The organism is Flavobacterium zhoui, from assembly GCF_042787235.1.
Classification (GTDB): Bacteria; Bacteroidota; Bacteroidia; order Flavobacteriales; family Flavobacteriaceae; genus Flavobacterium; species Flavobacterium zhoui.
In genome coordinates this window covers 57,672-115,342 of sequence record NZ_JBHZPY010000004.1, presented here as the reverse complement: position 1 = coordinate 115,342, position 57,671 = coordinate 57,672, and the positions used below count along the sequence as shown (strand labels likewise).

The window sequence follows — 57,671 nt, the reverse complement described above, 5'->3', positions numbered from 1 at the left end:
TTTGAATTGTATTGATAATGATTTTCTTCGCTTCTTGTTGTGCTGTCAATTTCGCTTCTTCAATAGTATCTTGAATATGCGACATTGCTTTGCTTTTAGCTTCGGCTTTTAAACCTTCAACCAATTGATTTTTAGCATCTTCGGCAGATAATCCGGAGATAGCTTCCAGTTGTTGTAATTGACTTTTATGTAATTTGTCAACTTCAGTTTGTCTTTTGTCTAAAACTTCAATTTTAGTATTGTATTCTAACGTTTTTGATTCAAAATCATCATTAACCTTTTTAGCTTTTGATAATTCATTAGAAATTTGAGATTCTTTATCTCTGATTCTTTTTTCTATTTCTGCTACTTTTTTATCACGAGAAAGGATTACTTGCTCATGCTCTGATTTCAATTCGATAAATTTTTCTTTTGCTTGAAGTATTTTATCTTTTTTTATGTTTTCAGCTTCAAGATTAGCGTCTTTTAAAATTGATGCAGCTTCTTTTTTAGCATTTTTAATCAAATTAGAAATATTGCTTTTTTCAATTACTTTGGCTATACCAAAACCCCCTACAATACCTATAATTCCTGAAATGATGATCGTTACTATGTCCATGTTTGTTAAAATTTATATATAAAAAAGCCTACATTAGTGAGATTGAATAAACTCGGAATGACAAGTTTTGAGCTAACTCGTTGTTCAAACTTCCAAACTGAATTGGCTTGTTATAGTAACGATGATTTGCTCATTCTAAATTGTTAGTGTTGAGTTTACCAAATGTGAACTAATGTAGGCAGTATCTTAGTCTTTTGTAAAGAACGTTTAATTGTCGAGATATTGATCTAAAAGCGCGTTGATTTTTTTTATTCTTTCAATGGTTGCTTCACCATCAATAGCATTATCAATTTGTTTTTGTTCTGATTGTGATGCAAATTGTAAAGCACACATGGCTAATACGTCTTGTTTATCACGAACTGCATAATTTTCTTCAAACTGCTTAATCATCACATCAATTTTCTTTGAAGCGCTTCTAAGGCCTTCTTCCTGAGACAATTCAACCGTTAGCGGATAGACTCTGTCTGCAATTGATATTTTAATTTTAAGCTTTTCGTCCATATCTATTATTAATCTGATAGTTGTGCTATACAGTAATCAATTTCGCGAATTAATGAATTTATTTTAAGCTTCGTATCTCTTTTATTTTCGTCACTGCCTAGTAATGCGTTTGCCATTTTTAGTGTTTCACACTGCGTTTTTAGCGCTTCAATCTCTTGAGATTGAGTTTGTATGACTTGTGCAGCTTTTGTTAATTCAATTTTTAAATCTTGACTGTTTTTCTCTAAACTTTTCATTTTCAGGAAAAGTTTTTCAACCTTATTTTCAAGAGTATCAATTATTTCTGCAATTACACTCATTATATTGCTGTTTCATTACTTAATCTTACAAAGTTAGTATTCCTTTTTATTATTGCAATATTTTATTGATTTTTTTACGTTAAAAAAATCAATTATATGTAATTCAGTAAGTTGTGAATTGATTTCGTTTCTAATTTGTATTAAGCGGTTTTTTTTTATCTTAGCAAAAATCTATTCGAATGAAACTTTTTATTTTTTTATTTTTATTTAGCAGTTCTCTTTTTGCTCAGACAGAATATCCAAAAGACTATTTTAGTCCGCCACTTGATATTCCGATGCAGCTTTCAGGAAACTTTGGAGAATTAAGACCTAATCATTTTCATGCAGGTTTTGATTTAAAAACAATGCAAAAGGAAGGATTGAAGGTGCACGCTGTTGCTGATGGATATGTGTCCAGAATAAAAATTTCAACTTTTGGTAATGGAAAAGCAATCTACATTACCCATCCCAACGGATTTACTTCGGTATATGGGCATCTGCTAAGCGCTAATGATGCCATTGAAAAATACATTAGAAAGTCCCAATATAAAGAGAAGTCATTTGAGATTGAACTGTTTCTAAAGCCAGATGAATTGGTTGTCAAAAAAGGACAAATAATTGGGTTTTCTGGAAACACAGGTGCTTCTGAGGGACCGCATTTGCATTTTGAGATTCGGGATACTAAAACGGAGAAGGTGATAAACCCACTGTTTTTTGGTTTTGATAAAAATATACGAGATACAAAAAAGCCTGTTATTTCTGCTGTTTATGTATATCCGTCAGATTCTAAAACAACTATCAATCATTCGAAGCGACCTTTATTATTAAATTTGTCTTTGCAAAAAGACGGAAGTTATTTGGCAGAAAAAGTAGTTTCCAACGGGAAGATAGGTTTTGGTATTACTGCTTTCGATTATGATGATGTCTCTTTCAATAGAAATGGAGTCTTTAAAGTACAGTCCTTTTTTAACGGAAAACCAAACTTCGGTTATCAATTTGACACCTATTCTTTTGATGAAATGAGATACGTGAACGCACTGATCGACTATTCAAGATACAAAACTATGGATCAAAGGGTTCAAAAATTATTTATGAAAAATAAATATGGGTTAAGTATCATCAAAACTGATGAGACCAATGGGATATTTTCGGTACTGCCAAATTTAGCATCGGTTTGTCGTATTGAAGTTTCTGATTTTTATGGAAATAAAATGACTGTTTCAATTCCTATTCAATATGATTTATTGTCGACCATTATTGATGAAGAGCCAATTATATCAAAGTATTTTGTGAAAGCAAATAAAGACAGCAATTTTGCCAAAGACAACATGTCTGTTTTCTTTCCTGCGGGGACTTTTTATGATGATTTTAATTTAAATTTTGATGTAAAAAACGAGACCTTATTTCTTCACGATGACACTGTTGCGGCTCATAGTAATTTCACCATTTCCATTGAAGACATTAAATATAGTGAGGCTCAAAGAAGCAAACTATTTATTGGTATGATTGATGGAAAAAAAATAAGCTACCTTCCTACTTTTCGTAAGGATAGTTTGTTTACAGCAAAATCAAAGACATTAGGTCAGTTTGCTTTAGTTTTGGATACAGTTGCTCCTAAAATTAATATTGCAAAGCCTATTGAAGGGAAGTGGTTAAGTGAGCAAAAGACAATTCAACTTACAATAAGTGATAGTTTATCAGGTATAAAATCATATAACGGCTATTTGAACGGCAACTGGATATTATTCGAATATGATAATAAAACTAAAAAAATAACACATAATTTTAGCGATGGAATTGTGGTCGAAGGTGCCAATGATTTAAAAGTTGTTGTAATTGATAATGTAGGAAATTCGTCTACCTTTGCGACTCGTTTTTTTAGAAGCCAAAAAAAATAAAAGCCAAATCATTTGAGTACGAATAGATTAATACTTGTTTTCTTTTTTTTCTGTATTGGGTTTACTGCAACGGGCCAGAATGCTCGAATTAAAGGAATTGTTCTGAACTCCAGCAATCAACCAATTGCGAATGTAAATGTTGTCTGTCTAGGTAATTCTTCACAATCCAATGCGAATGGTTTTTTTGATTTAATTGTTCCTGCAAATCAAAAAGTGACAGTTGTTTTTACGCATGTTTCTTTGAAAAAAACTACCGTTTCTATTTTATTAAAACCTAATGAAGACTATGAAATGAACTTGGTAATGAATGAGTATCAGGAACAAATGGGAGAAGTTATCATAATATCCAAAAACAAAAAAAGAATTCAAGGAATTATTACAATTGAACCTGAAGTTATTCGGAAAATGCCTGGCGCTAATGCCGGTATTGAGAATATTTTAAAAACCTTGCCTGGAGTGAATTCTAATAATGAACTGAGTACGCAGTATGCGGTTCGTGGTGGGAACTATGATGAGAACTTGGTTTATGTAAATGAAATTGAAGTCTATCGTCCCTTTCTTATTCGTTCCGGACAACAAGAAGGATTAAGTTTCACAAATACAGACTTGGTACAAAATCTGGACTTTTCCGCTGGCGGTTTTCAAGCTAAATTTGGAGACAAACTATCCTCAGTCTTGGATATCACTTATAGAAAACCTACAAAATTTCGAGCAACACTTGAAGCGAGTCTTCTTGGCGGAAGCCTGTCTGTAGATGCTGTTTCTAAAAATAAAAAATGGTCAGCGATTACTGGAGTAAGATATCGAAATAATAGTCTTTTGGTAAAAAGTCAGGATACTCAAACTAATTTCACGCCTTCATTTGTAGATATTCAAACAAACATAAATTATCAGGCTTCTGTTAAATGGCAGTGGAGTTTTCTTGGAAATATTTCTCAGAACAAATACCAATATCAGCCATTAAGTCGGCAAACGAATTTTGGAACGCTTGATAAACCGATGGCGCTTTTGATTTATTATGAAGGGCAGGAGAAAGATAAATATGATACTTATTTTGGAGCAGTAAAGTCGACATTTAAAGTAAATAACAATTTTACTTTAAAATTTATCGGATCCGTTTTTCATACTTTAGAACAAGAATATTTTGACATTTTTGCACAATACCGTTTGGGAGAGGTAGATGCTAATATTGGTTCTGAAACTTATGGTAATGTTGATTTTACAAGAGGAATAGGGACGCAATTGAATCATGCTCGAAACGATTTAGATGCCTTAATTGTAAACACGGAGGTAAAAGGAATTTATGATTGGAAGGAAAACCAATTGGAATGGGGCGTAAAATACACACGAGAATCTATACGCGATCGAGTGGTAGAGTGGGAAGTAATCGATTCAGCGGGGTTTTCTATAAACCCTCCTATTGTAATTTTGCCTAAAAATGACCAGCCCTACTCTTCCTATACAGGACCTTTAGTTCCATACCAAAATGTGAGAGCCACTAATTTTAATACCATCAATAGATTTTCAGGTTATGCGCAATGGAGCCGTAAAGAGCATATAGGTTCTAGTGAAGTTTGGTATAATGCAGGAATGCGAATTCATAATTGGGAAGTTTTAGGAGATAATATAGCTGGCAAGTCACAGATGACAATCAGTCCAAGAGCACAATTTGCCATAAAACCGGATTGGGAAAAGGATATGGTTTTTCGACTTTCTGGAGGATTATATCATCAACCACCATTTTATCGGGAGTTGCGAGATGCCAATGGAGTAGTGCAGCCTGATGTGAAGGCTCAACAATCCGTTCATATTGTTTTGAGTAATGATTACAGTTTCAAAATGTGGAATCGTCCTTTCAAACTGGTTTCGGAGTTGTATTATAAATCGCTGACGGATGTAAATACGTATACCATTGATAATGTTCGCATACGTTATGCAGCTGCTAATAATGCTAAAGCATATGCGCAGGGATTAGATGTAAGGTTGAATGGTGAGTTTGTTCCCGGAACAGAATCTTGGTTGAGTTTTGGCTACTTAAAAACAGAAGAAAACAGCGCCGATAGAGGATTTATTGGCAGACCTACAGATCAAAGATTGAAATTTGGACTTTTATTCCAAGATTTCATGCCTAATATTCCGAGTGTTAAATTGTATTTGAATTTGGTTTATAATACTGGTTTACCTGGTGGATCACCTTCTTACGCAGATCCATATTTGTACCAAAATAGATTAAAAGATTACCGAAGAGCTGATGTCGGGTTCTCTAAAGTATTTATTAATGATAGTACCAATGGTACTAGAAGTTGGTTGAAAAGTTTCAAAGAGTTAGAAATAGGTTTAGAGATTTTTAATCTTTTTAATAACCAAAATGCAATTACGAATACTTGGGTTCGCGATGTTTATTCTAAAAATCAATACGCAATTCCAAATTATATGACAACCAGGGTTTTTAATGTAAAATTAAATGCAAAGTTGTAATTGAGATAAAACAAGGAATTTTAATAATGGTTGAAACGATTTTTCTGATACAAATCAATAAAAGAATACCGATACCGTTTTTAAAAATGATTACATTTGAATTTATTATAAAAAGTATACCATCATGAAAAAGTTACATATCACTTTATTAGGAATATTTGTTTTGCTTTTAGCCAGCTGCAAAGAAGATCAAGAAAAACCAAAAGTTACTTATGATGCTTCTAATAAAGGAAAAAGTATGGCGAAAACGGATTCTACTTTAATCGCAATTGCTGATTTACCTATTCAGATGGAAGGAACCGATTATTTGATTCACCCAGTTGGCGATTTAAGTATTCGTGAAAAAGGGATTAAAACGAGATATGGATCTTCCAGTGTGAATGATTTGAGTTTTACAATATCTAACTACGGAGAAAATGAAATCACTGGTTTTTTGCAGAATTTAAAGTTTCAGCGTGTAGACTCTGATTCTATAAAAGCATTGACGGATAAACCAGTTTTAATTCAAACGGCTACCTATTTAAAATCTGTTTCTGATAAAACCAAGAACCAAATTATGGTTTATACGATGGTTGATGTAGACACCAATAAGGATGGTAAATTAGACACAAGTGATATTAAAGCATTGTATCTTAGTAAGATAAGTGGTGAAAAATTCACTAAAGTTTCTGAAGATTTTCAGGAATTGATAGATTGGAAATTGATGGAATCAAAAAACTACTTGTATTTTAGAACAGTTGAGGATACTAATAAAAATGGACAATTTGATAATAAAGATGTGGTTCATTACAACTATATCGATTTGTCAAAGAAAGACTGGAAAGTTGTCAGTTATAAGCCAGTTTAATATTTGAAAGCAGGGTTTTAGTACAAATATGTATTTCTGAATCACAGATTTGTCTTCCAAACTACAGCAGAAAGAGTTAAATCAAAATATCACTTTCTAAATCGGATTTTTCAATCTCAAAATTAAATCCTAATTCAGAAACCAGTTGGATCACTAAATTTTTGTACCAATTTTCCGATTTTGGATGAATGTAAATTTTTTCGATTAATTGGCTGATGTCGACATTGATTTTTAAACCTTCATTAAGAGTGATTTTATTCTCACCAATATCAGTGATGATTCGGACTTCACGTTCATACTGAAAACTTTTTCGTTTAAACAGAAAAGGGAAGAACATATCGTCAAACGGAATGTACTCTTTTTTGTAATCGATATAATTGACTTCTCCAATATGCTGATCAAAATTTGTTTCAGGTTGCAGCGCGTTTTGTAGTCTCCCAATCGTAGATTGAATTGCTAATCCTTCACTGTTCTGCGTGAAAATCTGCCACATCGCAAACGATTCATATTCATTGATGTGCCAACTGCTGATGGCCACCTTTTCCCGATGACTTTTATAATAGTTCAAAAAGTCAGGGTTGTCAATGGATAATTTCCTGATTTCTTCGAATGTAGGTTCGCTAAAAGTGCCTTCGTACTGATCTTCAAATTTATCAGAACGAGACATGAATAACTTTTGAGACATCAATAAATCCAAAAATTTTGACAAATCCAGGTATTTCCAAACGATTGTGTTTGGATCTTCGGGCAGTTTTATATTTGGATTATTGAGGTACATCTGTTTAGATATTAAAAATTAGGATTCGAAAGACTGCAGGTTTACTAATTTGCTGTAAGTACCATTCATTGCCATAAGTTCATCATGTTTACCTTGTTCCACAATCTTCCCTTTTTTCATGACCACAATTAAATCTGCTTTTTGAATAGTAGAAAGTCGGTGCGCAATAACAATGGAAGTTCTGTTTTGCATCATGTTTTCTAATGCGACTTGTACAAATTTTTCACTTTCGGTATCCAATGCTGATGTCGCTTCATCCAAAATCATAATTGGGGGGTTTTTCAAAACAGCACGGGCAATAGACAGTCTTTGTTTTTGACCGCCTGAAAGTTTATTTCCGCTGTCGCCAATGTTGGTATGAATTCCAAGCGGTAAATCTTTTACAAATTCATAAGCGTTGGCAATTTTTAAAGCTTCAACAATTTCTTCATCCGTTGCGTCATCTTTACCAAGCGAAATATTGGCTTTTATGGTATCATTAAATAAGATACTGTCTTGAGTTACCAGTCCCATCAAATCACGAAGCGAGTGCAGGTTCATGTCTTTGATGTCAATTCCATCAATAGCGATTGTTCCTTCATTTACATCATAAAAACGAGTCAGTAAATTAGCAATGGTGCTTTTTCCGCTTCCAGATTGTCCTACAAGAGCTACTGTTTGTCCTTTTTTTACTTCAAGTGAAAAGTCTTTTAAAACCGCTTCGTCTTCGTATTTAAAATTGATATTTTGGATGGTGATATTCGAGTCAAACGTTTTTTTGTCAACAGCATTTTCTTTAGAAGTAATCTCGTTTTCAACTTCCAAAACTTCAAAAACACGTTCAGCTGCAGCCAAACCATTTTTTACTGCATAGGAAGCCTTCGAGATAGCTTTTGCAGGAGTTAGAATATTAAATGCTAAAGTTAGATATGCAATAAAAACAGCACCTTCAAGTGATTTATCTATTAAAACTAAACTTCCTCCATAAAAAAGTAAACAGGCAATTGTTGTTACTCCTAAAAATTCGCTAAGGGGTGTTGCCAAATTATTTTTAGTCCCGATACTGTTTGTTAAGTTCAATAATCTCGTCACTGAATCGTAAAATCTCCTTTTGAAATTACGTTCAGCATTGTAGCTTTTAATTACTTTAAGGCCACCTAAAGTCTCGTCAACAATGGAAATCAAGAAGCCACTTTCTCTTTGAGCTTCCAGGGATTGTGCTCTCAAATTTTTAGCAAGTTTTGAAATTATCCATCCCGAAATTGGCATAAAAATTAAAACAAATAAAGTCAGTTTTAAACTTATAATAAACATAGCTCCTAATGCAAAAATAATTGTCAGTGGTTCTTTTACCACTAATTCTAATATAGAAAAAAAGGAGTTTTGCACTTCATTTACATCACCAAGCATACGCGCCATAATATCGCCTTTTCTTTTTTCAGAATAATAGGATATAGGCAATTCTATGATTTTATCGTACATTGATTTTCTCAAATCTCTTAAAACTCCATTCTTCAAATGCATGATATGGTATGATGCGAGATAGTTAAATAAGTTTTTGAAGAAAAACGTTATGATTACCATTAAAACAACAAACATAAGAACTACTTGAATGTTGTTTTCCCTTGTTAACGCTGAAATTTTGTAATAAAAAAAATCAGAACTATAGTCTTTTATATGTCCTATTCCCTTGTATACCGGTTCTTTTAGTATTTGTTTGGTTTTGCCAAAAAGGACTTCAAGTACAGGAAAAATGGTAAGCATGGAAATAGTGCTAAACAAGGCATACAAAATGTTGTATATCACATTCCAGATAATATGAGACTTATATGGTTTTGTATAAGGAAGTAATTTTAATAAGCTTTTGTCCATTAGTTCAATTGCATTGCAGTAATTATATTTTTAATTTTTTGATCCAAAATAGCTTCCACTTCGTTGAAATCCTCAACAGATTCCAATTCCGTATTCACGCTAATATAGAATTTTATTTTTGGCTCCGTTCCGCTTGGTCTGGCACAAATTTTTGAACCGTCTTCCGTGTAATAAATAAGTACATTCGATTTTGGAATATCCATATTTGTGACTTCACCAGTAAGTAGATTTTTTGCTGTTGAAGATTGGTAATCTTCCAACATAATTACTCTTTGTCCGTTGATTTCTTTCAATGGATTTTCTCTCATGTCAATCATCATCTGATTGATTTCCTGTAAACCGTCCATTCCTTTTTTAGTCAAGGAAACTAAATATTCTTTATAGAAACCATTGTCAACATACAATTGAAGCAATTCTTTGTAAACGGTACTGCCTTTTGCTTTGGCCTGAGCGGCTAATTCACAAATTAACAAAGTAGCGGCAACAGCATCTTTATCACGGACCGCATCGCCTACCATGTAACCAAAACTTTCTTCACCGCCACCAATGAATTCTAACTCCGGGAAATCCTTTATCATTTTGGCAATCCATTTAAAGCCAGTTAATCCCACTTTGCATTCTACGCCATAATTCGTGGCTAATTCCATCATCATAGGAGTAGAAACAATTGTCGAACCCACAAATTGTTTACCATTTATTTTCCCTGCTTTTTTCCATTGTTCCAGCAAGAAAGCAGTCATTAAAATCATCGATTGATTTCCGTTCAGCAAGGTCATTTGTCCTTCATTATTTCTAACGGCAACGCCCAATCTATCGCAATCAGGATCTGTCCCAATAACAATATCCGAATTGGTTTTGTCTGCCAATTCTAATGCCATAGTCAGTGCTTCCGGTTCTTCAGGATTTGGAGATTTTACCGTTGGGAAATCACCATTTGGAACTCTTTGTTCTTCAACAATATGCACATTAGTGTACCCGGCTTGCGCCAAAGTATCAGGAACTAATGTAATCGAAGTTCCATGCAATGAAGTGAAAACGATATTCAGATTTTCTTTGGTTGCAGCCGAAGTGTCAAAACTTGCATTTGCAATAGAGGATTTTATGAACGCTTTGTCAACATCTGTATCAATATAATGAATCAAATCTTCATTTGCAGAAAATTTGATTTCATTGTAGTTTAAATTTTCAATAGTAGTAATAATCGCTTCATCTTCTGGAGGAACAATTTGCCCACCATCTTCCCAATACACTTTGTAACCATTGTATTCTGGCGGATTGTGAGAAGCAGTAAGAACAATTCCGGCTTGACAACCTAAATGTTTAACCGCAAATGATAATTCAGGAGTTGGTCTCAACTCCGAAAACAGATAAACCGTAATTCCATTTGCCGTAAAAACGTCAGCAACTACTTTTGCCAGAGTATCGCTGTTATGACGACAGTCGTACGCAATAGCAACTTTCAAATCTTTGTTTGGAAACACTTTATGCATGTAATTGGCCAGACCTTGCGTGCTTTTTCCAAGGGTGTATTTATTAATTCGATTGTTCCCAACGCCCATAATACCGCGCATTCCGCCTGTTCCAAATTCTAGATTTTTATAAAAGCTTTCTTCCAGTTCTTTAGGGGAAGTAGTCATCAATTCCTTGATGGCTGCATGTGTTTCATTATCAAATGTTGGCGTAAGCCATTCATTTACTGCATCCAAAATGTTTTGTTTGATATCCATTTTATAGATTTTTTTAGTGTCTAAATTTTTAGTTTAAAACATCAAAATAGTCATTTCATTTAACAATTTTGATGTTTTTTAGGAGCTGTTTCCTGCTTTCCGTTTCAATCTTTTTATCGGTAAAAACCTCAAAAAAGGATTTCCACTTTAATCAGGGCTAGAGATTTGTTGTAGCGAAAAATATGTTCTTTCAATATTCACTTCCTGCAATCAGAATGACAAAAATCGTATAAGTCAATCTTCAAGTTCTACTATAAATGTATGTTTAATTTTGTGAGAATTATAAAAAATTTACCTCACTTGAAACTTTATAACGTTCTTCATTGTTTTTGGTTCGCAAAATTATTTCGCCAAGAAATCCAGCCAAAAATAATTGGGTTCCCAATACCATCGTTGTTAGCGCGATGTAAAACCAAGGATTGCTGGTGACTAAATTATAATGCATGTCATTATACATGTGATAGAGTTTTGAAACTCCGATGTAACCGGCTAATAAAAAACCAATAATAAACATCAAAGAACCCATAGCACCAAATAAGTGCATCGGTCTTTTTCCAAAACGGGAAAGAAACCAAATGGTAATCAAATCCAGGAAACCATTGATAAAACGTTCCATTCCAAATTTAGTTTCACCATATTTTCTGGCTTGATGCTGTACCACTTTCTCGCCAATTTTTCCAAAACCGGCATTTTTGGCCAAAACCGGAATGTATCGGTGCATTTCTCCCGATACTTCAATGTTTTTAACCACCACATTTTTATAGGCTTTCAGTCCGCAATTGAAATCATTCAATTCCACACCAGATGTTTTTCTAGCCGCCCAATTAAATAATTTAGAAGGCAGGTTTTTAGCAACCACAGAATCGTAACGTTTCTTTTTCCAACCGGAAACCAAATCGAATTTGCCGTTGACAATCATTTCATATAATCCGGGAATTTCTTCCGGACTGTCTTGTAAATCAGCATCCATGGTAATGATCACATCCCCTTTGGCTTTTGCAAAACCAGCATGTAAGGCTTGTGATTTTCCGAAATTTTTCATGAAACGAACCCCTTTTACGTGGGGATTTTCTTGAGCAAATCCTTCGATAATATTCCAGGAATCATCAGTGCTGCCATCGTCCAGAAAAATGATTTCGTAAGTATAATTATGCTCTTGCATCACTTTAATGATCCAAGTGTACAATTCTTTAAGAGATTCCTCTTCGTTGAGAAGCGGTATGAGTATTGATAAATTCATTACTGTTTATTCTTGTGATGAAGATTTACTTTTGAAAAATGCAGCCATAATCAATCCTAATATGCCGCAAAAAAAGATTGTGAAAATAGATCCTTTCAACTGTTCAACGATCGAATATGGATCAGTTTCTCTTAGTTTTGAAATGGTTTCATTCAATGATGAAGCTGGTACTCCAAATTTTTCTGAGGTATTAATTAAATATTTAATTGTTAAGTCAAGAAGGGTAGCTTTTACGGAAGGGTCAATAAAATTAAATAAAACAATTTTAAAGGTAACTGAAATCAACACGCCTATTACTGCAGCAATAAAATAAGTAGTAAAAGCCTCTTTAAATGAAAACACACCATTTAATTCTTTTTTTGTTTGAGATAGTAATGTTATAGGAACAATTATAAAAACAGAAAAACTTAAAAGAGTTGTCCACCAAGCGATGAATAAATTGATGTCTAGTGCATACATTGCAGCAGTAATTAAAGATAAAATTACACCCGTTATGATACCATAGGTTAAGCCATTTCTTTTTATGATTTCATTTATCATTGTTCTTGTTTTAAGATTAATCCACAAATATAACAATTCCCAATATATTCGAGTATAAAAATCGCTTTTTACGATTATATAAAAAAAGTCATGCAAAGATTTGATTATTGGAAAAAAATTGTAAATTTGCAAACTCAAAATAATATTGTAAAACAAAAAGTTACGATGAGTTTATACCTTTTCTGTTAGAGGAAAAGCTTCAAGACAAGTTGTGATTAACAAATAAAAAAGATTAACAAGATGAAAAAAGGAATTCACCCAGAAAATTACAGATTAGTTGCATTTAAAGACATGTCAAATGACGAAGTTTTTATCACTAAATCTACTGCAGATACAAGAGAAACATTAACAGTTGACGGTGTTGAATACCCAGTTGTGAAAATGGAGATCTCTAGAACTTCTCATCCTTTTTACACAGGTAAATCTAAACTTATTGATACTGCAGGACGTATTGATAAATTCAAAACTAAATACGCTAAACACGCTAAATAATAAAAGCTTGTTTTTAAAATATTGCCTTCCTCCCGATACTTCGGGACGGGAGGCTTTTTTTATTTTAATCTATTTGAAAACTTTGTAACTTTGAAGTCGATATTATAAAAAGGGAAGTTGTTTAAATTAAATTTTTAATCAACAAATAACCGAATCAACAAATAAACAATTTTATGAACTACATACTTTTTGACGGACCTTCCAGAAATGCCTTATTGCCCTTTACTTTCACCCGTCCCGTTGCGGATATTCTCATAGGAATTATGACCATTCGTCAAAAATGGGAAATGCGTTTAGGTTCTACTACAACTACATTGACAGAGGAATATTTGTCCGAAAAATTTCCAATGGTAGAGTTAGAAGAGAATGTAATGATAAACGCTTCCTTTCTTCCTAATGATATTTTGGTAGAGATGGTTAGTAATCTGGAATCCAATCAAGCTATTTTCAAAGGAGATGAAGTAATTGCTTTTTATACCAATGATGAGCAGGAAGAAGTAGATTTTGATACCTATGAAATTTTAGAATACAATGAAGATTGCTTAACGGTAGAGCATACATGGGATATTTTTTCCAAAAACGATGCAGCAATTCGAGAGGATTTTGAATTCTTAACCGAAGACAGAAAATCACAGCCTATTCCAAAAAGTGTCAATGTCATCGCACCGGAAAATATATTTATTGAAGAAGGGGCAAAGTTAGAATTTGTGACTTTAAATGCTTCAATGGGACCGATATATATAGGTAAAGATGCTGAGATTATGGAAGGTTCTGTAATCAGAGGCCCTTTTGCCTTGTGCGAGAATGCGGTTGTAAAAATGGCTGCCAAGGTCTATGGAGCAACAACTGTAGGTCCGCATTCCAGAATTGGAGGAGAAGTTAATAATTCGGTATTGTTTGGTTATTCTAATAAAGGACATGATGGGTTTTTAGGAAATTCCGTTCTTGGAGAATGGTGTAACATAGGTGCCGACAGTAATAATTCGAACCTAAAAAATAATTACGAAGAAGTGAAATTGTGGAGTTATGAAACCGAAGGGTTTGCCAAAACAGGACTTCAGTTTTGTGGATTGATGATGGGAGATCACAGTAAATGCGGAATTAACACGATGTTCAATACAGGAACAGTAGTAGGAGTAAGCGCTAATATTTTTGGCAGTGGATTTCCGCGCAATTTTGTACCGAGTTTTTCTTGGGGTGGTGCTTCGGGTTTTACCACTTACATCACTAAAAAGGCTTTTGAAACCGCTCGATTGGTAATGTCTCGCAGAAATGTTGACTTTGATGACAGAGAAGCTGCAATTTTAGAACATGTTTTTGAGGAATCTAAAAAATGGAGAAAAGAATAGTCCAATATTAGATTAATTTCTTAATAGGTTTGTCATTTCGACAAAGGAGAAATCTCGCTTGGGATTTCTCATTTGTTGAAATGGCAATTTTAGTTTTATAGATTCCTAAAAACTTTCTAATCTGCAAATTGTCTAATTATGTATTTAAACTATCTTTGCACTTTTAAAATCTGACAATCTAATTATCTAAAAATCTTATAATCTACATGATTACAGTTAACGATATATCCGTGCAATTTGGTGGGACAACGCTTTTTAGTGACGTTTCTTTTGCCATAAATGAGAATGATAAAATTGCCCTTATGGGTAAAAATGGAGCAGGAAAATCGACGCTTCTTAAAATAATTGCAGGTCAAAGCAAACCTTCGACAGGGAATATTTCGGCACCAAAAGATGCTGTTGTAGCATATTTGCCTCAGCATTTATTGGCTACGGATGGCGCAACGGTTATGGAAGAAACCTCAAAAGCCTTTGGTGAAATCTTTGGAATGAAAGCAGAAATTGATGAAATTAATGAGCAATTGACGATTCGCACGGATTATGAAAGTGATGCTTATATGAAATTGATCGAAAGAGTTTCTGACTTAAGCGAGAAATTTTATGCTATTGAAGAAGTAAATTATGAAGCCGAAGTGGAGAAAATTCTACTTGGTCTAGGATTTGTTCGCGAAGACTTTAACCGTCAAACTACGGAATTTTCCGGGGGTTGGAGAATGCGAATTGAATTAGCCAAAATCCTTTTGCAAAAACCAGATTTAATTTTACTGGATGAGCCTACCAATCACATGGATATTGAAAGTATTCAATGGCTAGAGGATTTCTTGATTAATTCAGCTAAAGCGGTTGTGGTGATTTCTCACGATAGAGCGTTTGTAGATAATATTACCAATCGTACCATCGAGGTTACCATGGGGCGTATTTATGATTACAAAGCGAAATATTCTCATTATTTAGAGCTAAGAAAAGACAGACGCGTGCATCAGCAAAAAGCATACGACGAACAGCAACGTATGATTGCTGATAATAGGACTTTTATTGACCGTTTCAAAGGGACATTTTCTAAAACAGATGCGGTTCAGTCTCGAGTTAAAATGTTAGAGAAACTGGTTATAGTGCAGGTTGATGAAGTAGATACTTCAGCATTAAAATTGAAATTTCCTCCTGCAATACGCTCGGGTCAATATCCCGTGATAGTAAAAGATTTGTCAAAATCATACGGAGATCATGTTGTTTTTAAAGATGCTAATGTTGTGATTGAGAGAGGCGAGAAAGTGGCTTTCGTTGGGAAAAATGGTGAAGGAAAATCGACGATGATTAAAGCAATCATGAAGCAAATTGAGATCGATGGTGGAAGTTTAGAGATCGGTCACAATGCACAAATTGGTTATTTTGCCCAAAACCAAGCTTCTTTATTAAATGAAAACGCCACTATTTTTGAAACTATAGATGATATTGCCGTGGGTGATGTTCGAACTAAAATTAAAGATATTTTGGGAGCTTTCATGTTTCACGGTGATGATGTAACCAAGAAAGTAAAAGTGCTTTCCGGTGGAGAGAAAACCCGTTTGGCAATGATCAAATTATTGTTGGAACCGGTTAATTTATTGATTTTGGATGAGCCTTCAAATCACTTGGATATGAAAACTAAAGATATCATCAAAGATGCATTACGTGATTTTGATGGAACATTAATTTTGGTTTCTCACGATAGAGATTTTTTGGATGGATTAGCGACTAAGGTTTTTGAATTTGGAAACAAAAGAGTAGTGGAACATTTTGAAGATATTACGGGTTTCTTAGCACACAAAAAAATGGATAGCATGAAGGAGATAGAGAAGAAGTAGTATTCAGTTTTAAGACGAAACACTTCGGAAATAAAAAAGAGGCGTCCGAAAATTACTTTTTGGACGCCTCTTTTCTTATAATCGTATTCCGGGAGGAAGTAACTCTTTGTAAATTGAATTTTTTTTGAAAAAAACCACTATTTTTGGGAGAATAGGAACGACTTTGAATTTTCGTTCAATTGCGATTCCCATAATATTTTTGAGAAAAGTCGAAATAAATTCCTCATCATCAAAGGATTCCGGAGTGTTTATTTTTGTTAAAAATATTTTTTTTTCCTGAAAAGAGTATTCTACTGAAACTAATCCTTCGTCTGCTAAAGTTTCAAATTGTCGTGCAAAAGTATTGTCTTTAATTTCCATCGTCATATCCGCTTCCATGTTATTAATTAGATTTAATGGTATTTTTACCAAAGGTGTTTTTGATTTGGAGCTTGATTCTGATTTGAAATGTGTCAAAGTCAATAGTTTCCATGGCATCTCTTGCCTTCATTCAAGAAAAGATAAGCTTTGTTTTGGATAATGCATATCTTGAAGTACTAATAGGTTTTGCTACCGTAATTTTCTATTAAAAAAATGTTTCTAATAAATCCAAAATGTATTTTTGGTATCATTATTTATTATCGAAATAGTTACTACAAAGGTATTGATTTGATTTTCAATATCAAATAATTTCAGGGTCTATCTTGGTATAACTCATTCTTTGTCAGTAAATATCGATATTTATAACATTTGGACAAACTAAATTACTTTTCAACTTTTTATTTCGTTCAATTAATTTTGTAGTCATAAATTATTGATAATATAAGGGAGTAAATCAGCTTGATTTCAATTAAAAATTTAATTTTATAAAAAATTAGAGATCGTAAACCAGAGCTTTGTATAAAAACGTTGATAGGAATTATGAGTAAAATACCCGTTTATTTAATGCCTGGATTAGCGGCAAGTACTGCGATTTTTGAGCGAATTGTTCTTCCTTCAGATGTTTTTGAAATTCATCTCTTAGAATGGGAGATTCCTCTTAACAAAGAAACTTTGGCGGCTTACGCGGAGAGAATTGCAGACAAAATTAAAAAACCGAATCCAGTTTTGATTGGAGTTTCGTTTGGGGGTATTTTAGTTCAGGAAATAACAAAATACATTAAAGCAAGAAAAGTAATTATCATCTCTAGTGTGAAAAGTAATTTAGAATTTCCCCGAAGAATGAAAATTGCCAAAACGACCAAAGCCTATAAACTGATTCCGATGAGTTTGATTTTAAATATTGAAAGTCTGGCTAAATTCTCTTTTGGAGAAAAAGTAAATCAAAGATTAAAATTGTACGAAAGATTTCTGTCGGTTCGAGATATTGGCTATTTAAATTGGGCCGTAGAACACGTGATTTTGTGGGACAGGACGGTAGTTGATGAAAATGTGATTCATATTCATGGAGATATGGATGATGTTTTTCCAATAAAATATATTAAGAATTGCACCGTTGTAAAAGGGGGAACTCATGTCATGATTTTGAATAAATACAAGTGGTTGAATGAAAATTTACCAGCTATCATTTTAGATTCAAAGTAGAATTCGGACTGATTATTGTGACTATGCATAAAATAAAAAAGGAAAATATGGAATTGATAAAAAAAGTTGGAATAATTAGCACCGTAATTTTTGTTAGCGGACTGTTTGTTTTCGCAACCACGGGTGAGGCAAGAAATGAAATTACCAAAGAATCAGTTTCTGATTATTTTCCTGTAAAAATTGATTTTGCTGGAGAAGAAACACCTTTGCAAATAGCTGATGTTAAAGAGCGTTTAGATAGAGAACTGCTGGTAAATACCTATGCGCACGCATCGACTATTTTGGTTATAAAAAGAGCCGATCGTGCTTTTCCTGTAATTGAACCCATTCTTAAAAGAAACGGAATTCCAGATGATTTTAAATATCTGGCTGTTATAGAAAGTGGTCTGGTTAATGCGGTTTCTCCTGCAGGAGCAAGGGGAGTTTGGCAATTTATGCCGGATACAGCAAAGGAACGCGGAATGGAAGTCAATGATAATATAGATCAGCGTTATGATTTAGTAAAATCTACAGAAGCGGCTTGTCGTTACTTTTTGAGTGCCAAAGCAAAATTTGGAAGCTGGACATTGGCTGCGGCTTCTTATAACGGCGGGATGACGGGCGTCAATAAGCAAATCGATATTCAAAAAGTGTCTAACTATTATGATTTGCTGCTTACGGAAGAAACGTATCGCTATGTTTTTAGAATTTTAGCGTTGAAAGAGATCATGAAAAATCCGGTAAAATATGAATTTAATATACTTCCGAGAGATAGGTATGAAATTTTGCCGACCAGAAAAATCGACATTGACAGTTCAATTACTGATTTGGCTGAATTTGCAAAAAGACAAGGAATTAATTATAAGATTTTGAAAATACACAATCCTTGGCTCAGGGAGAATAAATTAATTAACGATACCGGTAAAAAATACCAAATCGAAATTCCTTTGAAAGGGTATTAACTTTTTAAACCCTTTAAGATTTTTAAGAAAATATAAGTTGAGTTATAAGCAAAAAAAAAGGACCAAATGTGTATCATTTGACCCTTTTTCGCTAATTGTAATAAATTATATCTTTTTCATTTGTTCTTTCATCATGACAATCTGATCTTTCAACATATTTTGTTTGTCTAATTTTTTAGCTTCATTCAATAGGGAAGTAGCTTCAAGTTTACGGCGACGTGTCATGGCAACGCCAGCTAAGTTTAATTTGGCTACAGCCAAATCCATATCCATCGACAGTCCTAACTCAATTGCTTTCTTGAAATATTTCTCTGCTTGATTGATATTCGTTTGCGAAAGCATGATCCCGTGTAAGTAATTAAAGTATCCTTGTTGTTTTTGTACCAAAGCCGTTTCTGGGCTTTTGATGTATGCTAACCATTTTTTGGCGCCCTCAAAATCTTGTTTTCTTAATTTTAAGAAGGCCAATAAGATGAATTCGTTTTTGAAGTAAAGAAAAATAGGAATTGCACTCAATAAAATAAGGAATATTCCGTTGCCGATATTCCCTTCGGTCATTTGCCAAATGCCAGTAACTATAATAAGTCCGGCGATAATAAGTTTAATATTTCTGTGAAACATAGTGTGATTATTTTAAGATCACAAATATAGTAAAATGAATTGAAAATATTTTTACAAAACTACTTGCGAGAAAAAAAAGTCTTTGTATATTTGCACTCGGTTTTAGAATAACAGTTATTCGAAATAGGAAGACATATAAATAAGATTTTAAAGATACAAAGCAATGAGCAAAAGAACGTTTCAACCATCGAAAAGAAAAAGAAGAAATAAGCACGGATTTATGGACAGAATGGCTTCTGCTAATGGAAGAAAAGTTCTTGCGCGTAGAAGAGCTAAAGGAAGACATAAATTGACTGTTTCTTGTGAACCAAGACACAAAAAATAATGTTTGTATAAACATAAATAAGGCGTTACTTTTTTTAGTATCGCCTTTTTTTATACCTAATCGTTAAAAAAAGAATAAGATTAAAGGCTAAGGGTTTAAAGTAGAGTAACTTTGATCTGGAAAAAAAATAACTACACAACACAATAATTACAACACAATGCCAAAAGATACATCCATAAAATCAGTTTTAATAATAGGTTCAGGTCCTATTGTTATTGGTCAAGCATGCGAATTTGATTATGCGGGATCACAATCTGCACGTTCTATTCGTGAAGAAGGAATTGAAGTTATTTTGATCAATTCGAATCCGGCAACAATTATGACAGATCCTTCAATGGCGGATCATATTTATTTATTGCCCTTAACGACAAAATCAATTATTCAAATTTTAAAAGAACATCCTCAGATTGATGCAGTCCTACCTACAATGGGAGGACAAACGGCATTAAATCTCTGTTTAGAAGCCGATGAAAAAGGGATTTGGCAGGATTTCGGAGTGAAATTGATAGGTGTTGATGTAAACGCTATCAATATTACCGAAGATAGAGAACAGTTTAAACAACTGCTTAAAAGAATCGGTGTGCCATCTGCACCTGCCGAAATATGTACTTCCTATCTAAGAGGCAAAGAAATTGCTCAGGAGTTTGGTTTCCCTTTAGTAATCCGTCCGTCCTTTACTTTGGGTGGAACCGGAGCTGCTATCGTCTATAAAAAAGAAGATTTTGATGAACTTTTAACCAGAGGTTTAGAAGCTTCACCCATTCACGAAGTTTTAATTGATAAAGCATTGATGGGTTGGAAAGAATACGAATTGGAACTTTTGAGAGATAAAAATGATAATGTTGTGATTATCTGTTCTATCGAAAATATGGATCCAATGGGAATTCATACCGGAGATTCCATCACTGTTGCGCCAGCAATGACATTATCTGACACGACTTTTCAAAGAATGCGTGATTATGCAATCTTGATGATGAGAAGCATCGGAAACTTTGCCGGAGGTTGTAACGTGCAGTTTGCCGTTTCTCCTGACGATAAGGAAGACATCGTAGCGATTGAAATCAATCCTCGTGTGTCTCGTTCCTCTGCTTTGGCATCAAAAGCAACGGGATATCCTATTGCAAAAATCGCTTCCAAACTAGCTTTGGGTTACAACTTAGATGAATTGCAAAATCAAATTACCAAATCAACTTCGGCTTTATTCGAACCAACTTTGGATTATGTGATTGTGAAAATTCCTCGTTGGAACTTTGATAAATTCGAAGGAGCTGACAGAACGTTAGGACTTCAAATGAAATCTGTTGGGGAGGTAATGGGAATTGGACGTTCGTTCCAAGAAGCATTGCACAAAGCGACTCAATCCTTGGAAATCAAAAGAAATGGTTTGGGTGCTGATGGAAAAGGATATACTAACTACGAACAAATTATCGAGAAACTGACTTTTGCGAGTTGGGATCGTGTTTTTGTGATTTATGATGCTATCGCGATGGGAATTCCATTAAGCCGCATTCATGAAATCACTAAAATCGATATGTGGTTCTTGAAACAATACGAAGAGCTTTATACGTTAGAAAAAGAAATTTCAAACTATAAAGTAGAATCTTTACCAAGAGAATTGTTGCTTGAAGCGAAACAAAAAGGTTTTGCCGACAGACAAATCGCGCACATGGTAGGTTGCTTGGAAAGTCAAGTGCATACGTTGCGTACTACAATGAACATCAATCGTGTATTCAAACTGGTTGATACTTGTGCGGCGGAGTTCAAAGCAAAAACACCTTATTACTATTCGACTTTTGAAGCCGAAATAGAAAAAGCAGATGGAACACGTTACGTTGACAACGAAAGTGTCGTTACGGATAAAAAGAAAATAATCGTTCTTGGGTCAGGCCCAAATAGAATTGGACAAGGAATCGAGTTTGATTATTCTTGTGTTCACGGGGTGCTTGCCGCCAAAGAATGTGGCTACGAAACCATCATGATCAACTGTAATCCAGAAACAGTTTCGACTGATTTTGATACAGCCGATAAATTGTATTTCGAGCCGGTTTTCTGGGAACATATTTACGATATTATCCAGCACGAGAAACCAGAAGGTGTAATCGTACAATTAGGAGGTCAAACGGCTCTTAAATTAGCGGAGAAACTATCTAAATACGGTATTAAAATTATTGGAACGAGCTTTGACGCTTTGGATTTAGCCGAAGACAGAGGACGTTTCTCAGAATTGTTAACCGATTTAAAAATTCCTTTCCCACAATTTGGGATTGCAGAAACCGCTGACGAAGCTTCTGCTTTGGCTGATACTTTAGACTTCCCATTATTGATTCGTCCTTCTTATGTGTTGGGTGGTCAGGGAATGAAAATTGTCATCAACAAGCAAGAATTAGAAGAACACGTTATCAATTTATTGAAAACGATTCCAGGAAATAAATTGCTTTTAGATCATTATTTAGATGGTGCAATTGAAGCCGAGGCTGATGCGATTTGCGATGGCGAAAATGTCTACATCATAGGAATTATGGAGCATATTGAACCTTGCGGAGTGCACTCAGGAGACAGTAATGCTACTTTGCCTCCGTTTAATTTAGGTGAATTTGTAATGCAACAAATAAAAGACCATACCAAAAATATTGCATTGGCTTTGAGAACCGTTGGTTTAATCAACATTCAGTTTGCGATAAAAGATGATATCGTTTATATCATCGAAGCAAATCCTAGAGCGTCTCGTACGGTTCCATTTATTGCTAAAGCGTATGGAGAACCTTATGTAAACTATGCGACTAAAGTAATGTTAGGTCACAATAAAGTAACTGATTTTACTTTCAACCCGCAGTTGAAAGGATATGCCATCAAGCAGCCGGTTTTCTCTTTCAGTAAATTCCATAATGTGAATAAAGCATTAGGACCGGAAATGAAATCAACAGGAGAAAGCATCTTGTTTATTGATGACTTGAAAGACGATCAATTCTACGAATTGTACTCTAGAAGAAAAATGTATTTAAGTAAATAAAAACCTGAATTTGTTATATGTAAAAAGCCCCGAATTTCGAGGGCACTGAAAAAGTCTTTTTTCAAAAAAGTTATTAAAAAAAAGGAGTAGAGAACGAAGTTTTTCTGTTCCTTTTTTCGTTTATTTAGCTGTAATTATAATGGTTTTTAGATGTTAGTACAGTAACAAACAATAGCGTTCAGCGAGTATTCTTCGTTGTATGATTTAATAGTTCCAGAGAATAATCTTTTGAGAAAAATTAACGATTTGATAGATTTTTCATTTATCTACGATGAGTTATTAAATAAATACTGCACCAATAACGGACGTATGGCAGAAAGTCCTGTTAGAATGTTTAAGTATTTACTTCTTAAAACAATTTACACCTTTTCCGATGTTGATGTAGTGGAACGTTCGCGTTACGATATGTCGTTTAAATATTTTTTGGATATGAACCCAGAAGAGGATGTTATCGATTCTAGTTCGTTGACAAAATTTAGAAAACTACGTTTGAAAGACACGGACTTACTAAATCTGTTAATAAACAAAAACTGTAACCATAGCTCTCGAAAAGGGGATAATTCGTTCGAAGTGCATTATTGTTGATGCCACACATACGTTATCAAGATCCAATCCATTTTCTGCCATAGAAGTATTGAGAGAACTTTCAAAGCTACTTCGAAAAACAATATACACTTTTGACGACCAATTCAAAGAGCGTATGCCCCAAAAGAATACCAACAATGATTTAGAAAAGGAGCTGGCTTATTGCAGAGAGTTAGAAACACGTATAGAAAATGAGCCATCTATAAGTTCAATACCCGCCGTGAAAGAGAAATTAAACCTGTTAAAAGAAACGGTAGAAGATACTCAGGAAAATTTAACTTTATCAAAAGATACAGATGCTAAAACGGGTCATATAATCTGCCGATAGTTCCTTCTTTGGCTATAAGACTCATTTGGCCATGACCGAAGAACGCATCATTACTGCAGCTGTAGTTACATCAGGAGAAAAAGGAGATGGACCAGAATTACCTAAACTTTTAGCAGTTAGTCAAGAAAACGGAATTGATGTAGAGACCATTATTGGTGATGCTGCTTATTCTGGAAAAGAAAACCTTAAAATCACAATTGAACAAAACATTAAAGTAGTAGCAAGACTAAATCCATCGATAACACAAGGATTTAGAAAGGATGAAGATAAATTTGATTACAATAAAGATGCCGATCGATTTGTTTGCCCAGCAGGACATTTGGCAATACGAAAAGCAGGTCAAGGAGCCAAAGATGTCGGGACAAATCAAGTAGATACTTATTATTTTGATGTCGAAAAATGCAAGTCTTGCCCTTTAAAATAAGGTTGTTACAAAGATGGAGCCAAAACAAAAACGTATTCGGTATCCATAAAATCAGAATTGCATCAAGACCAAATGGCTTTTCAAGAAACAGAATATTACAAAGAAAAAGCAAAACATCGATACAAGATAGAGGCCAAAAATAGCGAGTTAAAAAATGCACACGGTTATGATAGAGCGATATCATAGGGTATTACCAATATGCAAATGCAAGGAGCAATAGCGATTTTTACAGTCAACTTAAAAAGAATACTCAAATTAATGTAGAAAATGTAATCTACACATGTATTTTGTCAAATGAAACTGTAAAAGTCAAAAACCGCCTTATACAACCTACAATAAAAAACAGTTACAAAAATAAAAACGCTCATAACGGATGCTTAAAATCCTGTTACAAGCGTTTTTTTTATTATCTAAAAAAGAACGTTAATCAAAATAAGTGAGGTTTTTCACTACCCTCCGAATTTCAGCGCATTTTTTTAAATTAATTCAAAATAGTTTTATAGTTTAAAACCATAAGCGATACGTAAAGCAATTTGATTTGTATCATATTCTGTGTATCCTTCATAACGTAAACTTACATCAATATCTTTACCTGCATATCCAACACCTGGAGACCATAAGTAAGTATCTTGTTTATGACCGTTTGTAACAGCGATTCCACCACCAACTTCACCTAAAACATAAAATTCGTCATTCCATACGAAAGCTTTGAAACCTGCTTTTACAGGGATAAAACCTAAATCTTTAGTGTTAGTTGGATCTTGCGCATCTTTGTATTTAAACATGTTTGTAAAACCTGTAGTTAACAAAAGAGAATATCTTTTAGTTAAATCGTATTGACCTCTAACATCAGCTCCTAATGCAAAGTTGTAAACGTCATTATTAGTTGGAACACCACCATTTATACCTACTCCTAAACGAAATCCTTGATCGTAATTTTTAACTTCTTTTGTTTCTTGAGCTTCAACGTTACTTGCGAACATTGCTGAGATTGCTAAAACTAATGCTGTTTTAATTTTTCCTGAAATTTTCATAATTGTAATATTTTATTTAATAATTGGTTTTGCCATTTTGTTTCTTAATCTTACAAAACGACTCTGCAAATGTAGTAGTAGAATAAGTCTACATTGTTATAGAATTATTGGGTTTTGTTATAGAATTCCTTGTTTTGTGCAGATAACGGCTTCATTTAGGGTGATATATTACTAATTGTACCGATAAAATTGAAACCATATAATTATCTTTACCAAAAAAAAACAAAAAGTGAATTTATCTCAATATACTAAAGAGTTTTCTTATAATATCAAATTAGCGTATCCTGTAATTTTAGGAATGCTAGGACATACTTTAATAGGTATCGTTGATAATTTCATGGTAGGAAAGCTTGGTTCTACCGAGTTAGCTGCAGTTTCGTTAGGTAACAGTTTTATTTTCATAGCCTTATCTCTGGGAATAGGGTTTTCTACAGCCATCACGCCATTGGTTTCCGAGGCTAATGCGGAACAAAACGAGAAAAAAATTCGCACCACTTTTCACCACGGTTTATTGTTATGTACCGTTTTGGGAGTTGCTCTTTTTATTCTGACGGTATTGTCTAAACAAGTGATGTATCTGATGCACCAACCTAAAGCGGTCGCTGACATGGCTGCTCCTTATATTGATTGGGTTGCTTTTTCTTTGATTCCAGTTATTATTTATCAGGGCTATAAGCAATTTGCAGATGGTCTAGCGGAAACTAAATATTCCATGTATGCTATATTTATGGCTAATGTGGTTCATATATTTTTCAATTATATGTTGATTTATGGAATTTGGATTTTCCCAAAACTTGGAATTCTTGGGGCCGCATTAGGAACTGTGATTTCTAGGATTATGATGGTAGTTTTTATGGATTTACTGATGCGACATAATAAAGCGTTCAAAAGCTACTTCAAAAACTTTAGTTTTAAAGAGATCCGAAAATCAATTTTAAAAAAGATTATCAATCTTGGTTTGCCTTCAGCAATGCAAATGTTATTTGAAGTAACGTTGTTTACCGCTGCAATTTGGCTTTCGGGCTCATTAGGTAAAAATAATCAGGCAGCCAATCAAATTGCACTTATTCTGGCATCATCAACTTTTATGGTTGCTATGGGTTTGAGCGTAACCGCTATGATTAGAGTGAGTCACACTAAAGGAATGAATGATTATAAAAGTTTGATTATTATAGCCCGATCTATCTTTTTATTGGCCATTATTCTAGAAACTTTTTTTGCGGTAATTTTTGTACTATTCCATAAATTTCTGCCTCATTTATTTTTGAATATGAATGATTCTGCTCAAATTATTGATAACACAGAAATAATAATAATAACTTCCAAGTTACTTTTAGTTGCCGCTGTTTTTCAAATTTCAGATGGAATTCAGGTAGTGGTTCTGGGAGCTTTAAGAGGGTTACAAGATGTGAAAATTCCAATGTACATAACCTTTGTGGCGTATTGGGTTATCGGTTTTCCCATTTCGTATTATTTGGGGGAATATACATCATTACAAGCGGTAGGAATCTGGATTGGGCTTTTGGCAGGATTATCTTCGGCAGCTTTGTTTCTGTATATTCGTTTTGCAAGATTAACAAGAAAATTAGTTTTAGAGAATCATAAATAATAATAATGTTCTTACAATGTAACTTCTAATTTCTTTTCTCGTATAATAAGCATACAAACCAAACCAATCAAAAAATGATACTATTTATTATTCTTGGAATAATTTTATTAATTGTAAGTTTTACATTAAGAACCAATGTAAATCCATTTTCAAAGTTCGCAAATGTTCTTAAATTTTTTGGAATTTTGTTAATTGTTTTAGGCGTTTTTTCTTCCATGTTCAAACAAATTGATGCAGGAAAAGTTGGTGTTCAGTCTCTCTATGGGAGTGTACAACCAGATGTTCTGGAAAGTGGATTGCATTTGATTAATCCGCTTTTGGATGTAACCGAATTTGATATTCAAACGCAAAATTATACCATGTCAGCCGTTCATGGTGAAGGTGCTGAAGCTGGTGACGACGCAATTCGAGTCTTGTCAAATGACGGACTGGAAGTGGTAATCGACTTGACAGTTTTGTTCCGAGTTTCACCGGAATCTGCACCAAAAATTTTCAAACAAATTGGGGTAAATTATTCTGATAAAATTGTGCGTCCAGTAACCAGAACCCGTATTCGTGATAACGCTGTTTATTATGATGCAGTAGCATTATATTCTACCAAAAGAAATGAATTTCAACAACGAATTTTCAAAACTATTGAAGCTGATTTCAAGTTAAGAGGATTAGTTCTAGAGCAATTGTTAATCAGAAACATCAATCTTCCAACATCAGTAAAAGCGTCGATCGAAAGTAAAATTAACGCTGAGCAAGATGCTCAAAAGATGACTTTTATTCTTCAAAAAGAAAAACAAGAAGCAGAACGTAAAAGGGTGGAGGCGCAAGGTATTGCTGATTATCAACGAATTATTTCAACCGGTTTATCCGATAAGCAATTGCAATACGAGCAAATAAAAGCACAAAAAGAATTGGCTGCTTCTCCTAACACTAAAATCATTTTTATGAATGGTCGAGGGAATGCACCAGTTATTCTTTCTGATAAATAGTAGTTTTTGTAGCAGAAAATAATAATTTTCAAAACATAATTCCACCCGCTGTGCGCTGTATCTTTATGCCCGAAACCCGGGCACAAAGGATGCCGCTTCCATCAGGGCTAATCTACAACTTAGGTGTATTTTAGACCTTTTGTAAAAACAGAAAGAAAGACAGTTTCTAACGGACTAAATATATTTTTAGATTTCAATCCCTATAAAAAATTAATAAATTACCTATTTTTACAGCATTACAATTTACAGCAATATATTATACAAAATTTGAAATATGGAATTACCAAAATTTTTATTAGGCGACAACACTGATTTTCCGGAAGATATTTTTATCATCCACTTGGATTACCCTCGATTTATTATAAATCTAAAAGATGATGAGGTAGAGTTTATGGAAGAGGCAGAAGACCTTGATGAAGGGGAATTAAATGCAGAAATGGAGGGATTAATCGTTCTTGCCAACGAATTTTACGATAGAGAGATTAAGCTTTACGAAGAATAAAATATTTTTTAATAAAATTGAATGGCGGTTGCAAAAGGTGAAATATCATCTTTTGTAACCGCTTTTTTCTTTGTAAATACATATGTTTTTGATGATTTAAATCTAATTTATTAACTTTAATACTTTAATGTTGAGGTGGTTCAGGTAGGATTGCTTTATTAATATAAATAAGGTAGTAAAAATGAGTCTTAATTGATGTAGTAAAAATGATTCTTAATTGATTATAGTATAAACCTTAAAACTAAATTACGATGATGCATTTAAAAACAATTTCAAAAGTTCTTATTGTTCTTCTTTTATTGGGGCAAAATAGTTTTGCTCAGCAGAAAAGTTCAGATCAATCTATGACAGACAAAAAAGTACAAATAGGTACTACTCTAAATGAAAAAGAAGCAAAGGCAATGCCCGGAATGGCCGCTAATAATAAAAGCAATATAAACAACATCAATGGAGGAATGCCAAACCGAATCTCGATGAATGTAACGGTGGCTCAACAGACACAAGGTGCAACATTTGGTGAGAAAGTAAATGCAGGTAAAATAAATGTTACATTAATTGAAAATGGATGTGTGGTTTTGTTTCCGGCGAACGTAGGGTACAAAGTTAATATTCGCAACATGAGCATCACAGAATTGTCAGCAAACGAAAGCCTTGCTTTTGGTGAAAAGGTGAATCAGGGCTTACATGCTGCTGGTAGTGCATTATCGCAAGGTGCTTCTTTATTGGGTGGCGCTTTACCAGGCGGCGCAATTATATCTGCAGCGGTTTCCAGTGTGGGTAATTTAGCGGATGGTGCCGGAGGTGGTGCTGCTGCAGCTTCTTATGCGAAAAATGCAAAAATAGTTTTGAAAATACAAGATGCAGATAGTGATTCAGTAATGGAATTGCCAGATGGGGAATATCAATTGGCATATGTTATTGTTGAAAATAAAACTGCCGGTGTAAAAGCGATTTCAGGTGTAAAAGATACTTTGCAAACTCAAGTTCTTATTGTTTTTACCATAGAAAACGGTGTGTTAAAAACGAAACATGATACCGCTAAAAATTCGGTGGGGAACATTCGTTAGAAAATATTTTTTTAGAAAGTATACCTGTTGTACACTAATCTTTAAAATACGTTTTCAATAGTAAACTGGCGGCTGCAAAGGGTGAAATTTCATCATTTTGCACCGCTTTTTTCGTTGAATCCAGTAATTTTTGAATTTGGACATGGTTGTAAAAATTCAGCTTTAATTGTTCATTGATGGTTTCCAACATCCAATATTGGTTTTGTTCTTTTCGTTTTTCAAATAAGTAATTGTTACCTTTTGTCAGTTCAAGAAATTGCTCAATAGTTTTCCAAACTTCTGGAATGCCTTCATGTGTGATAGCGCTGCAGCTAGAAGTTGTGGGTGTCCATCCCGATTTTTTGGCTGGGAAAAGATGTAATGCTCTATTGAATTCCACTTTAGCAAATTGCGCTTTTTTGATGTTATCACCATCAGCTTTGTTGATGACAATCGCATCGGCCATTTCCATAATTCCGCGTTTGATGCCTTGCAATTCATCGCCGGCGCCTGAAATTTTCAAAAGTAAAAAGAAATCTACCATGCTGTGAACAGCAGTCTCGCTTTGGCCAACCCCCACAGTTTCAATAATAATTGTATCAAAACCACACGCTTCACAAAGTGTAATGGTTTCCCGTGTTTTTCGAGCCACACCGCCCAAAGTTTCTCCTGAAGCCGAAGGTCGTATGTATGCGTTTTTATCTTTTACCAATTCCTCCATTCGGGTTTTATCTCCCAGAATGCTTCCGTGCGAAATCGTACTGCTGGGATCAACAGCTAGCACTGCCACTTTTTTCCCTAAACCGGTTAAGTATTTTCCAAAAGCTTCAATAAACGTACTTTTCCCAACGCCGGGAACACCTGTAATTCCTATTCGAACCGATTTGTTGGCATGAGGTAAACAGGCATTGATTACTTCATTCGCTTTTGCCAAATGGCTAACATTAGTGCTTTCCACCAAAGTAATCGCACGACTTAATGCCGTTATATTTCCTGCTAAAATTCCTTCAACTAATTCTGCTGATGAAGGTTGTAATTTTCTAAATTGCTGAATATTTTTCACGGAGTCAGAACTGATCATTTCCGGAGGAGAAATTCCAGCTTTTTCGTGTAAAGCACTTGGATGGGATTTTTTATTTGGCAAAGCGTATTATTTGAAAAGTAAAAGTAATGAAAATACTTATTTCTGCAGTGATAAAAGTTGTAGGATATTATATATTGCAGTATAAAAACCCCAGAGGAATAATCGGCTTGAAATCCGCATTTTTTATTGAAACTTAAAGTGCAATTTCTTTCTCGCAATAATTTTAATAGTATTTTTGTGGTCAATTAAATACTATGTACAATTTCATTATAATTTTCGTTTTTTTATTGCTGGGAATTGTATTGCAAAAGGCGAAATGGGTGCCGTTCAATACTCATAAGGTCATAAACGACGTTGTAATTTACATTTGTCTTCCCGCTTTAGCCTTATATTACATACCAAAAATAAAATGGAGCAGCGAATTGTTATTTCCTATAAGTGTGGCATGGATTGGATTTGCAATATCGTATTTGTTTTTTAGCTTTTTGGGAAATAGATTTGGTTGGTCTAAAAAGCTGACTGGTTGTTTAATAATAACTGCCGGTTTGGGGAATACTTCCTTTTTAGGTTTTCCCATAATTCAAGCGGTATATGGTGAGGAGGGATTAAAAACAGCTATATTGGTTGATCAGCCGGGCTCGTTTGTAGTACTCTCCACTTTGGGAATTCTCGTTGCAACTTTATATTCTACAGGAAGTCCAAACGGTCTTCATATTGCAAAAAAAATTATTTTTTTTCCTCCATTTATCACTTTTTTGGTGGCATGCTTAATGAATAATTTAAACTTCGATTTCCACCAATATATTCAGTTTGGCTTGCAAAAAGTAGGTAGTTTGATGACTCCTCTGGCAATGCTTTCCGTAGGATTGCAATTGCGGTTTGATAGGAGAAGCCAACATTGGAAATTCTTAGGATTGGGACTTTTGTATAAATTAATATTGACTCCGGCTCTAATCTACTTATTGTATGTCGTAATTTTACAACAGCATTCAAAAACGATTCAGGTAGCTATTATGGAAGCTGCTATGGCTCCTATGATAACCGCAAGTATCTTAGCTTCTTCCCATGGTTTAAAACCTAGACTAAGTAGTATGATGATTGGGTTTGGAATACCATTATCATTTATCACTTTGGTATTTTGGTATTTTGTGGTGCAGTTTATTTAATCTTTAAATCATTTTTTTATAATTTATTGCGAACACTATTTTAATTAGAATATGAATATTTCCTCAGCGACAGCATCACAAACTATCCAAGCGCCTTTAGTTCAAAAAACAGTTTATTCTGTATTGTTTTCTATAGCTTTTGCACATTTGTTAAATGATTTGATGCAATCAGTTATTCCTTCTACCTATCCAATACTTAAAGAAAATTTTAGTCTTAGTTTTACTCAAATCGGATTGATAACATTCGTTTTCCAACTGACAGCCTCTATTTTGCAGCCTTTTATAGGTTTTTATACTGATAAATATCCAAAGCCCTATTCTTTAGTAATCGCGATGTTATTTACCATTACGGGATTGGGATTTTTATCGATTTCGACTTCTTTCTGGATGTTGCTGGTTTCCGTTGCATTTGTAGGAATTGGTTCTTCCATATTTCATCCGGAAGCTTCTCGTGTTGCTTATTTAGGGTCAGGTGGAAAGCGTGGCTTGGCACAATCTATTTTTCAATTGGGAGGTAATTCTGGGAGTGCGATAGGTCCTTTATTGGTTGCATTAGTTGTGGCTCCTTTTGGACAGTCTAATATAATATGGTTTGTGATTGCAGGTATTTTGGGAATCATTATTTTGTCCCAAATTGCGCTGTGGTATCAAAATCATCTGAATCTTCGCGCTGCAAAAAAAATAGTTAATGAAGATGTCGCTGTTCCATTGTCAAAAAGAAAAATCAATTTGTCAATCGCAGTTTTATTGCTGTTAATATTTTCCAAGTTTTTCTACATGGCCAGTATGTCCAGCTATTTCACGTTCTATCTTATGCATAAATTTGGATTAACCATACAGGAATCGCAGTTTCATTTGTTCATTTTCCTGGCTTCCGTAGCAGCGGGAACGCTAATCGGAGGCCCTTTAGGAGACCGTTTTGGAAGGAAATATATCATTTGGATTTCCATACTTGGCGCAGCACCATTTACGCTGCTATTGCCTTATGCTAATCTATTTTGGACCGGAGCATTATCGGTTATTATAGGAATAATTATTGCTTCGGCATTTTCAGCAATTTTGGTTTTTGCACAAGAATTAATGCCTGGAAAAGTGGGAATGATTTCGGGATTGTTTTTTGGTTTTGCCTTTGGTATGGGCGGTTTAGGGTCGGCAATTTTGGGTTACGTTGCTGATCAAACGAGTATCGAATATGTTTATAAATTAAGTTCTTTTCTGCCACTGATTGGCGTTTTTACTTATTTCTTGCCCAATATAAAAAAGAAATAATATTTTTACCTATTTGTTTTTTGGAGCTTTTTCCCGCTATCCGTTACAATCTTTATAGGAGTAAACCTTTCAGGATTTACTCCTATAAAGGATTTCCACTTTTATCGGGGCTAGGGATTTTAGTCCCAAACAAACTTTTTTTTTACCTAAATTATTTTTGAAACAAAGAATAATCGTCAGCTACATCTTGTTATTTTTTTAGTACAATTTTAAGATTTGTTTTAATTTTTATTGCTCTTAATTCAATAACTTAGATTGTTAGTAATCAATAAAAAAGAAATTAGTATGGCATCATTACGATTAGGCGATATTGCTCCGGATTTTGAAGCAGAAACAACGCAAGGAAAAATAAAATTTCACGATTGGCTGGGTGACTCTTGGGGTATTTTATTCTCGCATCCCGCAGATTTTACACCAGTTTGTACAACTGAACTGGGGACAGTGGCAAATTATTATCCTGAATTTAAAAAAAGAAATGTAAAAGTTATAGCATTGAGTGTTGACGGATTAGATTCTCATATGGAATGGATTAAAGACATCAATGAAACGCAAAATACAGTAGTCAATTTCCCTATCATTGCTGACGAAGACAAACATATAGCTCAATTGTATGATATGATTCATCCCAATGCAAATGAAAGTTTTACAGTTCGTTCGGTGTTTATTATTGGACCTGACAAAAAAATAAAATTAACCTTGACGTACCCAGCATCTACGGGAAGAAATTTTGATGAATTGCTTCGCGTAATTGATAGTTTACAGTTAACGGCTAATTATAGCGTAGCAACACCTGCAAACTGGAAAGATGGTGATCGAGTAGTAATTTCGACAGCGGTAAAAGACGAAGATATTGCCGCTAAATTTCCAAAAGGGTACGAAAGAGTGAAACCTTATTTAAGAATGACACCACAACCTAACAAATAGTCATTTTGTAGAATAATTATTTTGGTATAAAAAAGGTGCAATGAAAAAATCTTCATTGCACCTTTTTTATTTCTATTATAGCTTAAAACTCGTTACGTCCTATTGGTTATCAATAAACCGGTAATGATGATTCCCATACTTATAATCTGAGTAATTACTATGGCTTGACCCAGAAAAAAATAGGCCAAAATCCCACTGAACACTGGAATTAAATAATAGATTAATGCCGTTTTTGAGGTGCCAATTAATCTGATTGCTTCATTCCATAAATAGTAGGAAACCAAAGAAGCAAATATCCCAACATAGCTAGTCGTTAATACTGTTTTAGTGTCTAAAATCACTTTTTTATAAAATAAATGCTCCCAAATATAAAAAGGGAATAGGAAAATGGTGCCAATAACAAAAACACTAAATAAAAATACTTTTGGGTTTAGTTCATTTGGTTTTTGTCGCACTAATATAGTGTAGTAGGCAAAAAAGAAGCAAGCTACAAGCATCAATAAATCTCCAATGGTAAAATTGATATGAAGCAAGGCCTGAAGAGAACCTTTGGTAATGAGAACAAGAACACCTGTGATAATAGTTGTAATTCCCACTATTTTCATATTGGAAACTTTCTCTTTAAAAATAATCCTGGAGAGTAAAACAATAAACAACGGAATTGAAATGGCAATTAACGATAAATTGACTGCACTTGTTGTTTTTCCTGCAAAGTAAATGAGCGTATTAAATATGGTGATGCCCAATACAGCTGTAAGCGTAAGATATCGAATGTGTTTTTTTACAATTTTGAAATTTTCAATAGTACTTTTTATGGCAAATGGCGCCAAAACGATGCAAGCGATTGTCCAGCGCCAAAAAGCCAATCCAATAGGAGGAATGTGACCTTTAATACCGCTGGCGATTACCATGTTCACGGACCAAAGTAAAGTGGCTAGTAAAGCAAATAATGCTCCTTTAATTTGACTGCTCATTTATAAACGAGATTTTTTATTTTAGCGTACTGCAGCAACATAATGGTCTTGGCGTCTGTTATTTCGCCAGATTCGATCATCGCGTAGGCTTCGTCATAAGACATTTCTAAAACATCTATATTTTCCTCTTCATGCGCAACTCCGCCACCAGCACTAACTTTCATTGATTCATCATATTCGCCTACAAATAAATATAAAATTTCGGTTACGGCACCAGGAGACATATACGTTTCCATGATTTTAGTGACTTTTGTAAGGCGGTATCCAGTTTCTTCTTCAGTTTCTCGAATGATGCATTGCTCCGGATGGTCTTGGTCCAAAAGACCTGCGCAAACCTCAATCATCATTCCTGATTCATTTCCGTTTAAATAAGTTGGTAAACGAAACTGACGTGTTAGAATAACGGTTTTTTGCTTGGTGTTGTATAGTAAAATGGCTGCGCCGTTACCTCTGTCATAAACTTCTCTTTTTTGGGTAATCCACGAATCATCTTTTTTTTGATAATCAAAAGTTACTTTGTTTAAAATATACCAGTTATCAGAAAGTAATTCGGTTTTTTGGATTTTTATTTTTGGGTTGTTCATCCGTATTTTTTTAATTTATAAACTAAAAAAAACGCTCTGAATTTTCAGAGCGTTTAATAATCTTATTTAAGAATAGTTTGCTTTCTGTCTGGTCCTACAGAAACAATTTTGATAGGAACTTCTACTTCTTTTTCTATGAACTCGATATACTCTTTTAATTCAATTGGTAATTCATCATAAGTTGTCATACCAGTCAAATCAGCTTGCCATCCTTTGAAATCTTGGTAAACCGGAGTTACATTTTCTGGCTCGATATTGTACGGGAAATGAGAAATATTCACTCCTTTATAATTGTATTCCGTACATACTTTTAATGTTTCAAATCCAGAAAGTACGTCACCCTTCATCATCATTAATTGTGTAACACCATTAACTTGAATTGCATATTTAAGTGCCACTAAATCTAACCATCCACAACGTCTTTGTCTTCCTGTAACAGAACCAAATTCATTTCCTACACGTGCCATAGTTGCACCATCCTCATCAAAAAGTTCCGTTGGGAATGGACCGCTACCTACACGTGTTACGTAAGCTTTGAAAATTCCGTATACTTCTTTGATTTTATTAGGAGCAATTCCTAAACCAGTACAAGCACCTGCAGCTGTTGTGTTTGATGAAGTTACAAATGGATAAGTTCCAAAATCAACATCCAATAATGAACCTTGAGCTCCTTCACATAATATTGATTTACCTGCTTTTTGAGCCTGGTTTAAATATTCTTCGCTATCAATAAAATCTAATTTTTTTAATTCTTCGATAGCTTCAAAAAATTCTTTTTCTAATTCTTCTAAGTTGTATTGGATAGCAACATCATAGAATTTAATCATCGCTTCATGCTTATCAGCCAAAGCTCTGTAACGTTCTTTGAAATCTTCTAATTCAATATCTCCCACACGAATTCCGTTTCTTCCGGTTTTGTCCATATAAGTTGGACCAATTCCTTTTAGTGTAGAACCAATTTTTGCTTTTCCTTTAGACGCTTCCGAAGCTGCATCTAACAAGCGGTGTGTAGGTAAAATTAAATGCGCTTTTCTTGAAATGATTAATTTACTTTTTATGTCTAAATTAAATTTCTCAAGACCTTCGATTTCTTTTTGAAAAACAACAGGATCTATTACAACTCCATTTCCAATAATGTTTATGGCAGTTTTATGAAAGATACCAGAAGGAATAGTTCTAAGAACATGTTTTATTCCGTCAAATTCCAAGGTGTGTCCTGCGTTAGGTCCACCTTGAAAACGAGCAATAATATCGTAATTTGAAGTAAGAACATCAACAATTTTTCCTTTTCCTTCATCTCCCCATTGTAATCCTAGTAATAAATCTACCGTCATTCTGTATGTTATTTGTAGTTAATTTTTATATCAAAGACATCTAATTAGCTGTCTAAATTGTCTTTTTGTCTTTTTATTCCATATAGATATAAGGAATGATTGGTAATCTCAATGTCGAATATTTCTTCGATTGTTTTCTTAATACTTTGAATTCTTGGATCACAAAATTCGATAACTTCCCCGGTATCGGTCATAATAATATGATCGTGTTGCTTATCAAAATACGATTTTTCGTAATGTGCCTGATTTTGTCCAAATTGGTGTTTACGCACTAAAGCACAATCTAATAACAATTCGATTGTATTATAAAGCGTAGCCCTGCTGACACGATAGTTTTTGTTTTTCATTTTGATATACAAATTCTCTACATCAAAATGTTCTTCGCTATCGTAAATTTCCTGAAGGATAGCATAACGTTCGGGAGTTTTGCGATGTCCTTTTTTTTCAAGATACATTGTAAATACATTTTTTACAATTTCTTGGTTTTTAGTATTATCTGTGGAAATGAGTGTCATATGCTGGCAAAGATAATTTTTTATTTTTTAAAGTTTAAAGTTTAAAGTTGAAAAAATCAAATAGTTTAAAATGAACTGATTTGCTTTTTCGTTTTATTTTAGAGACGCTATTATCGCAATCTATAAAATTGTGAACAATATCCTTTCTTATGTTTTATATACTCGGGTTACTTTATCGATACCGTCAATTTTCTTAATGTTGCTAATCATCTTTTTCAAAATGGTATTATTTTGAACGATAACAGCCACTTGACCGTGAAAGATTCCAGCGTCAGTGCTTAACGAAATACTTTGGATATTTACATGCATATTATTAGAAATTACCTTCGTCAGCTGGTTTGTCAATCCTAAAATGTCCATTCCGGTAATGTTTATTATTGCTTTGAATTCTTCCTGAGAAGAGTCAATCCATTTGGCAGTCAATATTCGATAAGCATAATTAGACTGCATCCCGATAGCATTTGGACAATCTTTTTTGTGTATTTTAATTCCTTCATTTATCGTTACAAAACCAAAAACATCATCGCCCGGAATCGGATTGCAACAAGGCGATAATTTATAGTCCAATTTGTCATGTTCCTTACCAAAAACAAGCAAATCATAATTGCTGCTTATAACTGGTTTATGAATATCCTCATCAGCTGTACTGCTAGAAGAACGTTTTATTTTGTTTTTGAAAAAATTTATAAAAGTGTTGCTTTTTTGCGCCGCATAGTCTTTTAACTGTTGGTTTTCTATAGCACCAATTCCTACGCGGTAAAATAAATCTAAACTTGTTTTTAATTTGAAAAAGTTGACTAACTCATTGACAACCGATTCGTTTAAAGTTATTTTTAAATGTTTTAATTTTCGAGTCAGTAGTTCTTTTCCTTCCTCGCCAATTTTCTTGGTATTTTCGTTTAGAACGTTTTTTATTTTGGTTTTAGCTCTGGAAGTCGTCACATAATCTAACCAGTTGATTGTTGGTTTTTGATGTTGAGACGTAATGACTTCAATTTGATCACCGCTTTTTAATTCGAAATTCAAAGGAACTAATTTACCATTTACACGCGTCCCTCGGGTGCGAATTCCTATTTCCGAGTGGATACTGAAAGCAAAATCAAGCGAAGTAGCGCCCTTTGGCAATGATTTAATTTCACCTTTTGGAGTAAAGACGAATATTTCCTTTGAATACAAATTCATTTTGAAATCTTCTACAAAATCCACTGCGTTAGTCTCCGAATTTTCTAAGGCTTCTTTTAATAAATTAAGCCATACATCCAGACCGCTTTCTTCCGTCGCACCATTTTTATATTTGTAATGTGCAGCATATCCTTTTTCGGCAATTTCATCCATGCGTTCGCTGCGAACCTGAACTTCTACCCAGCGGCCTTTAGGTCCCATTACCGTGATGTGTAAGGCTTCATATCCAGTAGATTTTGGCGATGAAATCCAATCACGTAGTCGACTTGGGCTAGGTCTGTAATGGTCTGTTACGATTGAGTATATTTTCCAGGCAAGAAATTTTTCTTCGTGTGGATCTGATTTGTAAACGATACGAAGGGCAAATTTATCATATACTTCATCAAAGCTTACGTTTTGAGCTTTCATCTTTCTGCGAATCGAGTAGATGGATTTCGGACGTCCTTTAATTACATAATCAATTTTTTCAACATCCAATGATTCTTTAAGGACTTTAGAGATGTCTTTGATGTATTCATCCTGTTCTTCCTTGGTTTCTTTTATTTTACTTACAATTTCGTTGTAAATTGCCGGTTCAGTATATTTTAAACCTAAATCTTCCAGTTTTGTTTTAATGTTGTATAAACCCAAACGGTGGGCTAGTGGAGCATAGATGTATAAAGTTTCAGATGCGATTTTTGTTTGTTTGTCTTCCTGCATTGAATCCATCGTCTGCATATTATGCAAACGATCGGCTAATTTTATAAGAATTACGCGTACATCATCATTAAGGGTCAATATCATTTTACGGAAATTCTCGGCTTGTAATGACGCATTCAAATCTCTCTGAACCAAGGATATTTTGGTCAAACCTTCAACAAGTTGTGCAATTTTAGGATTGAATAAACGTTCAATATCTTGCACTGTCATCAATGTGTCTTCGACGACATCGTGTAACAATGCAGCAGCAATTGAGGTAGCACCCAACCCAATTTCTTGCGCGACAATTTTTGCAACAGCAATAGGATGAAAGATATACGCTTCGCCAGATTTTCTTCGTTGGTCTTTATGGGCATCTACTGAAACATCAAAAGCTTTACGGATCAGTTTTTTATCTTCATCACTTAAGGTTTGATAACTAATCCGAAGTAACTCTTTATATTCTTGAGCAATCGCTTTATTTTCTTTTTCTAAATCTATTTCTATCATAACGGCATGGGTTCAATTTCTAAAAATAAATATAAGTTAGGAGATATACAAGGATTATTTGTTTTTTGATTTTAGGTTTAAATGCCGGAAGCAGTATCTTTAAGCGTACTGTTTTGTACTCTTTTGAAATCCAAATCCTGAAAATCATAACTAAAATCAGTCAACTCGGAGATTGGTTTCATTTTTATACCAACTGCTTTGCCAGTTGGATCAAATTCAAAAAACAAATGGGCATCAGCATGAAAATAGGCATTGTTCCACTTCACCACATAATTGTCTTTTTTATAGAAAAAAACTTCTCCGGTTAGTTGAGGGGAACGTTTTGATGCAAAATATAATTTGCCTTTCTTTTCTGAAATGATGATTTCGCCAAACCAATTGTCCTTGAAAGTTCCCTTGAGCGTATTGAAATCTATTTTGATTTTATCAGTTTTATTTTTTGCAACAGCAGCCCAAACTTCATCGGTAACTATATCAGCAGTTTCTTCGTTTGCTTTTAGTCTGTTGCTGTAAATAGTAACATAATCATCGGACTTAATTCCTAAATAACTATCTTTTATTGTATTGGTAATAGCGGTAAATGCTGCTCCGGATTGCTGGTTTGTCAATACGATAATCCCTAATTGTAATTCCGGGATCAAGGTCACCTGAGTAACAATTCCTTCTAATCCACCAGTGTGTGTTACTTGCTTGTATCCTTTTACATCACTCAAAAACCAGCCTAAACCATAACCGCTAAAATGGGTATTATATGGTACTCTGGTAGTTACAGGAATTATAGTTTGCAATTGCCACATTTCATTGTGTTCTTTCTCAGAGAATAATTGCTTGTTTTCGGTGCCATATTTTCCGTTATTCATTTGCATGATGGTCCATTTGCTTAAATCATTGACGCTAGAATAAATTCCGGCGGCCGCATCGAATAGTTGATTTTGATACCGTTTGATTACTTTAAGTTTTCCATCGATAGGAACATGAGGAGCAATTATATTGGTACTGTCTTTTAATCGTAAAAAAGAAGAGGCACTATTATTCATTTCTAATGGTTTCATAATGCGCTCTTCAATAAAATCACACCAACTTTTACCACTTGCTACATGAATCACCTCACCGGCAACAATGTACAGTAAGTTATCATAATCATATTTGGTTCTAAAAGCCGAAACCGGTTTCAAATACTGCAAATTCTGAATAATATCTTGTGCGGTAAAATTACTTCCGTCAGGCCAAATCATTAAATCGCCTGCTCCAAGACCGAGTCCGCTTCTATGCGTCAATAAATCCCGAATCGTGAATTCTTGGGTTACATACTCATTGTACATTCTGAAATTTGGAAGGTATTTGATAACTTTATCGTCCCATTTTACTTTTCCTTCATCAACAAGCATTGCTAAGGCAGCACTGGTAAAAGCTTTGCTGTTGGATGCGATTCCAAAAAGGGTATTCGCATCGACTTTTTCTTTTGTCAAAATAGATTTTACTCCGTAGCCTTGCGCGTGAATTAACTTTCCGTCTTTTACAATAGCAACCGCAATTCCTGGAACATTGAATGCTGTTAAGGTACGATTCACTAATTCATCAACTTGGGATGAACTGATTTGGGAGAAAGAAAGAGTAGTTGAAATTAATGCTATCCCAACGAATAATTTATTTTTCATATTATCTATGTTTTTAATAAAATGGTAAATCTTTAATATTTTTTTGTTTTTTAAATCTGTAATCAAAAATCTAAAATCCTCTTTGTCTTTTGGCTTCAAAAATCAAAATTGCTGCTGCAACTGAAACATTCATAGAATCGATTTCGCCTTGCATTGGAATTATAATATTTTGGGTTGCTTCTTTTCGCCATTCTTCTGTCAAGCCTGTTGCTTCTGTACCTACAACCAAAGCCGTTGGAGTAGTATAATCTTGCGTGTGATACGAAGTTGAATTTTGCAAAGTCGCACAATAAAAATTGATTTTTCTTTCTTTCAAAAAAGCAATAATTTCTGATGTTGTTCCGGTAGCGATTTGGTTAGTAAACAAACAACCGACGCTGGAACGCACAATATTTGGATTGTATAAATCGCTTTTTGGATTTGCAATAATTACAGCGTCAAGGTTTGCAGCATCTGCAGTTCGTAATAAAGCGCCTATGTTTCCTGGTTTTTCGGGAGCTTCGGCAACAAGAATTAATGGATTTTCAGATAGTTTTAAATCGGATAATTGCAATGATTTTGTTTTGGCTACAGCCAAAATACCTTCGGTAGTATCTCGATAAGCTAACTTTTGAAAAACATCTTTGTTAATCTCAATTAACTCGGTATTTGATGATAATTTTCGGGCTTCGGTTTCTGAACAAATTTCAGGCAAAAACAACAGGGTTTCTATTTCATAACCACCTTTAATGGCAATTGAAATTTCCCGTTTTCCCTCTATTAAAAATGTTCCGGATTGTTTGCGTGCTTTTGCTTTTTCCTGCAATAACACTAAAGATTTGATGTATGGATTTTGTATCGAAGTGATCTGTTTCAATGGAAATGATGCTAAGTTATTATGGTGCTAAGTTACCACCTTTTTTTAAATTCTATAATGGAATAGTTTACCTATCACAAATGCAGTTTTTAAGGAGTATTTTCTTTAAATTTGTAAAAATCCAAAATTTTATATTTTAAATGTTTCATCTATTAGATATCATCGGTTCGATGGCTTTTGCCATGTCTGGCGCATTGACGGCAATGAATAAAAAGCTGGATCCTTTTGGGGTTTTTATCATTGCTTTTGTAACAGCTGTGGGTGGAGGAACTTTACGTGACATCATGATTGGCAGAACGCCGGTGGGGTGGATGCGTGATATTAATTACGTTTATGTAATTGTGATGGGATATATTCTGGCCATACTTTTCAGGAAAAAATTTGATAAATTGCGAGCTTCCCTATTTTTATTTGACACAATAGGATTAGGTGTTTTTACGTTAATAGGTCTTGAGAAAGGTATAAATATTGGCCTTCATCCAGTAATTTGTATTGCACTAGGTACCTTGACAGCGTGTTTTGGCGGTGTGATTCGTGATATTTTATGTACTGAAATTCCGGTTATTTTTAGGAGAGAGATTTATGCTACGATTTGTATTTTGGGTGGAATTGTCTTTTTTCTGCTTCGAAAATTAGATTTAGACAACGATGTCTTATACCTGACAACCTCGTTGGTTATAATCTCAGTTCGTCTAATGGCCGTGAAATTTAAATGGTATTTACCCACTTTAGAACATAAATAAAAAATGATTACTTTCACGAAGTCTAAAATCAAGTAGTGAAAAATTTCTCCGTCAAACAATATCAGGAAAGCGATTATGAAAATTGGAATGCCTTTGTAGGTCAAGCCAAAAATGCTACTTTTCTGTTTCATCGTGATTTTATAGAATATCACAAGGATCGATTTGAGGATTATTCTTTGATGGTTTTTGATAATGAAAAGTTAGTTGCTATTTTGCCAGCGAATAAAGTGGAGAATGAAATTTTTTCACATCAAGGATTGACTTACGGAGGATTAGTTTATAATGAAGTGTCTAAATTGATGACCGTAATTACTGCTTTTAGGGCTGTTTTGTTGTTTTTGGCAGCAAATGAAATAGAAAAACTGCATCTAAAAACGATTCCATCAATTTATCACAATAAGCCTGCTGAAGAAATCCAATATGCTTTGTTTTTGGCAGAAGCCAAATTAGTGAGAAGAGATAGTTTGTCTGTGATTGATTTATCACAAAAATATGATTTTTCAAAAATTAGAAATAGAGGCGTTCTAAGAGGAAAAGCATGCGGATTAGTTATTAAAGAAGAAACTGATTTTGAATCTTTTTGGAACGAAGTTTTGATTCCGAATTTAGACGAAAGACATAATGCAAAACCTGTTCATTCATTAGAAGAAATTAACGTGTTAAAAAATAATTTTCCGTCTAACATCAGGCAGTTTAATGTTTATCATAAGGATAAAATTGTTGCGGGAACAACTGTTTTTGAAAGCGAAAGAGTCGCACATTGCCAATACATTTCAAAATATGAAAGTAAAGAGAATCTAGGAAGTTTAGACATTTTGTATCATTTTTTAATCACAGATGTTTTTGCCAATAAACGATTTTTTGATTTTGGAATTTCGAATGAAGCGCAAGGAAAAAAGCTCAATGATGGCTTAACGTACTGGAAAGAAAGTTTTGGAGCAAGTACGATTGTTCACGATTTTTACGAAGTTGAAACTAAAAATTATGTTAAGCTAGATTGCTTTTTTACTAAATCAAATAATGACTGAATGATACAATTTCTTGATTTAAAAAAAATAAACGAGCCGTATGAAGCCGCTTTTCAAGAAAAATTGGAAACGGTTTTATATAACGGTTGGTATATTTTAGGGAATGAAGTCAAGGAATTTGAAACTAATTTTGCCAAGTATTGCGGAACAAAACATTGCATTGGAACAGGAAATGGTTTTGACGCTTTGGTTTTGATTTTTAAAGGGTATATTCAACTTGGAAAATTACAAAAAGGGAATGAAGTCATCGTTCCTGCAAACACCTATATCGCAAGTATTCTAGCTATTTTACAAGCTGATTTGATTCCTGTTTTGGTCGAGCCAAAGCTGGAAACCTACAACATCAACCCAGATTTAATTCAAGGAAAAATCACTTCAAAAACAAAAGCGATTTTAGTAGTTCATCTTTATGGCCAATTAGTTGAAATGGATAAGATAAATGAAATTGCAGTTGCGAATGGTTTGCTGGTTATCGAAGATGCAGCTCAGGCTCATGGCGCAATTTCAGAAGTCGAAAGTCGAGAGTCGAGAGTCGAAAATTTGGACATGCAGAATATAAATGTTAAAACCCAGGCATATAGTTTTTATCCTGGAAAAAATTTGGGAGCTATAGGCGATGCGGGTGCAGTTACTACAGATGATCCTGAATTAGCCAAAGTTATTCAATCGCTGCGGAATTACGGTTCGGAAACGAAGTATTACAATGATTATATCGGTATAAATTCAAGGCTGGATGAATTACAAGCTGCATTTTTAAATGTAAAGTTGCCAAATTTAGATGTTGATAATGAATTACGTAGAATAATAGCAAAACGTTATTTGTCCGAAATTAAAAATGAGAAAATAAGGCTTCCGTTTTGGGATTTATCAAATAATCATGTTTTTCATTTGTTTGTTATTAGAACTCAAAACAGACTTGCTTTACAAGAATATTTAGACCAAAACGGGATTCAAACGGTGATACATTATCCAGTTCCGCCACATAATCAAAAGGCACTGTCACTATGGAATCATTTGTCTTTTCCTATTACTCAAAAAATTCATGATGAAGTGCTAAGCTTACCCATAAGTCCTGTTTTGACAATGGATGAGGTCAGTTATATTGTGAAAATTTTAAACGAATATTAAATTGGAATTCATTAAAAAGATAACCCAAACACAGCTGTTTAAGATTTCATCTTTGAATAGTTTGAGCGTCATTCTAAAAATTGGAATTGGATTAATAACTTCAAAATTATTAGCTGTATTTGTAGGTCCAGGCGGAATGGCATTAGTTGGGAATCTTAGAAATTTTTTAACTTCATTAGAAAGCATTTCGACTTTAGGATTTCAAAACGGAATTATAAAATACACTGCAGAAAATAAAAAAAATGAAAATGAGCTCAATAAAATAATCGCAACAGTTTTTATCAGTTTATTGGGTATTGCGATTGTTTTAAGTTGTGTTTTGTATTTTTTTGCCTCCTTTTGGGACAAGGCGATTTTTGGGAATGATTTTGATTACGCAATTGTTTTTAAGTCATTAGCATTGGTTTTGCCTTGGTATGCGATTTCTGTTTTTTTGCTCGCCGTACTTAATGGTTTAGGGCAATTCAAAAAAGTGATTTGGATTAATATAATAGGAAATGGAATTGGTTTGTTAGTTTCCATCATCATGATTTTGCAGTATGAAACATTAGGGGCTTTACTTTCTTTAGTGATTTCACCTGCATTGTTGTTTTTTGTGACGTTCTATTTTATAAACAAAGAAATTAATTTTTTCAGGACGATTCGGTTACATCAATATGATTTTCAAATTATAAAGAATTTGTCATCCTATTCTTTAATGGCTTTGGTTTCATCCTTTTTAGGACCTTTAGTTTTTTTGGCCATCAGAAAAAATGTAATTGAGATTGTTGGCTTAGAGGAAGCCGGTTTTTGGGAAACAATTACGCGAATTTCGACTTATTATATGCTGTTCGTCACCACAATTTTGAGTGTCTATTTTTTGCCAAAATTAGCTGTTGCCCAGAATAATCTGGAGACTAAAAGAGTGTTTTGGAGTTTTTATAAAACGATTTTGCCTCTTTTTATAGCTGGGCTTGTCATAGTTTATTTTCTGCGCTTTTTCATTGTTAATTTGCTTTTCACCAATGCGTTTCTTCCTGTGACCACTTTGTTCTTTTGGCAGCTGACAGGCGATGTTTTAAAAGTGGCTTCTTTGATTTTAGGATATCAGTTTTTCGCAAAAAAGTTAACCGTAGCCTTCATATTCTCAGAATTATTTTCACTTGCCGTTTTGTATTTTTCAAGCCTTTATTTCATTAGAGAATTTGGAATTCAAGGGGTAGTCATGGCACAAGCTTTTGATAATTTGGTTTATTTGTTGGTACTTTGTGTTTATTTTAAAAAAAGTTTGTTTTGATCCTTCATATTAATTGGACAAAAAATGTTAATTTTGATATTCAATATTTTACTATGGAAATGCATTTTCAAACCAAAGAAGAAAGCAACAAAAAGCAACAAGAAGCTTTCCTGAAACTATCAGGAATTGAACGTATTTATAGTTTTCTGAATTTGGTGTATCAAGTTAATCAGTATCCGACGAAAAACAAAGTGGATAAATCCAACAACTTTACAATTACGATAAAATCTAAATAGTATGTTTCAGCCTTGGGAAGAAAATATTAATAGTTTCGTTTCTTTAGCCAACAAATATAAGGTTAGAATGCTAATGGTGGGAGGTGGCGCAGTAAATTTTCATGGGTATCAGCGTCATTCTTCGGATGTCGATTTTTGGATAGAAACTACCGAAGAAAATTTTAGGAAATTAGTTATGGTTTTTAATGAGATGGGATTTGAAATAGAGGATTTTCCTTTGGTAGTAAAAGAACAAAAACAAAATATTTCTATCAAATTTTCTCCTTTAGATTTAGATTTAGAATTGATTACGAAGTTTTCTGTTAATAAAACTTTTGATGAAGCTTATAGAGACAGCATAGTTTCAGAGGTTAATAGCAATACCTTTTTTAGATGGAATGTACTTTCTTTAGAAGACTTGATTACCAGTAAAGTAAAAGCCAATAGACCAAAAGATTTATTAGATATTCAGCAACTTAGAGAAATTAATAAGAAGTAGTTTTGGAATTCCAAACCTCAAAATACTGCTCTGCAATCTTGATGTAATCATGTTCTTTCTCAATAAAAGTTCGAGCTCGATTTGCAATTGCTATTATTTCGTTTGGATTCTCAATCAAAAATGACAATTCATGGACTAAATAATCTACATCAGGTAAAGCATTTATGCAGACTCTTTCCGTTAAATTATAGTGTTCTGTAAACTCCTTTTCAGCTCCAGTAAAAACTACTTTTCCTTTAGCCATGGCTTCTAATGCATTATAACCTTGGTCATTTGCATAGGTTTGGTCTAATAAAATATGTGCTTTATTGTATATATTAATATAGGTCGAATAAGGAATATCACGGGTTGTAATTATTTCAACTTTCCTGCTATATTTCTGCTCAATAGTACGCAACGCTTTTTCAAAATAATCATTTCCTTTTTTAAAATAATTGGCTTTATTAATTCCATGAAAAATGATAATTTTATTAGAAATTGTCAAAGGCTGAAAGTCAATTTTAGCAGTGTTTATGGGATTTGGGATTAATCCTGAATATTTGGAATTATTCAACAATGGAATATGATAATCGATATCTGATGCTATAATTCCTACGATGTTCGAATAAATAAATTGATGTAATTTTTTAAAGGATGAAGTTCTAAACTTCAATACATTTCCAAACCTTTTTGGATTAATTCTCCCCGCTAAATAACCTTGAATACCTGATTTGTAATTTGGATTTTCAAAACAATATTCCACATTTAGATAGTCATAACCTGAAGATAACAAATAAGTTTTTGAATTATTTTGAAAGAGAAAATCTAGAATTTTTTTTTCAAAATAATATTGGCAATAAAAGCTATTTTCATTGATAAGTTGTACAACATCAAAGCCTGTAAATTTTGATTTGTTTTTTTTAAACTGAAGATAGGTGAGATAAGAACTTATGTCAAACCCAAAAATGGCATTTACAGTTATTTTTATTTTTTTCAAAAATCCGGAGTCCCATTTTTTTTCAATAGGGAAATCGACAGGATAATTTTTAAAACCATCCTGATGACCTAAAATATAAACTTCATGACCTAATTCCTGTAAACCTTCTTTGAGAGAGTTGTGTAATCGGCTGAATTCACCAACAAGTAAAACTTTCATTTATGTGTATATTTGACAAATATATTTACTTTTAGATAAGAATGACACAAAACAAAAACAAAGTAGCCATAATTTCGACCTCATTAGGAAGTGGCGGAGCAGAACGATTTGCTTCCTTGTTAAGTTTTATGTTGGAAAAATTAAATATCGAAGTACACAACATAATTATAAACGATGTTGTTGATTATGAATATGCCGGTAAATTAATGAACTTAGGGATTGAAAGTACGGATTCTTTTCCATTTTTTAAAAAAATTAGAAAAGGATTTCTATTGAATCACTATTTAAAAAAAAATGGAATAAATGGTATTATTGACAACAGACCTCGAAATAATTTGACCAGAGAAATTATTACTAAATGGATATATGGTGACAGAAGAAAATGGTTTCTTGTTCATAGTTATAATACAGATACTTATTTTCCTAAACCTATTTTTTTTTCTAAATTTTTATATCAAAATGCAGAAAAGATTATATGTGTTTCTCAAGCTATCGAAGAAATAATAAAGTACAAGTTTGATTTTAAAAATACAGTTACGATTCATAATCTGTATGATTTTTCTAAAATTGAAATAGAAAAAAAAATTCCTATTTCTGAACAGTATATTATGTATTTTGGGAGGTTTGATGAAAAAGTAAAGAATTTTAGTTTAATGCTGGAAGCCTTTTATCTTTCAAAAATTCACCTTCAAGGTTATAAATTACTTTTGATGGGAGAAGGGCCTGATTTAGGGATTATTCAGGAAAATATTAAACTATTACAATTGGAGGAGTTTGTAATAATTTATTCATTTAATAAGAATCCATTTCAATTTGTTAAGCAAGCCAAATTTACGATTCTGACCAGTCGTTATGAAGGCTTTCCTTTATCTATAGTCGAATCATTAGCTTTAGGAACGCCTGTGATTTCAGTAGATTGTAAATCTGGTCCCAATGAGCTTATAAAAGATGGCTTCAATGGTTTATTGGTTGAAAATAATAACCCGCATCTTTTCGCAACTGCAATGAAGCAATTGGTTGATGATACTAATTTGTATGATTTTTGTAAAAAAAATGCGGCTAAAAGTGTAGAACATTTATCTTTAGAAACTATTTCAAAACAGTGGGAATCCATTTTATTTTAAATCTATGACAACTACAAATGATATTCGGCTAATCGAAATTCCCAAAATTTGCGATTCAAGAGGGAATCTGTCCGTTATCGAGGGAGATACAATACCATTCGTATCCAAAAGAGTGTACTATTTATATGATGTTCCAAGTGGCAGCGAAAGGGGAGGACATGCACACAAAGTACAACAAGAACTGTTGGTTGCTTTAAGCGGAAGTTTTGATGTTATTTTGAACGATGGTGAGGCAACAAGAAAAGTAACGTTAAACAAACCTAACATTGGCCTTTTGATTCCATTGGGAATTTGGAGAGAATTAGAAAATTTTTCCTCTGGTTCCGTTTGTTTGGTATTGGCGTCGGATGAGTTTGATGAAGGGGATTACATCAGAGATTATCAAGATTTCAAATTATTTAAAGACTGACGAACCCAAGCCGCTATTGGCTAAAATTAATTTCAAATGGATTAATGCTTTTAATATAACCGAAGGCATTGCCAGTAGAAGTCGTTTTTTGAATGTTATGTTTTTCAAATCAATCGCTTTATAATAACAATTGAAATTTTTATCATCAGCAATTAATTTTGATTTTATTGCCAATGAAAACCGATTCAAATCAAGGAATTTTTTTAGACTTGGATTCGTTTTTTCTGGTTGCTCAAATTTCGAAAAATTAATTTTTTTGTTTACATAATTTTTGTTTTTCGAAAGGCTATTTTCATCATAAATATATCGTGCCAAGATTTTCCAAGAAAATACAACAGGATAATTAATCCCTATTCGAATCCACATATCAGTATCTTGACCGCTTTTTATTTCACTATCAAAATTTCCGGTTTCTTCGAAAATAGTTTTATGAAAAACGGCACAGGAAGTGCAAATAATGGTTTCTTTGCTACTGGCTGTAAAGTAGTTTACGATTTCACAATCATTAGTTTTTACAATCGAATAGCTGGCAGGAATTACTTTTTTTGACGTTTCAATTTCAATGGCTGCAGAAAATATTTTTTCCTGAGGATAACTTTGAATGATTTTAAACATTTCTTCTAAAAAATCCGGATACCAATAATCATCGGCATCTATAAAGCTAATATAATCAGACTGTGCTTTTTCTATTCCATCATTTCTTGCTGATGAAACTCCGTCATTTTCTTTATAAAAATATCGAATTCTTGGGTCATCAAACCCTTTTATAATCGTAGCGCTGTTATCTGTTGAGCCATCATTTATAATCAGTAATTCAAAATCAATAAACGTTTGATTGAGAACACTTTTTAAGGTGGCTTCAATGAATTTTTCTTTATTGAAAAGTGGAATTATTACAGAAAAAAAAGGCATCTATTTACTGTTTAAATAACAAAAATAGCCAATTTTATAGCAGTCAAATGCTAATAGAGTTGGTTTTTCTGAAGTTAGATGATTTTCGAGTCTTGATTGCAGTTTTTGAAATAGCTTTCCGATCCATAAATTAATTTTCAAATCGCAAAGCATTTTATGAGTCTTAATTATTTTACTTTCGATTTCAATTTTTGAATTGGTTTTTGAAATAAATAAAAGTGTTTCAAGGGCCGTTTTAGTTTTGGATAAAAAAAGCGATGAAGTTTCTAAATTCAAATGAAATACCGGATTTTCAATATGTTCAATGTCAATATTTTCTAGCTTTAGATTTTGAATGAAAGCGAAGTCTTCATAACCATAGTTTGTTATTTTTTCATCAAATAAAATGGCGTCAAAAACTGTTTTTTTTATTAAAATATTGGAAACAAATGTGGTTGAATAAGGATTTTTTTTCCGTTGAGAAACTGAAATAGCTTCTCTTTTTTGTCCAAATGTCCACCGTAATAATTGGTCATTAGTCGGTTTTTCTTTGGTGTAAACGATTCCTCCAAATAAAACTTTTTCTGCCGATAAGTTAATTCGGCTAATGTAGTTTAAAATAAAATCCGAATTTTCAGGAAAAGTATCGCAATCTAGATAAAGCAACCAATCATAATTTGCCTTTGAGGCCAATAAATTCCTGATTTTGCTTCTTCCAATATTTTCTGATAATTCAATAAAGGAACAATTTGTTAAAAATTGAATCGCGTTATTTTCTAATTTATTTTGCGTTGATGCATCGTCAATACCTATAATCTCAAAATTTATTCCGCAATCCGTACATTGCTTATGTAATTCCAGGACAAGAGGATAAGCATTATAATTATATATCGGAATAAGAATGGAAAGCATTACGCCGTTCTCTGAACCACTTCAAAAATTCTTTCATCTTCACATTTCAATGTTTTCGAAGGGAATTTCATTAGCAATGCATAATCGTGAGTAGCCATGATTATAGTTTTTCCGTTAGCATTGATGTTTTTTAATACTTCCAATACTTCGGCACTGGTTTGTGGGTCTAGATTTCCGGTTGGTTCGTCTGCAAGTATCAGTTCAGGATCGTTTAGCAATGCTCTAGCAATAGCTACACGTTGTTGCTCACCACCAGAAAGCTGGTGTGGCATTTTATTTCCAAATTCTATCATGCCAACTTTATCCAGCACTTCGTCAATTTTTCGTTGCATTTCTTGATTGTCAGTCCAGCCGGTTGCTTTAAGAACAAATAACATATTGTCTTTTACAGTACGATCTGGTAGTAATTTGAAATCTTGAAAAACGATTCCAATCTTTCTTCTCAAAAAAGGAATGTCATTTTCTTTTAAAGTCGCTAAATCAAAATCTACGATATGGCCTTCTCCTTCAGTTAATGTTAAATCGCCATATAAGGTTTTCATTAAGGTGCTTTTTCCAGAACCTGTTTTTCCAATTATATATAGAAACTCTCCGTGATTTACCTCTAGGTTTATATGAGATAAAATCGTTTTTCCTTCTTGGTAAATGGTTACATTTTTTAAAGACAATACAGGTTGAGACATAGGAGATTTTGTTTATTGGGTAAAAGTAATAAGATAACGGTTGTATTCAAAATAAATTTTATTCAATTAAGAAGAATTACTTAAATAATAAGTGCTTGAAGAAGGAATGATTATCTAATATAGACTCCTTCATACTTCCTAAATCTAAATTGTTTAAAAAAATGTTCATAATAAAAACGAATAACGATTCGTTATAGACTACAGAATATGATACATTTGAATTATTAAATAAAAATACAATGCGTAAAATTTCTTGGCTCTACTTATTTCTTCTTTTTATTATATCTGCTGCCGGTTCAGCACAACAATCAACGATTTATACACATGATTTAAAAGATTATAATAAAGCGCTCTCTTTATTTAATGATAAGCAATATGCATCAGCTCAAATTATTTTCAGCAAAGTAAAAGAAACGGCTGCCACCGAAGAACTAAAATCGGATTGTGCTTACTATATTGCAAATTGTTCTATTCGTACTAATCAGTCCAATGCAGATGAATTGATGGAACAATTTGTTGCTGATTATCCAACAAGCACAAAACAAAATCAAGCATACATTGAAGTGGCTCATTATTATTTTGACCAAGGGAATTATCCACAAGCGTTGCAATGGTTTGATAAAGTGGACGAAAGCCAATTGAGCAGCAGCGATCGTGATAAATTCAATTTCCAAAAAGGATATAGTTTTTTTAATGCCAAAAAGAAAAAGGATGCCACAGTCTATTTGAATAAAGTGGTAAACTCCGCTGAATATGGTTCTCAGGCCAAATATTATCTTGGTTTTATGGCTTATGAAGGAGATGATTACAAACAAGCTACAAAATATTTTGACGAAGTTTCGGGTGAAGAGAAATACAAAGAAAAGCTTTCGTATTACCAAGCTGACATGAACTTTAAGCTAGGAAATTTTCAGAAAGCAATTGATTTAGGCGGAAAAGCGATGGCCAAATCAAATCCTGCTGAGAAATCAGAATTGAATAAAATTATTGGCGAAAGCTATTTTAATTTAAAACAATATGACAAAGCCATTCCTTATTTGGTTGCTTACAAAGGAAAAAAAGGAAGATGGAATAATACCGATTTTTATCAGTTGGGATATGCGTATTACAAACAAAAAGATTACGAAAATGCCATTTCCCAATTCAATAAAATCATTGGAGGAAAAGATTTCGTAGCCCAAAACGCGTATTACCATTTGGGAGAAAGTTATTTGAATACAGATAAAAAGCAACAGGCGTTGAATGCTTTCAAAAATGCATCCGAAATGAATTTTGATCCAGCTATTCAAGAAGATGCGAGTTTAAATTACGCAAAATTGAGTTATGAAATAGGAAATTCATATCAAAGTGTTCCTTCTATTTTACAAGCTTTCCTGAAAAAATATCCAGAAAACTCGAGCAGTTCTGAAATAGAAAAATTGTTGATTGATTCTTATATTTCTTCTAAAAACTATAAAGAAGCTTTAGTTTTATTGGAAAGAAATAAATCACCTGAAAATAAATTAGCGTATCAAAAAGTTCTTTTCTACAGAGGTTTAGAATTGTATACCGATGGGAATTATGAAGAAGCATCGAAAATGTTTACTAAATCTATCAGCGAACAAAGAGATGCCACTTTTACCGCACGCGCTACTTTTTGGAAAGGAGAAACGGAATATGTACAGAATGATTTCAAAGAGGCATTGATAAGTTTTAAACAATTCATGGGTTTGGCTCAAGCCAAAGAAACACCCGAATTTAAAAACATTAATTATAACATTGCCTACGCGTATTTCAAATTGAAAGTATACGATCAGGCTGGGAATTATTTCCAAAGCCAAATTGCAACTTCAACAGCCGATAAAGTAAGATTGAACGATTCGTATCTGCGTTTAGCGGATTGTCGTTTTGTTACTTCAAAATACGGAGCGGCGATGGATGCTTACAACAAAGTGATCGAATCGAAAAGTGTTGATGCTGATTATGCCTACTTCCAAAAAGCAATTTCTTATGGATTTATTTCTAAAAACGATAAGAAAATTGAAGAACTAAATGCTTTTTTACAATTATATCCAAAATCAGATTATAGGGATGATGCAATATTCGAACTTGGAAATACCTATGTTGCCGAGAACAAAAATGATCTTGCGATAAAAACATACGATCGATTAAATACGGAATTTAAGAAAGGTTCTTTTACTTCTCGATCTATTTTGCGTCAGGGATTAATTTATTACAATTCGGATAAAGATGAGCAGGCTTTAGTTAAATTTAAAAAAGTAGCTGCTGATTTTCCTAGAAGTCCTGAGGCATTAGAAGCCGTTGCAACCGCCAGACTTATTTATGTAGATGGCGGCAGAGTCGATGAATATGCGAACTGGGTACGAACTTTAGATTTTGTTGCCGTTACGGATGCTGAACTTGATAATGACACCTATGAAGCTGCCGAAAAGCAATATCAACAAAATAACACAAAACAGGCAATTGCAGGATTTAGTGGTTATGTGGCTAAGTTTTCAAGAGGAATTCACGCTTTAAATGCAAATTATTATCTGGCTCAACTGTATTATGCAGAAGGTTTAGTAGACAAATCAATTCCTAATTATGAGTTTGTAATCGCACAGCCACGAAGTGAATTTACAGATCAATCTTTGTCAAGATTAGCTCAGGTTTTTCTAAAAAACAAAGAGTACAATAAAGCAATTCCTGTTTTGTCTCGATTAGAAAACGAAGCTGATTTATCTCAAAACAGAACATTTGCGCAGTCGAATTTGATGAAAAGTTATTATGACATCAAAGACTATTCGAATTCTGTGATTTATGCGGAGAAAGTTTTAATGAATCCGAAGACGGATGATAATGTAAAAAGCGATGCTCAAATTATAATAGCACGCGCAGCAATACAAACAGGCGATGAGTCAAAAGCTCGAACTGCTTATGCAAAATTATTGACTATCGCCAAAGGTGAATTAGCTGCCGAGGCCTTGTATTATGATGCTTATTTTAAAAATAAAGATGCGAAGTTTGAAACCTCAAATATTGCAGTTCAAAAATTAGCAAAAAATTATTCCAGCTATAAATATTTTGGAGCCAAAGGATTGATATTGATGGCGAAAAACTTTTATGGATTGAAAGACAGTTATCAGGCAACTTATATTTTGGAGAATGTGATTCAAAATTTCACTGATTTTCCAGATGTAGTCTCTGAAGCGCAAACTGAATTAGATATCATTAAAGCCGAAGAATCCAAAACAAATTCATCCGTAACGAAGTAATTTAAAGATAAAGAATGGAATTATTTTGGGGATTATTAAACAAATAAATTTTGAAATTACAAAAGCTTAAAAAATAAAAAAGAATGAAAATACCCTTTTATATAGTGGATGTTTTTGCTGAAAAAAAATATGCTGGGAATCAATTAGCTATTTTTTTAGATGCCGAAAATTTAAGTGATGATAAAATGCAAACAATTGCTCGTGAAATTAACTTTGCGGAAAGCACTTTTATTACCAAGCTTGATAAAAATAATACTGCAGAAATCAGAATCTTCACTCCCGAATATGAAATGAAATTTGCCGGGCATCCAATAATTGGTACTTCGTGGGTTTTGATGAATAAAATATTTGAAAAGCAGCCTCAAAATATAGTTTTATCGGTTCCAATAGGTGAAATTCCCGTTAATCAATCGGGAGATTTAGTTTGGTTGCAGGCAGCTCAACCGCAGTTTTTGGATACTTTTTCAATCGAAGATTTTTCATCCTTCAGTAATTTAAGCAGTACGGATTTTGATGATAAGTTCCCAATTCAGGAAGTTACCACAGGGAGCGCTTTTGTGATTGTACCTCTTCAAAATAAAAAAGCATTAGAAAATTTAATTCTGGATCAAGGTAAAATGAACAAATGGTTGCATGCTCATTGCAAAACCAGTCATAGAGCCTTGTATTTTTATTGCTTAGAAGATTCAAAACTAATCAGCAGAATGTTGTGCATAGAAGACAACCAACTCAAAGAAGATGCGGCTACTGGAAGCGCCAGTACTTGTTTACAGGCTTTTCTTCTGAAATATTATTCACCGGAAATAAAAATCATAAATCATCAAGGCGATTTTATCAATAGACCTTCTCAAATTTATTTTAAAGGTAAATTATCAGAAAATCATTTTGATATAAGAATTGGCGGGAAAACGCAATTCCTTGCAAAAGGAGAATGGGAAGTTTAAATTACTAGGTTGGCAGGGAAGAGTTATAAATAAGAAGTAAAAAAATAAAAGATGACATTTAAATATTTAAACATAAAATCATTCACAAATAAGACAGCAACGTTTTCGGCTCCCTTTCCTTCGGGGAGAGTTGGGGTGGGGATTTTATTTCTTTTGGTTTCCCAATTTTCTTTTGCTCAAAAAAAGGAACAAATTGGTACAGAGACCGTAAATGTTGTGAAACCATATACGCCAACAATCTCAGATGCTTTCAAAGTTAAAGAAACTCCTTCGCTGGAAGAGGAAGGGAATGCTAAAAAAGAAACTATAAAATATACTATTTTTTCTTTCCCGGTAGCTTCGACTTTTACCCCGTCTAAAGGAAAGGCAGAAGGAGTTGAGAAAGAAAAACAAGAGCATTTGTTTAAAAATTATGCGACTTTTGGCATAGGGAATTACGGAACTTTTGTAGGTGAATTATTCGTTAATCATGATCTTAACAATACTAATTATGTTGGCGGAATGTTTAAACACCATTCTTCGCAAGGAGGTATAAAAGGAGTTGAGCTTGATGATCGGTTTTATGATACTTCGATTGATTTGACTTACGGTGCCCATGAAAAGGATTTGTCCTGGAATTTTGATTTGGGTTATCAGAATCAAGTTTATAATTGGTATGGTTTGCCTACTGATTTTGGGAGCTCAATGACTCCGTCTGATAGAAGAACTTTAATTAACGGAATAAAACAGCAACAGGATTACAATACAATTACGGCTGGCGGGAAAATAGATTTTACAGAAAGTGTTTTTGATGAAGCGATTGTTAAGTTTAATCATTTTTCAGACATGTATGGATCTTCGGAGAATCGGTTTTATGTAAAACCTTCTTTTAAAGTTGATATAATGGACACCGCTATAAGAACAAATGTAATTGTTGATTATGTAGGAGGAAGTTTCAAGAAAAATTATTCAAATACAAATGTAGAACCGTTAAAATATGGTTTTACTAATTTTGGAATTGAACCTAGTTTTGTAGTGCTAAAAGACGATTGGACGTTATATATTGGAGCAGGTATATATTATAGTTTGGACAATGAAAAAAGCAATAATAAATTTTTAATTTACCCACAAATTAGTGCTTCGTACAAAGTGGTTGGTGATTTGATGATTTTTTACGCTGGAGCTAAAGGGAATTTAGAGCAGAACTCTTATCAGGACTTTGTTAAGGAAAACCCATTTCTTTCACCAACGTTAAATATTTCACCAACGGACAAACAATATGATATTTTTGCCGGGTTGAAAGGGAAACTGACGAATAATGTAAG

Annotated in this window: 51 protein-coding genes and 1 pseudogene (2 of these 52 cut by a window edge); 29 read left to right on the top strand and 23 right to left on the bottom strand. The window is 33.5% G+C overall.

Going from position 1 to position 57,671, the window contains the following annotated elements; genetic code table 11:
* From rny to ACFX5F_RS06545, 3 genes are all read right to left on the bottom strand, one after another.
* Positions 1-598 carry the start of a ribonuclease Y gene (rny, locus tag ACFX5F_RS06555; protein ID WP_379851079.1) on the bottom strand. It extends 965 nt beyond the left edge of the window, so the window shows 598 of its 1,563 coding nt (coding positions 1-598); its start codon is at positions 596-598; the stop codon falls past the left edge of the window.
* Positions 599-805: 207 nt separating this feature from the next.
* A complete protein-coding gene (locus ACFX5F_RS06550) occupies positions 806-1,099 on the bottom strand; it encodes a cell division protein ZapA (protein ID WP_379851077.1) in 294 nt (97 codons plus the stop codon).
* 8 nt (positions 1,100-1,107) lie between these two features.
* The gene (locus ACFX5F_RS06545) at positions 1,108-1,398 is read right to left on the bottom strand and encodes a hypothetical protein (protein WP_379851075.1); all 291 of its coding nucleotides are present in this window, start codon (positions 1,396-1,398) and stop codon (positions 1,108-1,110) included.
* A gap of 179 nt (positions 1,399-1,577) precedes the next feature.
* On the opposite strand from ACFX5F_RS06545, the gene ACFX5F_RS06540 reads away from it, so the two are divergent.
* The 3 genes from ACFX5F_RS06540 to ACFX5F_RS06530 all read left to right on the top strand — a co-directional run bounded on the left by ACFX5F_RS06540 (position 1,578) and on the right by ACFX5F_RS06530 (position 6,600).
* Positions 1,578-3,275 (top strand): M23 family metallopeptidase, encoded by a 1,698-nt coding sequence (locus ACFX5F_RS06540; RefSeq protein ID WP_379851073.1) that lies wholly within the window; start codon positions 1,578-1,580, stop codon positions 3,273-3,275.
* A 12-nt stretch (positions 3,276-3,287) separates the two neighbouring features.
* Positions 3,288-5,753 (top strand): TonB-dependent receptor, encoded by a 2,466-nt coding sequence (locus ACFX5F_RS06535; RefSeq protein ID WP_379851071.1) that lies wholly within the window; start codon positions 3,288-3,290, stop codon positions 5,751-5,753.
* Between the two features lie 124 nt (positions 5,754-5,877).
* Positions 5,878-6,600, top strand: a complete 723-nt coding sequence (locus tag ACFX5F_RS06530) for a hypothetical protein (protein WP_379851069.1) — start codon at positions 5,878-5,880, stop codon at positions 6,598-6,600.
* A gap of 76 nt (positions 6,601-6,676) precedes the next feature.
* On the opposite strand, the gene ACFX5F_RS06525 is transcribed toward ACFX5F_RS06530, so the two are convergent.
* The 5 genes from ACFX5F_RS06525 to ACFX5F_RS06505 all read right to left on the bottom strand — a co-directional run bounded on the left by ACFX5F_RS06525 (position 6,677) and on the right by ACFX5F_RS06505 (position 12,736).
* Positions 6,677-7,378 (bottom strand): hypothetical protein, encoded by a 702-nt coding sequence (locus ACFX5F_RS06525; protein WP_379851068.1) that lies wholly within the window; start codon positions 7,376-7,378, stop codon positions 6,677-6,679.
* An 18-nt stretch (positions 7,379-7,396) separates the two neighbouring features.
* Positions 7,397-9,229 carry an ABC transporter ATP-binding protein gene (locus tag ACFX5F_RS06520; RefSeq protein ID WP_379851066.1) on the bottom strand — a complete coding sequence of 611 codons (1,833 nt, stop codon included), beginning with the start codon at positions 9,227-9,229 and terminating at the stop codon, positions 7,397-7,399.
* Positions 9,229-10,956 (bottom strand): phospho-sugar mutase, encoded by a 1,728-nt coding sequence (locus tag ACFX5F_RS06515; RefSeq protein ID WP_379851064.1) that lies wholly within the window; start codon positions 10,954-10,956, stop codon positions 9,229-9,231. Before ACFX5F_RS06515 ends, ACFX5F_RS06520 begins: the two co-directional genes overlap by 1 nt.
* Positions 10,957-11,236: 280 nt before the next feature.
* On the bottom strand, positions 11,237-12,196 hold the full coding sequence (locus ACFX5F_RS06510; RefSeq protein ID WP_379851062.1) for a glycosyltransferase family 2 protein: 960 nt from the start codon (positions 12,194-12,196) through the stop codon (positions 11,237-11,239).
* A gap of 6 nt (positions 12,197-12,202) precedes the next feature.
* Positions 12,203-12,736 (bottom strand): DUF4199 domain-containing protein, encoded by a 534-nt coding sequence (locus ACFX5F_RS06505; protein ID WP_379851060.1) that lies wholly within the window; start codon positions 12,734-12,736, stop codon positions 12,203-12,205.
* 240 nt (positions 12,737-12,976) lie between these two features.
* On the opposite strand from ACFX5F_RS06505, the gene ACFX5F_RS06500 reads away from it, so the two are divergent.
* From ACFX5F_RS06500 to ACFX5F_RS06490, 3 genes are all read left to right on the top strand, one after another.
* Positions 12,977-13,228, top strand: coding sequence for a type B 50S ribosomal protein L31 (locus tag ACFX5F_RS06500; RefSeq protein ID WP_066077760.1), 252 nt, complete (start codon positions 12,977-12,979; stop codon positions 13,226-13,228).
* 173 nt (positions 13,229-13,401) lie between these two features.
* On the top strand, positions 13,402-14,577 hold the full coding sequence (locus tag ACFX5F_RS06495) for a GlmU family protein (RefSeq protein ID WP_379851058.1): 1,176 nt from the start codon (positions 13,402-13,404) through the stop codon (positions 14,575-14,577).
* A 206-nt stretch (positions 14,578-14,783) separates the two neighbouring features.
* A complete protein-coding gene (locus ACFX5F_RS06490) occupies positions 14,784-16,421 on the top strand; it encodes an ABC-F family ATP-binding cassette domain-containing protein (RefSeq protein WP_379851056.1) in 1,638 nt (545 codons plus the stop codon).
* A 75-nt stretch (positions 16,422-16,496) separates the two neighbouring features.
* Here the strand turns inward: ACFX5F_RS06490 and ACFX5F_RS06485 are convergent, their stop codons facing one another.
* A complete protein-coding gene (locus ACFX5F_RS06485; RefSeq protein WP_379851294.1) occupies positions 16,497-16,781 on the bottom strand; it encodes a GNAT family N-acetyltransferase in 285 nt (94 codons plus the stop codon).
* 540 nt (positions 16,782-17,321) lie between these two features.
* On the opposite strand from ACFX5F_RS06485, the gene ACFX5F_RS06480 reads away from it, so the two are divergent.
* Both ACFX5F_RS06480 and ACFX5F_RS06475 read left to right on the top strand, forming a co-directional pair.
* Positions 17,322-17,984, top strand: a complete 663-nt coding sequence (locus tag ACFX5F_RS06480) for an alpha/beta hydrolase family protein (protein WP_379851054.1) — start codon at positions 17,322-17,324, stop codon at positions 17,982-17,984.
* 47 nt (positions 17,985-18,031) lie between these two features.
* On the top strand, positions 18,032-18,925 hold the full coding sequence (locus ACFX5F_RS06475; protein ID WP_379851052.1) for a lytic transglycosylase domain-containing protein: 894 nt from the start codon (positions 18,032-18,034) through the stop codon (positions 18,923-18,925).
* Between the two features lie 105 nt (positions 18,926-19,030).
* Here ACFX5F_RS06475 and ACFX5F_RS06470 read toward each other — a convergent pair whose 3' ends face one another.
* Positions 19,031-19,546, bottom strand: coding sequence for a DUF2892 domain-containing protein (locus tag ACFX5F_RS06470; RefSeq protein ID WP_379851050.1), 516 nt, complete (start codon positions 19,544-19,546; stop codon positions 19,031-19,033).
* Between the two features lie 163 nt (positions 19,547-19,709).
* Between ACFX5F_RS06470 and rpmH the strand changes: the two genes are divergently transcribed.
* From rpmH to ACFX5F_RS06455, 3 genes and pseudogenes are all read left to right on the top strand, one after another.
* The gene (gene rpmH, locus ACFX5F_RS06465) at positions 19,710-19,871 is read left to right on the top strand and encodes a 50S ribosomal protein L34 (RefSeq protein WP_007136275.1); all 162 of its coding nucleotides are present in this window, start codon (positions 19,710-19,712) and stop codon (positions 19,869-19,871) included.
* Between the two features lie 157 nt (positions 19,872-20,028).
* Entirely contained in the window at positions 20,029-22,881 is a 2,853-nt protein-coding gene (carB, locus tag ACFX5F_RS06460) for a carbamoyl-phosphate synthase large subunit (protein WP_379851048.1), read from the top strand.
* 171 nt (positions 22,882-23,052) lie between these two features.
* Positions 23,053-24,482 (top strand): annotated as a pseudogene (locus tag ACFX5F_RS06455) (IS1182 family transposase).
* A 233-nt stretch (positions 24,483-24,715) separates the two neighbouring features.
* Here the strand turns inward: ACFX5F_RS06455 and ACFX5F_RS06450 are convergent.
* Positions 24,716-25,252, bottom strand: coding sequence for a hypothetical protein (locus ACFX5F_RS06450; RefSeq protein WP_379851046.1), 537 nt, complete (start codon positions 25,250-25,252; stop codon positions 24,716-24,718).
* Positions 25,253-25,481: 229 nt separating this feature from the next.
* On the opposite strand from ACFX5F_RS06450, the gene ACFX5F_RS06445 reads away from it, so the two are divergent.
* The 4 genes from ACFX5F_RS06445 (at position 25,482) to ACFX5F_RS06430 (ending at position 29,413) form a co-directional block, all read left to right on the top strand.
* Positions 25,482-26,861 (top strand): MATE family efflux transporter, encoded by a 1,380-nt coding sequence (locus tag ACFX5F_RS06445; protein ID WP_379851044.1) that lies wholly within the window; start codon positions 25,482-25,484, stop codon positions 26,859-26,861.
* A 74-nt stretch (positions 26,862-26,935) separates the two neighbouring features.
* On the top strand, positions 26,936-27,844 hold the full coding sequence (locus tag ACFX5F_RS06440; protein WP_379851043.1) for a prohibitin family protein: 909 nt from the start codon (positions 26,936-26,938) through the stop codon (positions 27,842-27,844).
* Positions 27,845-28,118: 274 nt separating this feature from the next.
* A complete protein-coding gene (locus ACFX5F_RS06435; protein WP_073210534.1) occupies positions 28,119-28,346 on the top strand; it encodes a DUF8828 family protein in 228 nt (75 codons plus the stop codon).
* 251 nt (positions 28,347-28,597) lie between these two features.
* Complete coding sequence (locus tag ACFX5F_RS06430; protein WP_379851041.1) at positions 28,598-29,413, top strand: hypothetical protein; 816 nt, start codon at positions 28,598-28,600, stop codon at positions 29,411-29,413.
* Positions 29,414-29,447: 34 nt separating this feature from the next.
* Here ACFX5F_RS06430 and meaB read toward each other — a convergent pair whose 3' ends face one another.
* On the bottom strand, positions 29,448-30,536 hold the full coding sequence (meaB, locus tag ACFX5F_RS06425) for a methylmalonyl Co-A mutase-associated GTPase MeaB (RefSeq protein ID WP_379851039.1): 1,089 nt from the start codon (positions 30,534-30,536) through the stop codon (positions 29,448-29,450).
* A gap of 194 nt (positions 30,537-30,730) precedes the next feature.
* On the opposite strand from meaB, the gene ACFX5F_RS06420 reads away from it, so the two are divergent.
* The 3 genes from ACFX5F_RS06420 to ACFX5F_RS06410 all read left to right on the top strand — a co-directional run bounded on the left by ACFX5F_RS06420 (position 30,731) and on the right by ACFX5F_RS06410 (position 33,835).
* Positions 30,731-31,642 carry an AEC family transporter gene (locus tag ACFX5F_RS06420; protein ID WP_379851037.1) on the top strand — a complete coding sequence of 304 codons (912 nt, stop codon included), beginning with the start codon at positions 30,731-30,733 and terminating at the stop codon, positions 31,640-31,642.
* Positions 31,643-31,693: 51 nt separating this feature from the next.
* Positions 31,694-32,911: an MFS transporter gene (locus tag ACFX5F_RS06415; protein ID WP_379851035.1), complete on the top strand. Its 1,218-nt coding sequence runs from the start codon at positions 31,694-31,696 to the stop codon at positions 32,909-32,911.
* 285 nt (positions 32,912-33,196) lie between these two features.
* A complete protein-coding gene (locus tag ACFX5F_RS06410; RefSeq protein ID WP_379851033.1) occupies positions 33,197-33,835 on the top strand; it encodes a peroxiredoxin in 639 nt (212 codons plus the stop codon).
* A 92-nt stretch (positions 33,836-33,927) separates the two neighbouring features.
* On the opposite strand, the gene ACFX5F_RS06405 is transcribed toward ACFX5F_RS06410, so the two are convergent.
* The 7 genes from ACFX5F_RS06405 to ACFX5F_RS06375 form a co-directional block, all read right to left on the bottom strand.
* Positions 33,928-34,809, bottom strand: coding sequence for a DMT family transporter (locus ACFX5F_RS06405; protein WP_379851031.1), 882 nt, complete (start codon positions 34,807-34,809; stop codon positions 33,928-33,930).
* Entirely contained in the window at positions 34,806-35,393 is a 588-nt protein-coding gene (gene nudK / locus ACFX5F_RS06400; protein ID WP_379851029.1) for a GDP-mannose pyrophosphatase NudK, read from the bottom strand. The genes ACFX5F_RS06405 and nudK overlap by 4 nt, the downstream gene beginning before the upstream one ends.
* Before the next feature lie 62 nt (positions 35,394-35,455).
* Entirely contained in the window at positions 35,456-36,727 is a 1,272-nt protein-coding gene (locus ACFX5F_RS06395) for an adenylosuccinate synthase (RefSeq protein ID WP_379851027.1), read from the bottom strand.
* Between the two features lie 44 nt (positions 36,728-36,771).
* Positions 36,772-37,242 (bottom strand): Fur family transcriptional regulator, encoded by a 471-nt coding sequence (locus ACFX5F_RS06390; RefSeq protein WP_073210514.1) that lies wholly within the window; start codon positions 37,240-37,242, stop codon positions 36,772-36,774.
* Positions 37,243-37,389: 147 nt separating this feature from the next.
* On the bottom strand, positions 37,390-39,612 hold the full coding sequence (locus ACFX5F_RS06385) for a RelA/SpoT family protein (RefSeq protein ID WP_379851025.1): 2,223 nt from the start codon (positions 39,610-39,612) through the stop codon (positions 37,390-37,392).
* A gap of 77 nt (positions 39,613-39,689) precedes the next feature.
* The gene (locus ACFX5F_RS06380; protein ID WP_379851023.1) at positions 39,690-41,270 is read right to left on the bottom strand and encodes a serine hydrolase; all 1,581 of its coding nucleotides are present in this window, start codon (positions 41,268-41,270) and stop codon (positions 39,690-39,692) included.
* 70 nt (positions 41,271-41,340) lie between these two features.
* Positions 41,341-42,126, bottom strand: coding sequence for a TrmH family RNA methyltransferase (locus tag ACFX5F_RS06375; RefSeq protein WP_379851021.1), 786 nt, complete (start codon positions 42,124-42,126; stop codon positions 41,341-41,343).
* 140 nt (positions 42,127-42,266) lie between these two features.
* Between ACFX5F_RS06375 and ACFX5F_RS06370 the strand changes: the two genes are divergently transcribed.
* The 6 genes from ACFX5F_RS06370 to ACFX5F_RS06345 are packed head-to-tail and all read left to right on the top strand — an operon-like array spanning position 42,267 to position 47,015.
* Entirely contained in the window at positions 42,267-42,869 is a 603-nt protein-coding gene (locus ACFX5F_RS06370; RefSeq protein WP_379851019.1) for a trimeric intracellular cation channel family protein, read from the top strand.
* A gap of 35 nt (positions 42,870-42,904) precedes the next feature.
* Positions 42,905-43,897 (top strand): GNAT family N-acetyltransferase, encoded by a 993-nt coding sequence (locus ACFX5F_RS06365; RefSeq protein WP_379851017.1) that lies wholly within the window; start codon positions 42,905-42,907, stop codon positions 43,895-43,897.
* A complete protein-coding gene (locus ACFX5F_RS06360) occupies positions 43,898-45,025 on the top strand; it encodes a DegT/DnrJ/EryC1/StrS family aminotransferase (protein ID WP_379851015.1) in 1,128 nt (375 codons plus the stop codon).
* Position 45,026: 1 nt separating this feature from the next.
* Entirely contained in the window at positions 45,027-46,301 is a 1,275-nt protein-coding gene (locus ACFX5F_RS06355; protein ID WP_379851013.1) for an O-antigen translocase, read from the top strand.
* Positions 46,298-46,537 (top strand): hypothetical protein, encoded by a 240-nt coding sequence (locus ACFX5F_RS06350; protein ID WP_379851011.1) that lies wholly within the window; start codon positions 46,298-46,300, stop codon positions 46,535-46,537. Before ACFX5F_RS06355 ends, ACFX5F_RS06350 begins: the two co-directional genes overlap by 4 nt.
* 1 nt (position 46,538) lies before the next feature.
* Positions 46,539-47,015 carry a nucleotidyl transferase AbiEii/AbiGii toxin family protein gene (locus ACFX5F_RS06345; protein WP_379851009.1) on the top strand — a complete coding sequence of 159 codons (477 nt, stop codon included), beginning with the start codon at positions 46,539-46,541 and terminating at the stop codon, positions 47,013-47,015.
* Here the strand turns inward: ACFX5F_RS06345 and ACFX5F_RS06340 are convergent.
* Positions 47,002-48,150 carry a glycosyltransferase family protein gene (locus ACFX5F_RS06340; RefSeq protein WP_379851007.1) on the bottom strand — a complete coding sequence of 383 codons (1,149 nt, stop codon included), beginning with the start codon at positions 48,148-48,150 and terminating at the stop codon, positions 47,002-47,004. The genes ACFX5F_RS06345 and ACFX5F_RS06340 overlap by 14 nt on opposite strands.
* Before the next feature lie 41 nt (positions 48,151-48,191).
* On the opposite strand from ACFX5F_RS06340, the gene ACFX5F_RS06335 reads away from it, so the two are divergent.
* Entirely contained in the window at positions 48,192-49,274 is a 1,083-nt protein-coding gene (locus tag ACFX5F_RS06335; RefSeq protein WP_379851005.1) for a glycosyltransferase, read from the top strand.
* A 4-nt stretch (positions 49,275-49,278) separates the two neighbouring features.
* Positions 49,279-49,683 carry a sugar 3,4-ketoisomerase gene (locus ACFX5F_RS06330; protein WP_379851003.1) on the top strand — a complete coding sequence of 135 codons (405 nt, stop codon included), beginning with the start codon at positions 49,279-49,281 and terminating at the stop codon, positions 49,681-49,683.
* Here ACFX5F_RS06330 and ACFX5F_RS06325 read toward each other — a convergent pair.
* Genes ACFX5F_RS06325 through ACFX5F_RS06315 form a run of 3 tightly spaced genes read right to left on the bottom strand, consistent with a single transcriptional unit; the run spans position 49,669 to position 52,169 of the window.
* A complete protein-coding gene (locus tag ACFX5F_RS06325; RefSeq protein WP_379851001.1) occupies positions 49,669-50,595 on the bottom strand; it encodes a glycosyltransferase family 2 protein in 927 nt (308 codons plus the stop codon). The genes ACFX5F_RS06330 and ACFX5F_RS06325 overlap by 15 nt on opposite strands.
* Complete coding sequence (locus tag ACFX5F_RS06320) at positions 50,596-51,486, bottom strand: glycosyltransferase family 2 protein (protein WP_379850999.1); 891 nt, start codon at positions 51,484-51,486, stop codon at positions 50,596-50,598.
* The gene (locus ACFX5F_RS06315) at positions 51,486-52,169 is read right to left on the bottom strand and encodes a cell division ATP-binding protein FtsE (protein ID WP_379850997.1); all 684 of its coding nucleotides are present in this window, start codon (positions 52,167-52,169) and stop codon (positions 51,486-51,488) included. The genes ACFX5F_RS06320 and ACFX5F_RS06315 overlap by 1 nt, the downstream gene beginning before the upstream one ends.
* 239 nt (positions 52,170-52,408) lie before the next feature.
* Between ACFX5F_RS06315 and ACFX5F_RS06310 the strand changes: the two genes are divergently transcribed.
* From ACFX5F_RS06310 to ACFX5F_RS06300, 3 genes are all read left to right on the top strand, one after another.
* The gene (locus ACFX5F_RS06310) at positions 52,409-55,423 is read left to right on the top strand and encodes a tetratricopeptide repeat protein (protein WP_379850995.1); all 3,015 of its coding nucleotides are present in this window, start codon (positions 52,409-52,411) and stop codon (positions 55,421-55,423) included.
* Between the two features lie 83 nt (positions 55,424-55,506).
* Entirely contained in the window at positions 55,507-56,367 is an 861-nt protein-coding gene (locus ACFX5F_RS06305) for a PhzF family phenazine biosynthesis protein (RefSeq protein WP_379850993.1), read from the top strand.
* A 51-nt stretch (positions 56,368-56,418) separates the two neighbouring features.
* Positions 56,419-57,671, top strand: the 5' portion of a protein-coding gene (locus ACFX5F_RS06300) for a porin family protein (protein WP_379850991.1). It continues 568 nt past the right edge of the window; the window shows 1,253 of its 1,821 coding nt (coding positions 1-1,253); the start codon lies at positions 56,419-56,421; its stop codon lies beyond the right edge, outside the window.

Excerpts from the sequence above, each read along its gene's own strand:
- ACFX5F_RS06405 (WP_379851031.1), bottom strand. The coding sequence starts at position 34,809 with ATGAGCAGTCAAATTAAAGGAGCATTATTTGCTTTACTAGCCACTTTA.
- ACFX5F_RS06475 (WP_379851052.1), top strand. The coding sequence starts at position 18,032 with ATGGAATTGATAAAAAAAGTTGGAATAATTAGCACCGTAATTTTTGTT.
- ACFX5F_RS06520 (WP_379851066.1), bottom strand. The coding sequence starts at position 9,229 with ATGGACAAAAGCTTATTAAAATTACTTCCTTATACAAAACCATATAAG.
- ACFX5F_RS06540 (WP_379851073.1), top strand. The coding sequence starts at position 1,578 with ATGAAACTTTTTATTTTTTTATTTTTATTTAGCAGTTCTCTTTTTGCT.
- ACFX5F_RS06510 (WP_379851062.1), bottom strand. The coding sequence starts at position 12,196 with ATGAATTTATCAATACTCATACCGCTTCTCAACGAAGAGGAATCTCTT.
- ACFX5F_RS06340 (WP_379851007.1), bottom strand. The coding sequence starts at position 48,150 with ATGAAAGTTTTACTTGTTGGTGAATTCAGCCGATTACACAACTCTCTC.
- ACFX5F_RS06440 (WP_379851043.1), top strand. The coding sequence starts at position 26,936 with ATGATACTATTTATTATTCTTGGAATAATTTTATTAATTGTAAGTTTT.
- ACFX5F_RS06470 (WP_379851050.1), bottom strand. The coding sequence starts at position 19,546 with ATGTTTCACAGAAATATTAAACTTATTATCGCCGGACTTATTATAGTT.
- ACFX5F_RS06315 (WP_379850997.1), bottom strand. The coding sequence starts at position 52,169 with ATGTCTCAACCTGTATTGTCTTTAAAAAATGTAACCATTTACCAAGAA.
- ACFX5F_RS06410 (WP_379851033.1), top strand. The coding sequence starts at position 33,197 with ATGGCATCATTACGATTAGGCGATATTGCTCCGGATTTTGAAGCAGAA.
- ACFX5F_RS06525 (WP_379851068.1), bottom strand. The coding sequence starts at position 7,378 with ATGTACCTCAATAATCCAAATATAAAACTGCCCGAAGATCCAAACACA.
- ACFX5F_RS06450 (WP_379851046.1), bottom strand. The coding sequence starts at position 25,252 with ATGAAAATTTCAGGAAAAATTAAAACAGCATTAGTTTTAGCAATCTCA.
- ACFX5F_RS06485 (WP_379851294.1), bottom strand. The coding sequence starts at position 16,781 with ATGGAAATTAAAGACAATACTTTTGCACGACAATTTGAAACTTTAGCA.
- ACFX5F_RS06545 (WP_379851075.1), bottom strand. The coding sequence starts at position 1,398 with ATGAGTGTAATTGCAGAAATAATTGATACTCTTGAAAATAAGGTTGAA.
- ACFX5F_RS06430 (WP_379851041.1), top strand. The coding sequence starts at position 28,598 with ATGATGCATTTAAAAACAATTTCAAAAGTTCTTATTGTTCTTCTTTTA.
- ACFX5F_RS06480 (WP_379851054.1), top strand. The coding sequence starts at position 17,322 with ATGAGTAAAATACCCGTTTATTTAATGCCTGGATTAGCGGCAAGTACT.
- ACFX5F_RS06500 (WP_066077760.1), top strand. The coding sequence starts at position 12,977 with ATGAAAAAAGGAATTCACCCAGAAAATTACAGATTAGTTGCATTTAAA.
- ACFX5F_RS06370 (WP_379851019.1), top strand. The coding sequence starts at position 42,267 with ATGTTTCATCTATTAGATATCATCGGTTCGATGGCTTTTGCCATGTCT.
- ACFX5F_RS06310 (WP_379850995.1), top strand. The coding sequence starts at position 52,409 with ATGCGTAAAATTTCTTGGCTCTACTTATTTCTTCTTTTTATTATATCT.
- ACFX5F_RS06325 (WP_379851001.1), bottom strand. The coding sequence starts at position 50,595 with ATGCCTTTTTTTTCTGTAATAATTCCACTTTTCAATAAAGAAAAATTC.
- carB (WP_379851048.1), top strand. The coding sequence starts at position 20,029 with ATGCCAAAAGATACATCCATAAAATCAGTTTTAATAATAGGTTCAGGT.
- ACFX5F_RS06305 (WP_379850993.1), top strand. The coding sequence starts at position 55,507 with ATGAAAATACCCTTTTATATAGTGGATGTTTTTGCTGAAAAAAAATAT.
- ACFX5F_RS06530 (WP_379851069.1), top strand. The coding sequence starts at position 5,878 with ATGAAAAAGTTACATATCACTTTATTAGGAATATTTGTTTTGCTTTTA.
- ACFX5F_RS06330 (WP_379851003.1), top strand. The coding sequence starts at position 49,279 with ATGACAACTACAAATGATATTCGGCTAATCGAAATTCCCAAAATTTGC.
- ACFX5F_RS06320 (WP_379850999.1), bottom strand. The coding sequence starts at position 51,486 with ATGCTTTCCATTCTTATTCCGATATATAATTATAATGCTTATCCTCTT.
- ACFX5F_RS06495 (WP_379851058.1), top strand. The coding sequence starts at position 13,402 with ATGAACTACATACTTTTTGACGGACCTTCCAGAAATGCCTTATTGCCC.
- nudK (WP_379851029.1), bottom strand. The coding sequence starts at position 35,393 with ATGAACAACCCAAAAATAAAAATCCAAAAAACCGAATTACTTTCTGAT.
- ACFX5F_RS06395 (WP_379851027.1), bottom strand. The coding sequence starts at position 36,727 with ATGACGGTAGATTTATTACTAGGATTACAATGGGGAGATGAAGGAAAA.
- ACFX5F_RS06390 (WP_073210514.1), bottom strand. The coding sequence starts at position 37,242 with ATGACACTCATTTCCACAGATAATACTAAAAACCAAGAAATTGTAAAA.
- ACFX5F_RS06380 (WP_379851023.1), bottom strand. The coding sequence starts at position 41,270 with ATGAAAAATAAATTATTCGTTGGGATAGCATTAATTTCAACTACTCTT.
- ACFX5F_RS06550 (WP_379851077.1), bottom strand. The coding sequence starts at position 1,099 with ATGGACGAAAAGCTTAAAATTAAAATATCAATTGCAGACAGAGTCTAT.
- ACFX5F_RS06345 (WP_379851009.1), top strand. The coding sequence starts at position 46,539 with ATGTTTCAGCCTTGGGAAGAAAATATTAATAGTTTCGTTTCTTTAGCC.
- ACFX5F_RS06335 (WP_379851005.1), top strand. The coding sequence starts at position 48,192 with ATGACACAAAACAAAAACAAAGTAGCCATAATTTCGACCTCATTAGGA.
- ACFX5F_RS06515 (WP_379851064.1), bottom strand. The coding sequence starts at position 10,956 with ATGGATATCAAACAAAACATTTTGGATGCAGTAAATGAATGGCTTACG.
- ACFX5F_RS06360 (WP_379851015.1), top strand. The coding sequence starts at position 43,898 with ATGATACAATTTCTTGATTTAAAAAAAATAAACGAGCCGTATGAAGCC.
- ACFX5F_RS06385 (WP_379851025.1), bottom strand. The coding sequence starts at position 39,612 with ATGATAGAAATAGATTTAGAAAAAGAAAATAAAGCGATTGCTCAAGAA.
- ACFX5F_RS06435 (WP_073210534.1), top strand. The coding sequence starts at position 28,119 with ATGGAATTACCAAAATTTTTATTAGGCGACAACACTGATTTTCCGGAA.
- ACFX5F_RS06505 (WP_379851060.1), bottom strand. The coding sequence starts at position 12,736 with ATGATAAATGAAATCATAAAAAGAAATGGCTTAACCTATGGTATCATA.
- ACFX5F_RS06420 (WP_379851037.1), top strand. The coding sequence starts at position 30,731 with ATGTACAATTTCATTATAATTTTCGTTTTTTTATTGCTGGGAATTGTA.
- ACFX5F_RS06490 (WP_379851056.1), top strand. The coding sequence starts at position 14,784 with ATGATTACAGTTAACGATATATCCGTGCAATTTGGTGGGACAACGCTT.
- rpmH (WP_007136275.1), top strand. The coding sequence starts at position 19,710 with ATGAGCAAAAGAACGTTTCAACCATCGAAAAGAAAAAGAAGAAATAAG.
- ACFX5F_RS06415 (WP_379851035.1), top strand. The coding sequence starts at position 31,694 with ATGAATATTTCCTCAGCGACAGCATCACAAACTATCCAAGCGCCTTTA.